Source organism: Corynebacterium flavescens, assembly GCF_008693105.1.
GTDB classification, from domain to species: domain Bacteria; phylum Actinomycetota; class Actinomycetes; order Mycobacteriales; family Mycobacteriaceae; genus Corynebacterium; species Corynebacterium flavescens.
In genome coordinates, this window is sequence record NZ_VXKK01000037.1 from 1 (window position 1) to 55,579 (window position 55,579).

59 protein-coding genes, 5 tRNA genes and 2 pseudogenes (1 of these 66 cut by a window edge) are annotated in these 55,579 nt (G+C 58.3%); 8 read left to right on the forward strand and 58 right to left on the reverse strand.

The features are described 5' to 3' along the window. Positions 1-375: 375 nt before the first annotated feature. The 6 genes from ndk to F4V60_RS09075 form a co-directional block, all read right to left on the reverse strand. Positions 376-786, reverse strand: a complete 411-nt coding sequence (ndk, locus tag F4V60_RS09050) for a nucleoside-diphosphate kinase (protein ID WP_075730280.1) — start codon at positions 784-786, stop codon at positions 376-378. Positions 787-859: 73 nt separating this feature from the next. Next, a complete protein-coding gene (locus F4V60_RS09055) occupies positions 860-1,171 on the reverse strand; it encodes a hypothetical protein (protein ID WP_075730281.1) in 312 nt (103 codons plus the stop codon). 46 nt (positions 1,172-1,217) lie between these two features. After that, complete coding sequence (locus F4V60_RS09060; RefSeq protein WP_075730282.1) at positions 1,218-1,658, reverse strand: DUF4233 domain-containing protein; 441 nt, start codon at positions 1,656-1,658, stop codon at positions 1,218-1,220. Next, a complete protein-coding gene (gene folC / locus F4V60_RS09065) occupies positions 1,655-3,217 on the reverse strand; it encodes a bifunctional tetrahydrofolate synthase/dihydrofolate synthase (RefSeq protein ID WP_075730283.1) in 1,563 nt (520 codons plus the stop codon). Before folC ends, F4V60_RS09060 begins: the two co-directional genes overlap by 4 nt. Beyond that, complete coding sequence (locus tag F4V60_RS09070; protein WP_075730284.1) at positions 3,217-5,949, reverse strand: valine--tRNA ligase; 2,733 nt, start codon at positions 5,947-5,949, stop codon at positions 3,217-3,219. The genes folC and F4V60_RS09070 overlap by 1 nt, the downstream gene beginning before the upstream one ends. A 135-nt stretch (positions 5,950-6,084) precedes the next feature. After that, positions 6,085-7,047: a malate dehydrogenase gene (locus F4V60_RS09075; RefSeq protein ID WP_075730285.1), complete on the reverse strand. Its 963-nt coding sequence runs from the start codon at positions 7,045-7,047 to the stop codon at positions 6,085-6,087. Positions 7,048-7,352: 305 nt separating this feature from the next. Between F4V60_RS09075 and F4V60_RS09080 the strand changes: the two genes are divergently transcribed. Further along, complete coding sequence (locus F4V60_RS09080) at positions 7,353-8,108, forward strand: TetR/AcrR family transcriptional regulator (protein WP_075730286.1); 756 nt, start codon at positions 7,353-7,355, stop codon at positions 8,106-8,108. Here the strand turns inward: F4V60_RS09080 and clpX are convergent. Further along, positions 8,105-9,397, reverse strand: a complete 1,293-nt coding sequence (gene clpX, locus F4V60_RS09085) for an ATP-dependent Clp protease ATP-binding subunit ClpX (RefSeq protein WP_075730287.1) — start codon at positions 9,395-9,397, stop codon at positions 8,105-8,107. The genes F4V60_RS09080 and clpX overlap by 4 nt on opposite strands. 301 nt (positions 9,398-9,698) lie before the next feature. Here clpX and F4V60_RS09090 point away from each other — a divergent pair, with 301 nt between their 5' ends. Further along, positions 9,699-11,012: an MFS transporter gene (locus F4V60_RS09090; RefSeq protein WP_075730288.1), complete on the forward strand. Its 1,314-nt coding sequence runs from the start codon at positions 9,699-9,701 to the stop codon at positions 11,010-11,012. Between the two features lie 116 nt (positions 11,013-11,128). Here the strand turns inward: F4V60_RS09090 and F4V60_RS09095 are convergent, their stop codons facing one another. The 5 genes from F4V60_RS09095 to F4V60_RS09115 form a co-directional block, all read right to left on the reverse strand. Further along, entirely contained in the window at positions 11,129-11,752 is a 624-nt protein-coding gene (locus F4V60_RS09095) for an ATP-dependent Clp protease proteolytic subunit (protein ID WP_075730289.1), read from the reverse strand. Positions 11,753-11,774: 22 nt separating this feature from the next. Then, the gene (locus F4V60_RS09100; RefSeq protein ID WP_075730290.1) at positions 11,775-12,374 is read right to left on the reverse strand and encodes an ATP-dependent Clp protease proteolytic subunit; all 600 of its coding nucleotides are present in this window, start codon (positions 12,372-12,374) and stop codon (positions 11,775-11,777) included. A 262-nt stretch (positions 12,375-12,636) separates the two neighbouring features. Continuing rightward, positions 12,637-13,989, reverse strand: coding sequence for a trigger factor (tig, locus tag F4V60_RS09105; RefSeq protein WP_141256077.1), 1,353 nt, complete (start codon positions 13,987-13,989; stop codon positions 12,637-12,639). A 92-nt stretch (positions 13,990-14,081) separates the two neighbouring features. After that, positions 14,082-14,155, reverse strand: a tRNA-Pro gene (locus F4V60_RS09110). Between the two features lie 307 nt (positions 14,156-14,462). Further along, complete coding sequence (locus F4V60_RS09115; protein ID WP_075730292.1) at positions 14,463-15,305, reverse strand: hypothetical protein; 843 nt, start codon at positions 15,303-15,305, stop codon at positions 14,463-14,465. A gap of 177 nt (positions 15,306-15,482) precedes the next feature. Between F4V60_RS09115 and F4V60_RS09120 the strand changes: the two genes are divergently transcribed. The 4 genes from F4V60_RS09120 to F4V60_RS09135 all read left to right on the forward strand — a co-directional run bounded on the left by F4V60_RS09120 (position 15,483) and on the right by F4V60_RS09135 (position 16,966). Continuing rightward, positions 15,483-15,557: transfer RNA gene (locus tag F4V60_RS09120), tRNA-Gly, on the forward strand. 399 nt (positions 15,558-15,956) lie between these two features. Then, on the forward strand, positions 15,957-16,370 hold the full coding sequence (locus tag F4V60_RS09125; RefSeq protein ID WP_075730293.1) for a hypothetical protein: 414 nt from the start codon (positions 15,957-15,959) through the stop codon (positions 16,368-16,370). 14 nt (positions 16,371-16,384) lie between these two features. Next, complete coding sequence (locus F4V60_RS09130) at positions 16,385-16,633, forward strand: hypothetical protein (protein WP_075730294.1); 249 nt, start codon at positions 16,385-16,387, stop codon at positions 16,631-16,633. A 111-nt stretch (positions 16,634-16,744) separates the two neighbouring features. Continuing rightward, complete coding sequence (locus F4V60_RS09135; protein ID WP_075730295.1) at positions 16,745-16,966, forward strand: helix-turn-helix domain-containing protein; 222 nt, start codon at positions 16,745-16,747, stop codon at positions 16,964-16,966. 95 nt (positions 16,967-17,061) lie between these two features. On the opposite strand, the gene F4V60_RS09140 is transcribed toward F4V60_RS09135, so the two are convergent. The 17 genes from F4V60_RS09140 to F4V60_RS12980 form a co-directional block, all read right to left on the reverse strand. Next, the gene (locus F4V60_RS09140) at positions 17,062-17,418 is read right to left on the reverse strand and encodes a hypothetical protein (RefSeq protein ID WP_141255961.1); all 357 of its coding nucleotides are present in this window, start codon (positions 17,416-17,418) and stop codon (positions 17,062-17,064) included. A 56-nt stretch (positions 17,419-17,474) separates the two neighbouring features. Continuing rightward, complete coding sequence (locus tag F4V60_RS09145; protein ID WP_141255959.1) at positions 17,475-17,750, reverse strand: hypothetical protein; 276 nt, start codon at positions 17,748-17,750, stop codon at positions 17,475-17,477. Between the two features lie 125 nt (positions 17,751-17,875). Next, positions 17,876-18,346, reverse strand: coding sequence for a hypothetical protein (locus F4V60_RS09150; RefSeq protein WP_075730298.1), 471 nt, complete (start codon positions 18,344-18,346; stop codon positions 17,876-17,878). Next, positions 18,346-19,713, reverse strand: a complete 1,368-nt coding sequence (locus F4V60_RS09155) for a peptidoglycan DD-metalloendopeptidase family protein (RefSeq protein WP_084559188.1) — start codon at positions 19,711-19,713, stop codon at positions 18,346-18,348. The genes F4V60_RS09150 and F4V60_RS09155 overlap by 1 nt, the downstream gene beginning before the upstream one ends. A 625-nt stretch (positions 19,714-20,338) precedes the next feature. Further along, positions 20,339-21,850, reverse strand: coding sequence for a phage tail fiber repeat family protein (locus F4V60_RS09160; protein ID WP_075730300.1), 1,512 nt, complete (start codon positions 21,848-21,850; stop codon positions 20,339-20,341). Positions 21,851-21,930: 80 nt separating this feature from the next. Beyond that, positions 21,931-24,651: a hypothetical protein gene (locus F4V60_RS09165; RefSeq protein WP_141255957.1), complete on the reverse strand. Its 2,721-nt coding sequence runs from the start codon at positions 24,649-24,651 to the stop codon at positions 21,931-21,933. Between the two features lie 188 nt (positions 24,652-24,839). Further along, a complete protein-coding gene (locus tag F4V60_RS09170; protein WP_075730303.1) occupies positions 24,840-25,658 on the reverse strand; it encodes a hypothetical protein in 819 nt (272 codons plus the stop codon). A gap of 21 nt (positions 25,659-25,679) precedes the next feature. Next, positions 25,680-32,804: a phage tail tape measure protein gene (locus tag F4V60_RS09175; RefSeq protein ID WP_075730304.1), complete on the reverse strand. Its 7,125-nt coding sequence runs from the start codon at positions 32,802-32,804 to the stop codon at positions 25,680-25,682. A gap of 397 nt (positions 32,805-33,201) precedes the next feature. After that, complete coding sequence (locus tag F4V60_RS09180; RefSeq protein WP_075730305.1) at positions 33,202-33,645, reverse strand: DUF7426 family protein; 444 nt, start codon at positions 33,643-33,645, stop codon at positions 33,202-33,204. A gap of 131 nt (positions 33,646-33,776) precedes the next feature. After that, positions 33,777-34,349, reverse strand: a complete 573-nt coding sequence (locus F4V60_RS09185) for a phage tail tube protein (RefSeq protein ID WP_075730306.1) — start codon at positions 34,347-34,349, stop codon at positions 33,777-33,779. Between the two features lie 10 nt (positions 34,350-34,359). After that, complete coding sequence (locus F4V60_RS12975; RefSeq protein WP_075730307.1) at positions 34,360-34,821, reverse strand: phage tail terminator protein; 462 nt, start codon at positions 34,819-34,821, stop codon at positions 34,360-34,362. 1 nt (position 34,822) lies between these two features. Next, positions 34,823-35,170: a hypothetical protein gene (locus F4V60_RS09195; protein WP_075730308.1), complete on the reverse strand. Its 348-nt coding sequence runs from the start codon at positions 35,168-35,170 to the stop codon at positions 34,823-34,825. Further along, positions 35,167-35,508, reverse strand: a complete 342-nt coding sequence (locus F4V60_RS09200) for a hypothetical protein (RefSeq protein ID WP_232315915.1) — start codon at positions 35,506-35,508, stop codon at positions 35,167-35,169. Before F4V60_RS09200 ends, F4V60_RS09195 begins: the two co-directional genes overlap by 4 nt. Positions 35,509-35,524: 16 nt before the next feature. Further along, on the reverse strand, positions 35,525-35,974 hold the full coding sequence (locus F4V60_RS09205) for a hypothetical protein (RefSeq protein WP_075730309.1): 450 nt from the start codon (positions 35,972-35,974) through the stop codon (positions 35,525-35,527). Positions 35,975-36,111: 137 nt separating this feature from the next. Continuing rightward, a complete protein-coding gene (locus tag F4V60_RS09210; protein WP_075730310.1) occupies positions 36,112-37,023 on the reverse strand; it encodes a phage major capsid protein in 912 nt (303 codons plus the stop codon). Continuing rightward, complete coding sequence (locus F4V60_RS09215) at positions 37,024-37,734, reverse strand: hypothetical protein (RefSeq protein ID WP_075730311.1); 711 nt, start codon at positions 37,732-37,734, stop codon at positions 37,024-37,026. An 80-nt stretch (positions 37,735-37,814) separates the two neighbouring features. Then, on the reverse strand, positions 37,815-38,525 hold the full coding sequence (locus tag F4V60_RS12980) for a phage minor capsid protein (RefSeq protein WP_366246742.1): 711 nt from the start codon (positions 38,523-38,525) through the stop codon (positions 37,815-37,817). Between F4V60_RS12980 and F4V60_RS12985 the strand changes: the two genes are divergently transcribed. Then, complete coding sequence (locus F4V60_RS12985) at positions 38,475-38,933, forward strand: DUF559 domain-containing protein (protein ID WP_366246743.1); 459 nt, start codon at positions 38,475-38,477, stop codon at positions 38,931-38,933. The genes F4V60_RS12980 and F4V60_RS12985 overlap by 51 nt on opposite strands. 66 nt (positions 38,934-38,999) lie before the next feature. Here the strand turns inward: F4V60_RS12985 and F4V60_RS12990 are convergent. The 24 genes and pseudogenes from F4V60_RS12990 to F4V60_RS09325 all read right to left on the reverse strand — a co-directional run. Next, positions 39,000-39,815: pseudogene (locus F4V60_RS12990) on the reverse strand (phage minor capsid protein); the annotation flags it as partial. Then, a complete protein-coding gene (locus F4V60_RS09225) occupies positions 39,787-41,364 on the reverse strand; it encodes a hypothetical protein (RefSeq protein ID WP_075730312.1) in 1,578 nt (525 codons plus the stop codon). The pseudogene F4V60_RS12990 and the gene F4V60_RS09225, both read right to left, overlap by 29 nt. Before the next feature lie 280 nt (positions 41,365-41,644). Beyond that, positions 41,645-41,717 (reverse strand) — tRNA-Leu (locus F4V60_RS09230). A gap of 143 nt (positions 41,718-41,860) precedes the next feature. Further along, positions 41,861-41,934: transfer RNA gene (locus tag F4V60_RS09235), tRNA-Trp, on the reverse strand. A gap of 308 nt (positions 41,935-42,242) precedes the next feature. After that, positions 42,243-42,301, reverse strand: a tRNA-OTHER gene (locus F4V60_RS09240). Positions 42,302-42,548: 247 nt separating this feature from the next. Beyond that, positions 42,549-43,847: a PBSX family phage terminase large subunit gene (locus tag F4V60_RS09245; RefSeq protein ID WP_346283568.1), complete on the reverse strand. Its 1,299-nt coding sequence runs from the start codon at positions 43,845-43,847 to the stop codon at positions 42,549-42,551. Further along, positions 43,783-44,190 (reverse strand): helix-turn-helix domain-containing protein, encoded by a 408-nt coding sequence (locus F4V60_RS09250; protein ID WP_075730314.1) that lies wholly within the window; start codon positions 44,188-44,190, stop codon positions 43,783-43,785. The genes F4V60_RS09245 and F4V60_RS09250 overlap by 65 nt, the downstream gene beginning before the upstream one ends. Position 44,191: 1 nt before the next feature. Beyond that, the gene (locus F4V60_RS09255) at positions 44,192-44,668 is read right to left on the reverse strand and encodes a hypothetical protein (RefSeq protein ID WP_075730315.1); all 477 of its coding nucleotides are present in this window, start codon (positions 44,666-44,668) and stop codon (positions 44,192-44,194) included. After that, positions 44,665-44,985, reverse strand: coding sequence for a hypothetical protein (locus F4V60_RS09260; protein ID WP_075730316.1), 321 nt, complete (start codon positions 44,983-44,985; stop codon positions 44,665-44,667). The genes F4V60_RS09255 and F4V60_RS09260 overlap by 4 nt, the downstream gene beginning before the upstream one ends. A gap of 17 nt (positions 44,986-45,002) precedes the next feature. Next, positions 45,003-45,200 carry a hypothetical protein gene (locus tag F4V60_RS09265; RefSeq protein WP_075730317.1) on the reverse strand — a complete coding sequence of 66 codons (198 nt, stop codon included), beginning with the start codon at positions 45,198-45,200 and terminating at the stop codon, positions 45,003-45,005. A 26-nt stretch (positions 45,201-45,226) separates the two neighbouring features. Then, positions 45,227-45,898 carry a ParB/RepB/Spo0J family partition protein gene (locus F4V60_RS09270; RefSeq protein WP_075730318.1) on the reverse strand — a complete coding sequence of 224 codons (672 nt, stop codon included), beginning with the start codon at positions 45,896-45,898 and terminating at the stop codon, positions 45,227-45,229. A 12-nt stretch (positions 45,899-45,910) separates the two neighbouring features. Beyond that, positions 45,911-47,431 (reverse strand): ParB N-terminal domain-containing protein, encoded by a 1,521-nt coding sequence (locus F4V60_RS09275; protein ID WP_075730319.1) that lies wholly within the window; start codon positions 47,429-47,431, stop codon positions 45,911-45,913. 31 nt (positions 47,432-47,462) lie between these two features. Then, a complete protein-coding gene (locus tag F4V60_RS09280) occupies positions 47,463-48,278 on the reverse strand; it encodes a hypothetical protein (RefSeq protein WP_075730320.1) in 816 nt (271 codons plus the stop codon). Beyond that, the gene (locus F4V60_RS09285) at positions 48,275-48,601 is read right to left on the reverse strand and encodes a MerR family transcriptional regulator (protein ID WP_075730321.1); all 327 of its coding nucleotides are present in this window, start codon (positions 48,599-48,601) and stop codon (positions 48,275-48,277) included. Before F4V60_RS09285 ends, F4V60_RS09280 begins: the two co-directional genes overlap by 4 nt. Next, positions 48,598-49,506, reverse strand: a complete 909-nt coding sequence (locus F4V60_RS09290) for a DNA cytosine methyltransferase (RefSeq protein WP_075730322.1) — start codon at positions 49,504-49,506, stop codon at positions 48,598-48,600. Before F4V60_RS09290 ends, F4V60_RS09285 begins: the two co-directional genes overlap by 4 nt. Before the next feature lie 102 nt (positions 49,507-49,608). Continuing rightward, on the reverse strand, positions 49,609-50,148 hold the full coding sequence (locus F4V60_RS09295) for a DNA N-6-adenine-methyltransferase (RefSeq protein WP_075730323.1): 540 nt from the start codon (positions 50,146-50,148) through the stop codon (positions 49,609-49,611). Beyond that, entirely contained in the window at positions 50,145-50,585 is a 441-nt protein-coding gene (locus tag F4V60_RS09300; protein WP_075730324.1) for a hypothetical protein, read from the reverse strand. Before F4V60_RS09300 ends, F4V60_RS09295 begins: the two co-directional genes overlap by 4 nt. Further along, a complete protein-coding gene (locus F4V60_RS12545) occupies positions 50,575-50,736 on the reverse strand; it encodes a hypothetical protein (RefSeq protein ID WP_157105733.1) in 162 nt (53 codons plus the stop codon). Before F4V60_RS12545 ends, F4V60_RS09300 begins: the two co-directional genes overlap by 11 nt. Positions 50,737-50,778: 42 nt before the next feature. Beyond that, a complete protein-coding gene (locus F4V60_RS09305; RefSeq protein WP_075730325.1) occupies positions 50,779-51,207 on the reverse strand; it encodes a dUTP diphosphatase in 429 nt (142 codons plus the stop codon). Next, entirely contained in the window at positions 51,197-51,463 is a 267-nt protein-coding gene (locus F4V60_RS12550) for a hypothetical protein (RefSeq protein ID WP_075730326.1), read from the reverse strand. The genes F4V60_RS09305 and F4V60_RS12550 overlap by 11 nt, the downstream gene beginning before the upstream one ends. Positions 51,464-51,893: 430 nt before the next feature. Next, positions 51,894-52,217, reverse strand: a complete 324-nt coding sequence (locus F4V60_RS09310; protein ID WP_075730327.1) for a hypothetical protein — start codon at positions 52,215-52,217, stop codon at positions 51,894-51,896. Then, a complete protein-coding gene (locus F4V60_RS09315; protein ID WP_075730328.1) occupies positions 52,214-52,555 on the reverse strand; it encodes a DUF7572 family protein in 342 nt (113 codons plus the stop codon). Before F4V60_RS09315 ends, F4V60_RS09310 begins: the two co-directional genes overlap by 4 nt. Positions 52,556-52,566: 11 nt before the next feature. Further along, positions 52,567-52,866, reverse strand: a complete 300-nt coding sequence (locus F4V60_RS09320; protein WP_075730329.1) for a hypothetical protein — start codon at positions 52,864-52,866, stop codon at positions 52,567-52,569. 100 nt (positions 52,867-52,966) lie between these two features. Further along, positions 52,967-53,356, reverse strand: a complete 390-nt coding sequence (locus tag F4V60_RS09325) for a RusA family crossover junction endodeoxyribonuclease (protein ID WP_249041626.1) — start codon at positions 53,354-53,356, stop codon at positions 52,967-52,969. A gap of 331 nt (positions 53,357-53,687) precedes the next feature. On the opposite strand from F4V60_RS09325, the gene F4V60_RS12785 reads away from it, so the two are divergent. Then, on the forward strand, positions 53,688-53,900 hold the full coding sequence (locus F4V60_RS12785; protein ID WP_249041627.1) for a hypothetical protein: 213 nt from the start codon (positions 53,688-53,690) through the stop codon (positions 53,898-53,900). 12 nt (positions 53,901-53,912) lie between these two features. On the opposite strand, the pseudogene F4V60_RS12790 reads toward F4V60_RS12785, so the two are convergent. From F4V60_RS12790 to F4V60_RS09350, 5 genes and pseudogenes are all read right to left on the reverse strand, one after another. Further along, a pseudogene (locus tag F4V60_RS12790) lies at positions 53,913-53,999 on the reverse strand (hypothetical protein); the annotation flags it as partial. A 97-nt stretch (positions 54,000-54,096) separates the two neighbouring features. Then, positions 54,097-54,303, reverse strand: coding sequence for a hypothetical protein (locus F4V60_RS09335; protein WP_075730332.1), 207 nt, complete (start codon positions 54,301-54,303; stop codon positions 54,097-54,099). Between the two features lie 62 nt (positions 54,304-54,365). Beyond that, a complete protein-coding gene (locus F4V60_RS09340) occupies positions 54,366-54,842 on the reverse strand; it encodes a single-stranded DNA-binding protein (protein ID WP_075730333.1) in 477 nt (158 codons plus the stop codon). Between the two features lie 79 nt (positions 54,843-54,921). Continuing rightward, on the reverse strand, positions 54,922-55,365 hold the full coding sequence (locus tag F4V60_RS09345; protein ID WP_075730334.1) for a hypothetical protein: 444 nt from the start codon (positions 55,363-55,365) through the stop codon (positions 54,922-54,924). Between the two features lie 38 nt (positions 55,366-55,403). Next, positions 55,404-55,579 carry the 3' portion of a hypothetical protein gene (locus F4V60_RS09350; protein WP_141255953.1) on the reverse strand. Its footprint extends 124 nt past the window's final position, so 176 of the gene's 300 nt are visible here — the last part of the coding sequence; its start codon lies off the right edge, out of view — the gene reads right to left on this strand; the stop codon is at positions 55,404-55,406.

Here is a 55,579-nt window from a genome sequence, read left to right on the forward strand (position 1 = left end):
GGAGCTTTTCCTCAATTGCTTTGATCCGTGCGGAATCTGCTGGGTCTCGTTTAGCCACAGTAGTCATTATGGTTTATCTCCTTGATGTGAAGGAAGTCCCTCACACACAAACCATTAGACACTCTCTGCCGCGGGCGCCTTACCCGCCAAGGCGGGACAGTAGTCTGGCAGCCCCCGCATACTAGCCGTTAGGTCAACAAGCCTAACGGCGACTTCCCGCACCCCAAAACAAACCCCAGCGGGCAAGCGGGCAGGACTATGACTGTGCAGTGGAGATGAACCCAGAAGATCCGTTAAGCCTTTAGAAAACGACGAAAGCCCAGGCCCGTGGCCTAGGCTGTAATGGTCCTGGACTTCGAAAGCGCCGAGAACTTCTTAGAGGTTAGGGAACCAGATGGAGATTTCGCGCTCGGCCGACTCCGGGGAATCGGAACCGTGCACGACATTCTCGCCCACGCTCAAGGCGAAATCGCCACGAATGGTGCCGGGGGTGGCCTTGGAAACCGGATCGGTTCCACCGGCCAGCTGACGCCAAGCCTCGATGGCACGCTCGCCCTCTACGATTCCGGCGACGAGGGGGGCAGAGGTGATGAAGTCCACGAGCTCACCGAAGAAAGGCTTGTTCTGGTGCTCAGCGTAGTGCTTTTCTGCGGTCTCACGGTCCGCGATGCGCAGATCAAGAGCGGCCAACTTGAGGCCCTTGCGCTCGATGCGGGCGATAATTTCGCCGACGTGGCCGTTGTTGACGCCATCCGGCTTAATAAGAATGAGGGTACGTTCAGTCATGCCCCATACTGTACATAATGGGCCTTCCCAATGACGCACTACAGGGGGTGTAAACGCCGCCTCGTACTACCCCTTAACGCAGCGAATGAACTATCTGCTCGGCCTTTTCATAGGAGATACCGCGAAACCACAGTTGAACCTGCTTGACTGCAGTGCCAAATTGCCCCGCATCGAGCAAGCGCCGCAGCTCCTTTTCTTGCTCGGCGCTGAGATCTTCCGCAGCGTAGCTCCGCGCGGGTGCCATGGACTCCCGCAAGCCCAACACTAAAAAAATGGCGGCCACGATAAGGGCCACGAGTGGAGCCCACGGAGCCCCCGTTAGGGCACGTAGGCCTATTGCCGCGGCGCAGCCAAGACCGGCCAAAATGAAATAAAGATAGCGCATGCGCCCTAGTCTATAGGGACTTAGCTGCGCCGAGAGCAGGCCGGCGCTAGGACTTATTGAGGTGCTGCGTGGTGAGGTAACCACGCTTCATTCGCGCTACCAAAGAGGACCGCAGGTAAGCGGCCAGCAGCCATTCGAGGCCAAACACGACCATGATCGCAGCCACGGACCAGTGGACCATTAATCCCAGGACAATACCCAGAACCTGCACGACCAAGATGGTGAAAAGCGCCCAAGAACGCGAGACAAACGCAAGCATGATGAGGTGGAAGGCTACGAGTCCGCCTACTACCCCGATGTTGAAGGGTGTCCACAAAGTGCCGTCATAAAGCTTATAAAGCAGCGGGAAAGCCAGGATCAACGTGATGACTTCCATGGTCAGCGAGCTGGCGATGACCATTCCGTTGAAGCTTTTGATCGGGTCCTTAACGGGTGCATGGCCTAGCCCTAGGGGGCTGATTTCTTCCTCGGGCACCTGATTGCTCATGCAGGGTCCTTTCCAAACATCGCGCGTGCATCCCCGGCGGTGACGACGGAGCCGGTAATGACAATACCGGAACCCGACTGTACCTCCGCATCCTCGGCCAACTCGACGGCCTGGGCATAGGCACTGGCCAGATCATCTGCGACGTAAACGCGTTCTTCACCAAAGATCTCACGAGCGGCCTCCGCCAGCTCATACGCATCCAAGGCCCGCGGCGAAGAGTTCTGAGTAATGACAATTTCGGTCAAATGGGGCTCGAGCGCGCCGAGTACTCCGCGATAGTCCTTATCCGCGAATACCGAAACCACGCCGATTAGCCGCGCGAAATCGAAGTCGCGCTCTAGTGCAGCGCCCAAAGCAGTAGCACCGTGCGGATTGTGCGCCGCGTCAATAAAGGTCGTGGGAGAGGTACGAACGCGCTCCAACCGCCCGGGAGATATGGCCTTGCTAAAGCCCTCGCGCACGGTCGCTGCGTCGAGCGGGCGACCGGCGGAGGCGCCGAAGAAAGCCTCGACTGCGGCCAAAGCTACCGCTGCGTTGCGGGCCTGATGCTCCCCGTGCAGAGGCAGGAAGATGTCCTCATACAGTCCGCCCAACCCCTTAATGTTGAGCTGCTGACCGCCCACCGCGATGCGTGATTCCACGGCTGCAAATTCGGAGCCTGCACGAGCTACTCCCGCATCCACCGCCACGGCGCGGTTCAAGATGACCTCCATGGCCTCCGGATCCTGCTGCGAAATGACGGCGATATTCTCTTTCGGTGTCCGCGGGTCTTCCACATCTGGTCGAGCCTTGATAATGCCGGCCTTCTCCCCCGCAATTTCAGCCAGGGTATCGCCGAGGTACTCGGTGTGGTCCAGACCGATGGGCATGATGACCGCCACGTCTGCGTTAACTACATTCGTGGCATCCCAGGTCCCGCCCATGCCGACCTCAACAACTGCGACATCGACAGGCGCGTCCGCGAAAGCGGCATAGGAAATGGCTACGAGAACTTCGAACTTCGACATGGCGACGTCGGCTAGCGCATCAACCATCTCAACATAGGGCTTGATCTCATTCCACATGCGAACGAAGTCGCGGGGATGAATCGGATGCCCATCGATACCAATTCTTTCGGTGACAAGCTGCAGGTGCGGGCTGGTAACCAAACCCACACGCCGGTGGAAGGCACGCAGCAGCGAATCAATCATGCGCGCAGTCGAAGACTTGCCATTCGTTCCGGCGACCTGGATGACGTCGAAGGAACGCTCAGGATGCCCGAGGAGATCCATGAGCTTTTCAATGCGATCCAACGAAGGCTCGAGCTTAGTCTCAGGCCACCGTTGGTTTAACTCATCCTCCACTGCCGCAAGCGCGCTGACATCAGCGGCCGTGACCTCGAGCGAGGGCGCTTGCTCATACTCATCGGGCGCACCAGTGCCCAGGTTAAGCGTCAGCCCCGACTCGGTGATTTCTACCGGTCCGCCGTCCGTGCCCTCCGCGAGAGCATCGACTACTTCGAAGTCCCCTGGGGAGTCTTTGCTTTCTGGGCCGTCTGGGGTTGCAGATTTTTCCGTCACTACTTGAGCGCCTCCAAGCGTGCCGAGATGCGCTCGACTTCCTCGCGAGCCACCTGCTGACGGGTGCGGATCTTCTCCACCACGGCATCGGGAGCCTTGGCCAAGAATGCGTCATTGGACAGCTTCTTGCCGGTCTGCTCCAGCTCCTTGTTAGCCTTGGCCAGGTCCTTTTCTAGGCGCTTGCGCTCGGCGGCGATGTCAACCGCACCTGAGGTATCCAGCGCAACCTCGATGGTGGCCTGGGACAGGCGCACCTCGATGGTGGCCGAAACCTTGAAGTCCGCGTCGGGTTCGGTGGTGTTGGCAAGGTTGCGCACGAGGCCCTCTTGACCGGCAAGGTCCGCGGCCGCGAAATCAAGCCGGCCCGGCACCTTCTGGGAAGGCTTGACGCCCTGGTCGGAGCGGAAGCGGCGAATCTCGGTGATGAGCTTGACAGCATCGTCGATGCGGCGTGCGGCAACCTCATCCTTAGTGGCACCGCCATTGGTATCAGCCACGGTGGGCCACGGCTGAGTAACAATGGTCTCTTGCCCGCTCAAGGCCTTCCACAGAACCTCGGTGATGAAGGGCATGGTGGGGTGAAGCAGGCGCAGGACCACGTCGAGCACGCGTCCGAGGACTACCTGCGTAGTGCGTCCCTGCGCGGATTGCCCGTCGCGCGGAATCTGCGTCTTAGCGATTTCCAGGTACCAGTCACACAATTCATCCCAGGCAAAGTGGTAGAGCAGCTCGTTGGCTTTGGCGAACTGATAGTCATCCAAGTAAGCATCAACCTGGACGCGCACCTCTTCCAGGCGGTCCAAGATCCAGCGATCCGCATCGGTGAGTTCTTCGCGGTTGGGTAGCGCGGCAATTCCGGCACCGTTGAGGAGCGCGAACTTGGTGGCGTTGAAAAGCTTGGTGGCAAAGTTGCGCGCGGAGGCCGCCGCGTCCGAGCCCAAGGGCAGATCCACACCGGGGTTGGCGCCACGAGCCAGGGTAAAACGCAGGGCATCCGCACCATAGTCGCGCACCCAATCCATGGGGTCGATGCCGTTGCCCAGGGACTTCGACATCTTCCGTCCTTGTTCGTCGCGCACGAGGCCGTGGAGATAAAGGTCCTTGAACGGTACCTGCGGACGGCCTTGTGGCCCTTGTCCCAATAGCTCCGGGGTTTCGGTTCCGGCGAAGGTACCGAACATCATCATGCGTGCGACCCAGAAGAAGAGGATGTCATACGCAGTGACCAGCACGTTTGTGGGGTAGAACTTCTCCAGGTCCGGGGTCTTCTCCGGCCAACCAAGGGTGGAAAATGGCCATAGGGCCGAGGAGAACCAGGTATCAAGAACATCGGGGTCCTGCTCGTAGCCTGCGGGCGCTTCCTCGCCTGGGCCCACACAGACGATATCGCGGGAGCCGTCCTCGCGCTGCGGGCCGTACCAGATAGGAATGCGGTGGCCCCACCACAGCTGGCGGGAGATGCACCAATCGTGCATGTTATCGACCCACTCGAAGTAGCGCGGAGCCAAGGACTCTGGGTGGATGACGGTATCGGACTCGCGCACCGCGTCACCGGCGTACTTCGCCAGCTTGTCGACGGCGACCCACCACTGCAGCGACAACATCGGCTCGATGGGTTCCCCAGAGCGCTCCGAGTGCCCGACCGAGTGGACGTAGGGGCGAATCTCCTTGACAATGCGGCCTTGCTTGGCCAGCTCCTCACGGATAGCCACGCGGGCTTCTTCGCGGCTCAGACCGTCAAACTGCGTGCCGGTTCCGGCTATATGCCCAGTGGTGTCGACGACGATGGGCATGTCTAGCCCGTGGCGCAGGCCCATGGCGTAGTCATTGGGGTCATGCGCTGGGGTTATCTTGACCGCACCGGTGCCGAACTCCATGTCAACGTAATCATCAGCGATGACCTTAAGTTTGAGATCGGAACGGAAAGGGTGATCCAGGACTTGGCCGACCAGGTCTTTGTAGCGCTCATCGTCGGGGTGAACCGCGATGGCGACGTCCCCCAGCATGGTCTCTATGCGGGTGGTGGCGACAACCAAGTGCGGCTCGTCATCATTGAGGGATCCGTAGCGGAAGGAGACTAGCTCGCCTTCGACGTCCTTGTAGATGACCTCAATATCGGAGACCGCGGTTTCTAGGACCGGAGACCAGTTGACCAGACGGTTGGCCTGGTAAATCATCCCGGCATCATAGAGCTTCTTAAACATGGTCTGCACGGCATTCGACAGCCCCTCGTCGAGGGTAAAACGCTCGCGCGACCAGTCCACCGAGTCGCCGATGGCGCGCATCTGGTTTTGAATGGTCCCGCCGTATTCGCGCTTCCACTCCCAGACCTTGTCAATAAACTCATCACGCTGATAGTCCCAGCGAGACTTGCCCTCGGTCTCTTTGAGCTTGGCCTCGACCTTGGTCTGGGTGGCGATGCCGGCGTGGTCCGCGCCGGGCAGCCACAAGGTGGCAAACCCTTGCATGCGCTTACGACGGATGATCGAGTCAATGAGGGTGTGATCAAGCGCGTGACCCATGTGCAGCTGGCCTGTGACATTGGGTGGGGGAAGAACGATGGAGAAAGGCTCGGCCTCGGAGTCCGCATCTGGGGTGAAGTAACCAGCTTCTACCCAGCCCTCATAAAGATCCTTTTCTACCGACTGGGGATCCCAGGATTTGGGCAGGGCATCCGCACGGTTGGTGCCTACCAGTTGCTCTTTATTCTCAACGTTATTTCGCTCATTCACCCAAACGAGTCTACCTTGTGCGTCAACCAGCTCTACACCCTCCTCCCAGGCCGGCTGAGCCGGCCGTTTCCGCATTACAGCGGAACTCCCCTACACGAATGGCGGCTGAGGGTGCCGCGCAAACTACAGCGCTGATTAGAGCAGGTGCTGGACAGCTTCACGCTCGGAGCGCAACTCCTCCACCGAGGCAGCGATGCTTTCCTTCTGGAACTCGCTGAGCTCGAGGCCTTGCACGATCTCCCAGCGGCCATCGCGGGCTACGGTGGGGAAACCACACACCAAGCCTTCATCCACGCCATAGGACCCATCCGAGACGATAGCGGCGGTGCGCCAATCCTCGGTTCCATGAATCCAATCATGCATGTGGTCTACAGCCGCCGAGGCAGCCGAGGCGGCCGAGGAGTGGCCCCGGACCTCGATGATCTCCGCACCGCGATTAGCCACCTTGGGGATGAGCTCGTTGACATACCAATCGTGGTCAACATCGACATTGGCATAGGTCAGATCAGGGAACTGCGAGGCCGAGTGGTTGCCCCACACCGCCACCTTCTCGAACTCGGCACTGGGGGTGCCCAGCTTCTCAGCGAGCTGGCCAAGCACGCGGTTATGGTCGAGGCGCATCATGGCGGTGAACTGGCTGGGATCCAGATCAGGAGCATTGTTCGCCGCAATCAAGGCATTAGTATTGGCCGGGTTTCCCACCACCAAGACCTTGACGTCCCTGTCTGCGAAGTCATTGATCGCCTTGCCCTGCGCGCTGAAGATGGCGCCATTGGCGGTCAGGAGATCTGCGCGCTCCATTCCCTTCGAACGAGGCCGCGAGCCCACCAGGAAAGCCGCCTGTGTCTTGCTAAAGGCAGTCTCTAGATCAGCCGTCACTGTGATGTCACGCAGGAGCGGGAAAGCGGAATCTCGCAGCTCCATGGCCACGCCCTCGGCAGCCTTAACCGCTGCCGGAATCTCGAGCAGGGTCAAGTCCACCGGGGTATCTTTTCCATAAACCTCGCCGGCGGCGATGCGCCACAGCAAGGAATAGGCGATGTTTCCGGCAGCACCGGTCACGGTGATCTTAACGGTGGCCTTAAAGGATTCTTGCATTGTGCCTCCTTGGGGCAAACTAAGTTACTTAGGTTCTCTTTCCACCATAGCCCGCGATCCACAACCCTTGCAGAGTGCCCCTACTCCCCTCTTTTGGAGGCACTCACCCTTGCCAACCCACCTGAACTACCCCCGAATTCCAGGTATTTCTGAAATTCTTGCCCCTTAAATCTCGCTCACTGCGGTTTTTCGGCAAGATGGGACGAGGGACACTGGAGAAAACACCACGGATATGGAAACCCCCGCAGGCAACACCCCAGCTTAGAATCACCACCTCTAGAAGGAACGCAAGGACGGAAATAGCCATGAGCTTCAATGTCAATGATTCTGTCCAACCCGTGCCCGCCTCGAGCGAGTCGCGGTCCGTGGACGCAGTCATCGACGTCGCTATCCAGCAGTTTTCTGAGTTCGGGTATTCCGAGGCCAAACTCGAATCCATCTCTCGTCTTTCAGGGATGTCCAAAAGGATGATCCACTACCACTTCGGGGACAAAAAGGGTCTCTACCGCCAGGCGCTCGCCGTTGCGGCACAAAGGCTCAGCCCTCCGGTTGATGCTCTGGAGATTGAATCCGGCGTTCCCGTAGAAGGCGTGCGCAAACTCGTGGATCGCATCTTCCAACAACACAGTGAGCACCCCGAGGCCCTGTCGCTACTGGCGCAGGAAAACCGCTACCGGCTGTTGGAGAACACCACCCAGGTCATCACCGATGTCAGTGAGGTCTCTCTCCACTTGGACAAGCTGCTTATGCTGGGCCAAGACTCAGGAGCTTTCCGCCCCGGAATCTCCGCCAATGACATCTTTACGTTGATTTCTTCTCTCACCATGTACCGCGTGACTAGTCACGCCATGATGCACAACCTACTGCGAGTGGACATGCTCACGGAGGCCAACACCGCTGGCATGCACAGGCTCATGGTCGATGCCGTGCTTTCCTTCCTCACTGCCAATATCCCGGACTCGGGGCATCAATCTTACCTCGTGGCCGATAGCCCCGTCGAGGAAGACGGCGCTACCGGCTCGGATATCTACTCGGGCGAGGATCCCACCGCCTTGTACTAGGCGGATTCCTTGGCTTCGTCGGAGTAGACGTACTCGGGTTCGCCGCCTGCTACGCAAGCTGCAGTGATATGTACGCCGACGATGTCTTCGCGGTCAGGCAGCTCGTACATGATAGGAACCAACAGCTCCTCCATGATGGCTCGCAGGCCGCGGGCACCCGTCTTTCGTTCAAGGGCGAGATCAGCAATAGCTTCCAGCGCAGCCGGATCAAATTCCAGGTGCGTATCATCCATGTCAAAGAGCCGCTGATACTGCTTGACCAGCGAGTTCTTCGGCTCGGTTAGGACCTTGACCAAAGAGGTCTGATCGAGGTTATCCACGGTGGCCACGATGGGCAGGCGGCCGATAAACTCTGGGATGAGCCCGAACTTCACGAGGTCTTCTGGGCGCACCTCGGAAAAGAGGTCAATACGCGAACGATCTTGCTTGGTTTCTAAACGCGAGCCAAATCCCACGCCCTTTTTGCCCACGCGCTCGGCGATCACATCCTCCAAGCCCGCAAAGGCGCCGGCAACGATGAAGAGGATGTTCGATGTATCGAGCTGGATAAACTCCTGGTTGGGGTGCTTTCGCCCTCCCTGGGGCGGAATCGCCGCGACGGTGCCTTCCAAGATCTTCAGCAGAGCCTGCTGGACACCTTCACCCGAAACATCACGGGTGATGGAGGGGTTCTCCGACTTGCGGGAGATCTTATCCACCTCATCGACGTAGATGATGCCGCGCTGAGCGCGCTCCACGTCGAAATCTGCCGCCTGCAGCAGTTTGAGCAGGATGTTCTCCACGTCCTCGCCAACATAGCCGGCCTCAGTCAATGATGTGGCATCGGCGATTGCAAAAGGAACGTCCAATAGCCGCGCGAGGGTCTGGGCCAGGTAAGTTTTGCCGGAACCGGTAGGGCCCAACATCAAAATATTGGACTTGGCGATCTCGATCTCCTCATCCTCAGCGCGCTTGCGGCGGCTGTCTAGAGCATGGGCCTCTTCCACCTTGATGCGCTTGTAGTGGTTGTACACAGCGACGGCAAGCACGCGCTTAGCGCGGTCTTGCCCGATGACATACTTGTCCAGGAAAGAGGAGATCTCGGAGGGACGCGGCAGGCGTACCTCGGCCTCCTGGCCCTCCTTGTCTTGGGCTGCTCCGAGTTCTTCTTCGATGATCTCGTTGCACAGTTCAATACACTCATCGCAGATGTAGACTCCGCCACCGGCGATGAGCTTCTTGACCTGCTTCTGGCTCTTTCCACAGAAAGAGCACTTGAGCAGGTCAGCGCTTTCTTGCATGCGTGCCATGAAGGATTCTCAACTCACTTTTCTCAACTCATAGAGGCGTGTTCTTCACCGCTGTTCTTTGCGGAATGGGTGAACACACAGACTACTTCCACTCTAGTAAAACAACCCGACTCCCCCGCGGTTCATTCCCTCCGCGTGGCATGACAAATGTCTCCGCACCCACATCGGCCAAGAATCTTAAGACCGAATTTATGGACATATCGGAAGGACTACATTAGCTTTCTTTCTGTGCTGCATCGGGGGGCATGGCAATGCCCCGGCGCAGTATCTTTGACCCACGAAAAAAGGAAACCCTCTGCCCATGGACATCAGGGAACTGATCAACCACTCTCCTATGAGCGCACGGCAATGGTCAATCGTCGCCATCGCACTTTTTCTCAACGCCCTAGACGGCTACGATATCGTCGCCATGGCCTTCGGCTCCAGTGCCGTCACTGAGGCCTTCGAACTCAGCGGGGTACAGCTGGGATGGCTCTTGGCCTCCGCTCTCATCGGCATTGGCCTCGGCTCAGTATTCCTAGCCCCCTACGCCGACCGCTTTGGCCGCACCAAGCTCATCACTATTGCCTTGGTCATCGACTTGTGCGGACTGATTCTCACTGCGCTAGCACCCAATTTTGCCCTCTTGCTTCTTTTCCGAATTCTGACCGGCATCGGGATCGGCGGAGTATTGGTCTGCGTAACTGTCCTCGTCAGCGAATTCTCCAACCTACGCTTTCGCGGATTGGCCATGGCCCTCTACACAGGAGGCTACGGTTTTGGCGCCATGTTCTGCGGCTTCGTGGCCGCACGACTAGGGCCCGTTTATGGTTGGCAGGCCATCTTCTGGGCCGGAGCCGCACTGACCGTCGTAGGCCTAGGGCTTACCATATTCTTCGTGCCCGAGTCTGCGGAGTTCTTGGCCTCGCGTGGGCGCATGGATGAGGTAAGCGCCATCGCCAAGCGCATAGGCGTACAGGGCTCGGCGAGCTTCAGCCCGCGCCCAGTGGAGAAGGCCACGTGGAAAGAGCTTGTGTCCCCGGCGTTTCTCCGCACTTCTATTCAGCTGTGGCTAGCCTTTTCCCTCATCATGTTTGCGTACTACTTCACCTCCCAATGGACGCCCAAACTGCTTCAGGAAGAGGGCCTGACCGCACAACAAGGCATCCTCGGGGGAATCATGCTTTCCTTTGGCGGAACCATTGGCGCCCTGGTCTACGGGGTACTCACCACGCGCATCGATGCCCGCCGCCTCCTCATCCTCTTCGGCCTCGGTTCCGCGGGAGTGCTCGTAGGTTTCATCGTCTCCTCCTCGATGCCCGCCGTGATGTTCATCCTCGGCATCGGCGTAGGTTTGATGCTCAACGCCTGCATCGCCGGCCTCTATACCGTGACTCCCGTGGCTTATCCTTCCGCGCTGCGCACCACCGGAACCGGCGCGGCCATCGGAATCGCCCGCATGGGTTCGACGCTGGCCCCCATCCTGGCGGGTTACCTCCTGGATGCCGGCTGGACGCCGCTAGGCCTCTATACCCTCGCCGGCGCCGCCGCCTTGATCGCCGCAGTCTCCCTCATCGGGCTGCGCGCCCATGGTGCCACGCTGGAGGAGACCGCGCCGGCCCCCGTCGCCGCCTGACTAACGAAGCCGCCTTCATCGCGTACCCCAGACACACCCAAGCCCCGCACATTCAACCCACGCGCACGATGCTGGTGGAAGAAAAGGCGGGGCTTGGGTGCTAGGCGCCGAGCGGATTAGTTGTTGAGCTTGCGGTAATCAAAGACGGAGTCAATGATGCCGTATTCGACTGCCTCCTGCGCGGTAAGGATCTTATCGCGGTCGGTGTCGATGCGGATCTGCTCCGGGGTGCGGCCGGTGTGCTCAGCGAGGGTGTTTTCCATGAGCTTGCGCATACGCTCGATCTCGCGGGCCTGAATCTCCAAATCTGAGACCTGGCCTTGAGTGCCCTGCGTTGCGGGCTGGTGGATGAGAACGCGGGAGTTCGGAAGAGCTGCACGCTTGCCTGGCGCACCGGCAGCGAGCAGGACCGCCGCAGCCGAGGCCGCTTGGCCTAGGCACACAGTCTGTACGTCGGGGCGAACGTAACGCATGGTGTCATAGATGGCCATCAGCGCGGTGAAAGAGCCACCGGGGGAGTTAATGTACATCGTAATATCGCGGTCAGGGTCCTGTCCCTCGAGCACGAGAAGCTGTGCCATAACGTCATTGGCCGAGGTGTCATCCACCTGGGTGCCAAGGAAGATAATGCGCTCCTCGAAGAGCTTGGAATAGGGGTTGGTCTCTTTGGTGCCCTGCGCCGACTGCTCAATGAAAGAGGGCAGAACGTAGCGGGATGAAGGCATTTGGAACTGTGACATGTGGGTTATTCTCCTTAATCCCTTAGTTGCTGATCGGACCGCTGACGGTCTCAATAACGTGGTCGACGAGGCCGTATTCCTTGGCCTGCTCTGCGGTGAACCAACGGTCACGGTCGGAGTCGAGCGTAATCTGCTCGAAGGTCTGGCCAGTGTGTTCCGCGATGAGTTGCGCCATCTCGCGCTTGGTCTGCGCAAACTGCTCGGCTTGGATGGCAATATCGGCCGCGGTGCCACCGACACCTGCGGAAGGCTGGTGCATCATGATGCGTGCGTGCGGAAGAGCAAAACGCTTGCCCTTGGTTCCACCAGTGAGCAGGAACTGCCCCATGGAGGCCGCCAAGCCCATGCCGAAGGTAGCGATATCGCAAGGCGAGTAACGCATGGTGTCATAAATGGCCATACCTGCGGTGACCGAGCCACCCGGGGAGTTGATATAAAGCGAGATGTCACGCGTGGGATCCTCCGCGGAAAGCAGCAGGATCTGCGCGCATAGCTTATTGGCGATGTCATCATCAACCTGCGTACCAAGGAAGATGATGCGCTCACGCAGGAGCCGCTCATAGACGCTATCGCCGAGGTTCATGCCCGCACCGGGCGCGGTCATCTGAGGATTGTCAGACATGTAGGGATTCTCCTTGAGATACGGTTGTTATCTAATGCCACCACATTACTTACCTGCGTGACATTTGTGGGTGCTGTTCGCTATCAGCGTTTGCAGTCCTTTAGTTGCCGCTTTTCACGTGCAGCAGTTGTACAGAACCTGCGGGCGAGCAGGGAGCGAAGACTCGGTGCCCCACCGCGGGAAGGACGCTACGAGAAAGACAAAGGGCCCAGCGCAGCTATTGCTAGCGCTGGGCCCTCAACTCACGTGGAGTAGCTGAAATCTACTCGGACTCGGAAGGGGTGTCCTCTTCCTCAACCTCGCCGAAGTACTGCTCGACATCGACCTTGTTGCCCTCTTTGTCCTTGGCATCGACGCGGCAGATAGCGGCTGCGAGAGCCTTGCCACGACGAACGTCCGCAAAGAGGTTTGCAATCTGGCCATTGGACTGCAGCTGCTGAACAAACTGGTTCGGATCCATGCCGTAGGACTGCGCGGTGAACAAGATGTGGTCCGTCAGCTCCTGCTGGGAGACCTCAGGCTGCTCCTGCTCAGCGAGAGCATCCAGGAACAGCTGGGTGCGCACGGATTCTTCGGACTGCTTGCGCACGTCCTTGTCGAACTCCTCGCGGCTGGTGCCCTGCGCCTCCAGAAGCTGTGCAAGAGCCTTCTCGTCGTGAGCGAGCTGGCCAAGTACCTGGTGCAGCTGGGAGTGGACCTGCTCATCAACGATGGAAGCAGGAAGCTCGAAGGAAGTCTTTGCCAAAGCAGCCTTGAGAACCTCGTCGCGGATGCTGGCGGCCTGCTCCGACTTCTTGGACTCCTCGACCTGTGCCTTGGTGGACTCGCGCAGCTCTTCGATGGTGTCGAACTCAGAAGCCATCTGAGCAAACTCGTCATCGAGCTCCGGAAGCTTGCGCTCCTTGGTCTGGTCGACGTGGACCTTGATGGTGGCCTCTTCGCCCTTGTGGTCACCGGTCTGGATTTCGGAGGTGAACTCCGCATCCTCGCCGCTCTTCAGGCCACGCAGGGCGGTGTCCAGCCCCTGGATGAGGTCGTCATCACCGATGCGATAAGAAAGACCCTCAGTGGAGGCCTCGTCGACCTTGGTGCCGTCAATCTCGGCGGTGATGTCAACGATGGCGTAGTCACCGGTCTTCAGCTTGCGCTTGGTGTCCTTGAGCTCGCCGAAGCGCTCCGCCAAGTCCTCGAGAGCCTTGTCAACGTCTTCCTCGGTGATCTCCGTAGCTGGAACCGTGACGCTAAGCTCAGCGAAGTCCGGAACCTCGAACTCGGGGCGAACGTCTACCTCAGCGGTGAACTCGACAAAGTCGTTGTCTTCGATCTTGGAGATGTCAACGTCGGGTTGGCCAATGACCTTGAGCTCATTCTCATTTACAGCCTGCTCGTAGCGGGTAGGCAGCATGTCATTGACAACCTGCTCGAGGATGGGGCCGCGGCCAAAGCGGGCGTCAATAAGCTGGCGGGGTGCCTTACCCTTACGGAAACCGGGAATGGAGACCTGCTGCGCGATAGCCGCGTAGGCCTGGTCGATTTCCTTGTCCAGCTCAGCAAACGGAACGTTGACGGTGAGCTTGACACGAGTATCGCTCAGCTTGTCTACGGTGGTCTTCACGAGTAACTCTCCTGGCTTCTTGAGGTGTTTAGTGCAAAATTAAAAACAGGGGTCTGGAAATTCCATAAAGGGCATTTCCAGACCCCCATACGTCGGGGCGACAGGATTTGAACCTGCGACCCCCTGCTCCCAAAGCAGGTGCGCTACCAAGCTGCGCCACGCCCCGTATGTAGGCCACTGCGACATGTGAACATGTAGCGCAGGTGCGTTGCATACTGGAGCAAGTGTAGCGGGTCTGGGCCAAAGCACCCAACATAGCCCCCACGCTTATTACATATTCGCAGTTAATGGATACTTTTCAGCGCTTGCCGACGACGCCCTTACAACGCCGAAATCAACACCTAAAGTTGCAAAAGACACCCTCTACAACGACAAGGCACCCAGCATCCCCACTGTCGTGGGAGCTGGGTGCAAAAATTAAGTGCTGCAACGCCCGGAGAGAGCCTGCAAACTTAGGGTTGAGAAGTCACGGCCTAGAAATCAAAGCCGAGGTCGAAACCGCCGCCGTCTCCTCCGTCACCGCCAAAGAGACCGTCGAAGAAGCCGCCTTCATCGCCGCCCCCCATGTCTCCGCCGTCACCAGCATCGCCGCCGTCACCAGCATCGCCGCCGTCACCCATGTCTCCGCCGTCTCCACCATCAGCACCGCCATCACCGGAGTCTCCACCCCAGTCCCCACCTTCGGCCTGCTCACCCGAGTAGCCCACGCCGGCCATGCCAGCAAACATAGCGTTAAACATCATGGAATAGCCGAGCATCCACACGCCAGTGGTGAGCGCATCGGCCCACCACGGCCGCGAGTACCAGCCTGCAGGAACAGGGCGCCCAGCGACGGTGCCACCAGGGTAATAGTTGGGGGTCTCATCCGAGGCATAAGGCGAAGCGGTAAGCGTTTCGCCATTGGCTTCGACCGTGCGCTTCTCCGTGACTTTGCCCGCCGCACGCTGGCCCTCCAGCGGTGGCAGTTCCGGGCCGGCGCTCATGCCCATGATTTCACGGGCGGCATTCACGTAATGCAAGCCCTCCAGCGCGGATTCCCTAGCCAACTTAGCCTGCTTAACAGTGTTTGCCTGGGAGATGGCCGAGTTAGCTGCAGTGAAACGCTCCGAAGCATCCGCCATTGCCTGCTGCGATGCCAAGTCTGTGCCAGAAATCTGCATCACCTGCCCACCGAGGCGCTCAATCCACCTCCGCGCGTCCGCCTGCGCATCCGCCAAGGCCTCAGACGCGCGCAATTCTTCGCGCTGCTTACCGTTACGCGAGATCAAGTAGGCGGCACCGCCGCCCAGAATAATGAGAATCAATAACAAGCTCACTGGGGCATCACTTCCATCTAAAGGCTTCAAATTCAGGGCCGTAGGTCTCCGCGCCTGCACGCAAAAACGCTGTTTAGCAACATTCCTTTCAACGACCAGCCTATCGAATTAGTTCCCCATTTTTCTTCTGGCGACCCCGTGCGCTAAAGTAGAGCGCGCGTCAGAAAATGACCCTATGGGAATGTCGTATAGTGGCTAATACCTCAGCCTTCCAAGCTGAAGACGCGGGTTCGATTCCCGTCATTCCCTCCACTAAAAACCGCCCCGTGACCTGCGCAGACAGGCCGCCGGGTGGTTTTGTACTATCTGGTATCAGAAACGATGGCAGCCAAAATGGCAGCCAGACACAAACAATTAGTACAAAATCCCCCTAGCCTCGATAGCGCGATTCACCCCCGCCCAAGGCTTAGAGCCTGCTGGTGCTGCTAATCCGTGGGGTGTGGGGGCTGCTGCGGGATATTTGCGGGATGGGGGGCGGTTTACTGTCGTGGGATTGTCATGGGATTTATGCCCTGCAGGGGCCGGGAGGTTTTGACTATACATACCAAATATGTGAACCCCACCACAAACATTGCCCACCAACTAGACACTACTGTGCACACGGTATACACTTAGGGTATCAGCAAGAAATACCAACCGAAAGGCAAGACAATGAGCACCCCACGATTCATCAACCAGGCCGGAGAATGGCTAGTCCGCATCCCCAAAGCAGACTTCGAGCAGGGAAAAGAAATCACAGTCCCCAAGAAAACCGGCGAATCCAAAGTTCGAATCGATGACTGGATGGAAGAAGATGGCGATGACTACCTCTGCGCATTCACCGACCTAAACCCTAAGCCTAAAAAATCCACCCCACGCAAAGCCTCACCCCGCCGCCCCAAGGCCCAGGCTGGCACTAGCGCCACCGCCCGCCAGCTTGCATTCCTGCAAAAGCTTCTAGACCAGAACGCGATCAAGCTCGCCACCGACCTCTACGATTTTGACGGCCTGCGCATCGACGTGAGTGATAAGAAATCACTCACCAAAAAAGACGCATCATTTTTCATCGACATGCTCAACGCATAGGAAAGGACACCATCATGAACACCCCTAAAATCACTGCATCAATAACCGGCCAGCTAGAAGAATCTGTAGGAAGTCTGAGCATCCTTGACGTAGGGAAGCATGTCCCCAGGGGGGAAATTGTCTCCACCCCTGCGATGGACATTGTGACAATCTGCCGAGACGGGGAGGAAATCGACGAGGTTGCTGTCGAGCCCTGCGAGGATGCGGCCCCTTATGATGCGGCTGTCCGCAATGCTGGATACGACAATTTCACATGGATCTAGAAAAGCCCAGCGGCAAAAGTGGAGGATTACCTCCGATTAGGATGCAGGACAACCCTCAATGAAAGGCCGCTGGGCCTAAGGGCAGGATACCACATATGAAAGGAAACCATCATGCATTCTGAACGCTCGGATGAGAAGATTTTGATGGATGCGCTGCAAGCCGCGAATGAGGCAGCGGAGAATGAGCGACGGGCGCGGATGCACCTAGCCGAGGAGGCAGGGCGGGTCGCCGCAGCACCCTATTCGAATGTGAGCGCCATCGCCGCCATGCTAGGCAAGACGCGCACCACCATCACGAAATGGCGTGATGCTTGGCTAGAAAAGAACGCATAGTGCAGAGCATGTCTTGTAGCCCCTACTTCCACGCCTAGCGGGGCTTTTTCTTTGCCCTAAAACGACGAAATGACCCCCACCGCAAGGGGTGAGGGTCAGGGTTGTGGTTCATCGCGTGCGCGGTAGGTCGGCTCGTAGGCCAGGATTTCGGCTAGATCTTCCACGTCGGGGAGGTCTGGCACGCCTGCCAGGTGCTCGGGGGGCTGCGCGGCTCGCCATACTGTGACGCGCTGCAGGTAGTCCAGGAAAGTATGCAAACGGAGCCGAAGTCGGTGAGAGTGAGTTTGCTCGGAATGCAGGTCAGAACGCAAGGCCTCAACATTCCGGGTTAGCCCCTCGATCTTCGCGTCTTGCTTGTCTACGCGCTCGGCTAGGTCATCAATGAGGGATTGCTGCGTCGCAGTTTTTCCCTCTTCCTTTTTGCCTTGCTTACCGATCAGTGCGACTAGCACGCTAGTGATGGCGACTAGCCCACCGCCGGCTAAAAGAGTTTGGAGCCAGTCTGGGATCATTGTCCCACCGCCCTATGCCGATCACGCCCCGCGATCCATGAACTCGCGGCAGCGGCTACGGCAATCAGCCCGTAGTTTTTCGCACTCACCCAGCCCCTATCCCAGTCGGCGATGAAAAACCCCCAGCACCACAGCACTACGGCGGCGGCGATGAGTGCCATGCCGATGATGCGCATCCATGAGCCGATGGGGCTGATGCGCAGGCCGGGTGGGATTACCGAGCCGATGGTGAGGATTGCGGCGATGACGGCCCACATCACCCAGATGGGCATGTGTACGATCCGTTCTACTAGCAAAAGGTGATCGGGTGCGCCGCTAATGTACGCCCAGCTTGTGGCTGCTGCCCAGCCAGCCCACCCCAGAGTGATGAGCCGGGGTATCAGGGCAGGCCACACCCTCATGCCGTAGTGGGGCCGGTGTAGACGGGTAGGTCTGCGCTTTCCGCCTGTGCTACTGCCGAGGCCGCATCCTGCTTTGCGGACTCGACGCTGGCGGCGGCACTATCGGGGTATGGTGTGCGGGCTTCCTTGATGGTGATAGCTGCGAGCTTGGCCTGTGCTACAAGGTCATCTACCATAGACGGGGTGAGCTTCGCGGCTGCCACATCAGCCCGTGCCTGTTCAATCTCAGACAGTGGTACGTCTGAGCCTGGATTGGCCTTGATGGCCGCACCGAAAAGACCCAGGCCGGCAACGATGCCCAGCACCTTATCGGCATTGCCGAGCCACGCGTCGGATTGCTCCGGGGTGATTACGCCAAAACCTACCGCTACCAGCAGCAATAGCGCTACTAGTGTGTATGCGATTCGACGTATGAGCCACGGCTCCCAGCGAGATTTCTTCGAGTCCTTGATGGTGTGAGTTCCCATTACTTCTTCCCCTCAATCTCTTTGCGTAGGTCTGCGATGTCATGCCGGATAGCTGCGATAGCATCTACCAGCGTGAGATTCTGGCCTTTTTCGTTTTTGCCGAGCTGCGGCCAGCCCTCCCCCTGGGGGCCTCGAAGCTGTCGCCACACCTCCTGCAACGCATCAATCTGCGGGCCAAGATAACCGGTGATGAAATCGGTAAAATACTTAGTGATTCGGTCTACTGCATTCATGTCGAGTTCTTCTTTCCTGATTGTGGTTCCGGTGAATAGGGCACGTAGTTCGTCCTCCGTGCCCCGGTAGGCGTTGACGTCGACGCCTTTAACCCAGCCGGGTACGCGGCCAAGGTCGGTGAACTGCCACAGGTCGGGGCGTCGGTCGCCGAGGGGGTAGAGCCAGATGCTCGAGGAGTCTCCGGGGTAGATGTCGCGGTACGGGCCGTCAGGCCGGGAGCCGTAGTGGGACACCCAGATTTTCCCGCCGCCCTCCTCTGCCGACGGCTCGCCGCCGGGTAGGGCCTCCCAGAAGTTCGCCCGGGAGTAGGCTCCGATGACGTACATTCCGCGGCGGCGGAGCGCATCACGAAAGGCCACGACCTGGGTGCGGGTGATTCCTTCTTCTTCGACGTCTATCCAAACACCTGCTCCGCCTCCGCAGGCGTCCCAAATGGTTTTGGCTGCATCAGCCTGCGTCTCGATGGGCTGGTTCGGGCGTAGCCACGAGTAGTAGGCGTAGGGCTTTCCTGTGCGTCGCCAGTCGGTGATGTGGCTGACGGCTACCCAGTCGAGGTGGGCGGAGCCGTAGTTGGTGCGGATGATGCAGAAGTCCGCACCTGTGGCTGTGAGGTCAAGTCCGTCCTGCCATTCACTGACATCAAGGCCGATAAGCGTGCCCACGGTCCCTCCTCCTTCTTGCTGTTGTGGTTGGTCTGGCCACCCGGCACCCGCGAGCCACGGCACTGGGTCGACCTGCGAGCTCTGCGCCCACACTGTGGGGTGAACCTCGAAGTGTATGTGCGGCGCAACACCGCCATTCGTGCTCGAATCCGGGTTGATGCGTCCAATACGCTGCCCTGCCTCCACCCGCTGACCCAGCGTGACCTCCCGGATAATGTGTCCGTAGACTGTCGTGCCTGAACCATCAGCGGTGGGGTGGTCGATGACTACCCAGCCAGCCGGGTCTGGCCCGCCGAAGCCGGAGGCGGCACCTGCGTGAACAACGGTGCCGCCTTGTGCGGCGAACACAGGATCACCGCCTGAGCCGCCGTCGCGGCCATAGTCTGCACCACGGTGCACACTGCCCCACCGCGGGCCGAAGCCTGAGGTGAGCACTGCGCCCGATCTAACGGGCATGAATCTTCGTGCCATATTGAGCCCTCCTTTGGGCATGAGTTAAGCCCCTACCGTGGTGCGGTCAGGGGCATGAGTAAAGCCCATGTCCGACACTCTCGGTAGAGTGCCGTGCATGAGCGAGATGATTGAGATTGTCCCCTCCCAGTGCCCACAGTGTGGTGCGTCGTGGGGCCAGCCGGGGTCGGTGCGTCCAAGCTGGGGTGCACCCCTCGGACAGAAGCACGGGCGCACATGGTGGTGCGACACATGCGGGGCCGAGGTGTATCAGGGGGAGATCAGGGCTAAACGCGGGTAAAAATGTAGGGGTGGGGCCTCCCCGATGACGGCCACACTGCTTTCCCAGCAGGAATAACAGTGCCCGCGCTGATAATGACCGCGCCCGTGCCGTCCGCATTCCACTCGAATACCGCCTTAGGGCAGGTCACAGGGTATTTGAAAGCCACACCGCGATTCTCACCCGTCCCCACCGGATAGCACAAGGCATTGGTAGGGATCGACCCCCAGACTTTGAACCCCTGTCCTTGAAGGGTGATCGATCTCATAAGTTCATACACCGTTTTCCCGGCAAGCACGGCGCGCTGTACTTCCCGCGCACCGACAAAAAGAGACGCCGGTTCTTTGCCATTAATCCTCACCAGCATTATCCCACCACCAGATACAGCGTGGTCGCCACAGGATAATATGGCATAGCGGTGACAACCTCAATTTTCTTCACCGCGCTACCGCCATCGACACGAGTAGCTAGCCCGTCCGTAAGAGCCTGCGTACTAGCTTTACCTGCAAGCGCACTATCAAGCCCTGTAACCTGCTCCGTAGTGTGAGTGTGGGAAACATCTGCCTTTCCCGCAAGCCCGTCCGAAAGAGCCTGCGTGGAAGCCTTGGACGCAAGGGTGCTATCCAGCCCCGTCACCTGCTCCGTAGTGTGAGTGTGGCTGGCATTAGCCTTGCCAGCGAGACCGGTGGTGAGTTCGGAGGTTGTGGGCGCGCCCACATCAGCAGCGCTTAGCACCACTGTGCCGACCTGCCCATTCACGGATTGCACTGGGGCGCCAGGCGACGATGCGAGCGGTACCCACGATGCCCACTGACTAGACTCGCCGGCACCCAGCATGTACGTGCCCTTATCCGCCCCGGTGGTGATGATGCCCACATCGCCCTCCTGTGCCGTGAGTGCCAGCAGAGCAGACCGGCTAGTCACCGACTGGGGCTTAGTCAAAGCCACCTCCGGTATCTGCGAGGTGGGCACCTTACCGCCCACAAGATCTGCTTTCGACGTGATGGCAGAAGCAATCTGCGAGGACACAGCACTAGGTGTAGTGCGCGTGTCTCGCTGTGTGTCCACATACGCTTTTGACGCTGCCGCATCCGCAGAATCCGGGTCGCTGGGTACCGAAATATGCCCACTCCCCCACCGCTTCACAATCGCATTCGCTTCCGGCTGCACGGTAACTTTGCTCGCCAGCTTCGCGTCCGTGATGGAACCGTCAGCGATATTCACAGCCGTTGCGTCCTTGCCAGGCTCACCCCGCAAAGACTCACGCTGCTCCTCGGTCAGCGCGTCGAATGCGACCGTGCCGTCCTGACCTTTAGGCCCAGTCAGAGGTGGGGAGGACACCCCATTGACGGAGAGGACATCACCATTCCAGGTGGTGGTGCCAACCATATTCGCCGCCCTATCCGCCTCCTGCTTAGCTTTGCCCGCCTGCGTTGTGGCCGTGCCAGCAGCCGTTCCAGCCACACCAGCAGCAGCCTCAGCAGCCTCACGATCCGACTTAGATCGCCCCGCATCCGCCTTAGCATCAGCAGCAGCAGAGGTAGCAGTAGTGGCGGCAGAAGTAGCAGTGCCAGCAGCGGTAGAAGCCGCCGTGGCAGAAGAAGAAGCAGACCGGGCAGACCCATCCGCAGCAGTAGCCGACGAGGCCGCCGCCGAAGCAGACCCACCAGCAGCACCAGCCGCCTCCACAGCCCGCTCCGCATCCAACGACACCGCCTCAACCTGCCCCGCAGCACCGTCCAAAAACTCCCGGTAATCCGTCGGCACCGGCACATGCAGCATGTCGAAACCGTCAAGCTCAATTAGAGCCCTGCCGGTGCGGATTAGGTCATCATCATCGGCGAAGTTACCACTGATCTTTCCTTCGAAGTCGGCCACGTTTCCCCTCCTGCTTCACATCGCGATTGCTCAATGAACGCAGGATCCCACGGGTGGTCTTGCGGTCATTTTCCCCGCTTTTACCCCTCGTCTATCCATGTGATTTTTGCGCTGGCGCCGTTGATTTGGCGGTTCCACGCGTTTCCGTGGCTGGATTTTGCCTGCACCGCGAGGACAGACCCAGCCGGTAGCCGTCGCCTATCCATCGCCGCAACATGCTTGCGCCTACCCTGCCCAATGAGGGGTGCGCCCTCCTGTGACGCGCTACTCGTCGCGTCCTGCCCATTGACGGTGACGCGCAAATCGTAGGAGTCGAGGAATGATTTGTTCTGCCACCACAATTGTGTGGATAGCATGACCTCCGCATCTTTGGGCAGAGTCCACGATGTGAGCGTCGTCCAATCATTGCCCACCGTCTGGTCATCAATCGTGGGAGTCACCGTCTTAGGCACGCCCGGATTCGCCGTGATAGTCGCCTGAAAAGAACCAATACCCTGGCTAGAGTCCAAAAACAGATATTCAGGGTTAGGGATTTTTAGCTTTGTCAGATAAACATACTGCCCATACACGGGGGGCTTTTGAGGATCTATCGCAGCAAGAAGCACTAGTGTCCCAGTCCACCCTTGTTTAACCTCCCAAGAGACACGGTTGCCAGAGCGCATGAGCTTGAGCCACTCATTTTCGACACTGGACTCGGAGTAGTCGAGCATCAGTATTTGTGTTTGCGTTTTCTGCAATTTTTCCATGGTGTCCTGCATCTGCGTGATCCACGACTCGTGCATCTCTATCGTCTCTTTAGACAATGCCAATGCCCGATCCTGAGCCGCATCAATAGCCTTCTGCTGCTCCTGAAACTCAACATTGATGCGGTTGAACTCCCCCTGTTCACCCCACAGGGATGCTTGAAGCTTGGCGTCGTACTCGGAAAAATCGGCATCGGCAACGGTTTTAGAAATCCGCTCTGACAAGTCCTTAGAAACCTCAATGAGGGATTTGTTAACCACAGACGCAGAATCATCTGCGATCGCCTTAACCTCCTCCTTTGGTACTTTCTGATCGGGTGCGAGGATCGCTTTGGTGCCCGTGTTCTCGGCCTTCTCCAGACGCTGTTGCAGATTCGCCAGAACACCATTAACCACTCTGCCCATGATCGGCTCGACGGTAAGCGGCTCCTCGGGGCTGGCCTTCAAACTGAAACCCATGATCACCTCGGACACGCGGGTATTACCATCGACAAAACTAACCCGGTCGCCCGGTTTCCAGCCCGGCACCACACGCCCATTCGGCAGTGCCACATCATCACCAAAAACTACGGCTTGATGATTGCCCGGGGTGAAACTCATCGACGTAGACCCCTGGGATTTAGCCCATTCTCTAGCGACCTCCGAGACGGGGTTAGCCCCGCCCGAGCTGCCGAGGCTCATGTACTTCTCGCGGAGGAAGAATGGGCCGGCCTGCGCAATGTCGATACGCCCACCAGCTTTACTAAATGACACCCCAGTGCCGCTGATGGTGGCGTTAGGCTGCACATCCACATCCAGCTGCTCTACAGCCCCAGGAAGCCCGGCACCCGACGGTAGGACAGCCGATGCGGTGGACTCATCCACATTCTCCACAGTGCCCGACGGCTGCAAAACCCCGGACTCCAGGGCTGCTATAGTCTGCGCATCCATCTGCCCGCCGGCGATCAGCATCGCCCCATCTGGTGCCGTCTCCGTGGTCGACCATGCTTCCAAACCACCACCCGGGGAGGAGGAGAATACTATGCCTCGCCGGTCGCGGCCCGCGTGCTGCCACACAAGAATCCCGGGCGTTTGTTTCTGTTGATCACCGCGGGGGAGGTACTTTTGGGAGTCCTGCTCAAACTCGGATTGTGTGGCAATAATCCACGTTGCACCCGATTTCCATGCGTATGCCGCTCCAGAACCAATACGAGAATAGGCCTGTTGCTCGGTTAGCGCCTCACCCGCCATGCTTCGAAGAAGTCCGGCCTCGGCACACTGCACCAGCTTAGGTGCGGTGGTGCTGGACAAAGCCCCCGGTTTGAAGAACGTGACGTAGTGCGGGCGACCATTCTTAGCACCGTACCCGGCCTTGATCTGTTCCCGTGTCGCCACGTGCACAATCTCCGGATCAACATCGTCAAAATAACCAACAGGGCGCTCCACCACAGTCTCAAACGGAATCCAGCACACCCCGCGCAACGGCTCGGTAAGCACAGCGCCCTCAAAATCAACAAGGCCTTCGCCACCCCAAGAATTATCGGGTAGTACCGGCGTGTCATCGACTAGTGCGGCTCCATCAATACGCGGTGAAGTAGTCGCGTTAGGCCACATCCCAGCATCAAGCTGCGACTGCTCCCACTGCCGCTCCATGACGCCCGCATAGTGAAGCAGTTTTCCCGCGCCGGGTAGGGGCTGCCCGGGCCGTAACTTGCGCACCTGCACGAAAGAGTTTGAACCGGACAAAGGATCTGCTAGAAGATCTCGCACATAATCCTCCGTGCGCACCTCAATCTCAACATAATCACCCGGATCATCAATCAGGACATAGCAGGGCAGGCCGGTGCGCACCGCGCCACGAGAAACTAGCCGTGCAGTAATCTCCCCTAGACGCCCTTTCTCTACCTCGGAAGAGCCATCGGCAGCAGAAACGATAGGGCCCCGGCCCAGCATCCGCCCAAAATGCTTATGATCACTAATCATGTGGCCCTGCACATAGGCTGTACCATCAGACTTTTTGCCTGTTTCTGCACTGTCGATCATGCCATCCCAGCACACGCCGTTCAGCTCAAAAGACACCGGGACGGGAATATGCCGGGAGGAGCGCACCCGGGGCGCTAAAGCATGATCTGCTGGGATAGTGAATGATCCCTGTGTCACCTCCCAATCTTCCCGGCCCTCCAGCGTCAAATCACTGTAGTTAGCTAGAGGCCACCAGCCCGTCATAGCCGCGTTCCAAATGCGGAGATCAATCCGCTCATGCCGCGCTACCATGCCCGGCTCATTTCCGGCTGCCACTCAATCTCCAGCCTAAAATCAGGGCCAGGCGCATCCACCTCAATCTGAATCGTCCCCCGGTTCCCATCCACCGGAATTGGCTCAGGCCAGAACGGTACAACCTGCGAAAAGTCAGGTAGGCCAGCCAAATTAGTGACAGACCGGCGCGCCGGGTGAGAATCGATTACCCACCCGTCTGCTCTGTGTGGCACAGTTTGCCAGTCGTCTTTATCTGTGAGCCGGATCTTCACCCCACTATGCTGGCCACTGACAATGAACTTAGGCCACACGTCCTGATCCCCATCAACAGGGATTTGCACCGCACCAAACGGCCCCGCCTGGGTGAGCACTATGCGCTCCTTGAAGCGCTTAGCAGTAGACCCGGAAAGCTCCAACACGACAGAAAACTTCGCATACGCCGACGAGCCCGGGTTCTGCCCCCAATCAATCTGTGACACCTTCGACATCCGCATCTCCAGCCACCGGTGCCCAAACTCGGCAGACGTGATGCAGATAGAAACCGGCTTAGACCCGTCACCCAAAGCATCTAGGATGCGATTCACGCCGCCGCGAATATCCCCACCTTTAACGTGCAAGTCTAAGGTCATGTCGTTTATTTGTGGGGCAATCCCCCGCCACGTCCCGCTCGCTTCATCCCACATGTGTTTCTTTGCGAAGCCCTGCAACCCGTCCGGCACCTCCCGAAGGAAGATACCTTCACGGTCGATCCCCGGGCGTGATAGCGGTATTGGCTGCCCGTTCACACCCCAAATGGTAATGCGGAACATCCGCTGTCGATACTCGCTCATTTGCTCCTGCTTCCTAATCGTTTATGCGTTTGCGGCCATACGACGAAGGCCGTCCATCACGTCATCCTCTACCTGCGTCGTGACATTCACAGGGCCGGTGAACTGCGTACCGATGGTGGTCGAGTCACCGCCGCCAATAGAATCCAAAATGCGACGAGTAGCAGCCTGATAATCAGAATCAGACTTCTGCTTCTGCGAAGCCAGCAATGACTGGCCCGCACTATCCACAGCACCGGGCACCGCCCCAGACTCGGCCAACTGACGGGCATACAGCCCATCCACCACTGTCTCTGGTAAGCCATCAATCCACCCACTAGAACCGCCCTCCGAATCACTGTCATTAAGCGCGTCGATAATAGGCCGCATCAGCCCCGTGGTCAGCCAACCATCCTCCACATTCAGCGATGACCACTCGCCAACCTCGTCGCGTGTCAGACCACCAAACCCGCCCGAGTTTGATCCCAAGCTCATGCCGTCAGCCGAGTTCACACCCCAGCCGGAACCACCAATCGACATGAGAACCGACTTATCCCCACCCAGCTTGCTATCAATCCCAGCGAGCTGCTTATTCTCCTGCTGCATCTCATCCAACTGCTGCTGAAGAGTTTGTTGCATCTCTGCCAGCTTGTCGGCCTGTTCAGATGAGCCAACACCTAGCTCAAACTCCTTCTTCGCCTTCTCCAGCTCGGCGGCCTTCTCACGCCGGTCAAGTTCGGCCTTCGCCTTTTCCGTGAGCAAAGCTGCGGCCTCTGCACCGTACTTCTGCTCCATCTGCTTCTTGTAGAGCGGTAGGTTAAACGCCCCGGTGACAGCATCGAACATGCCGGACACATCATCTTGCGAACCGCCGGCCATACCCACACCGGCCCCAGCAATGACGCCGAGCCACATGCCCGCGTTAGCTGCATCGACGCGTTTCTTATCATCATCCGAAAGCTGGTTGTATTCTTCCTTGGCCTGATCCTTGTAGGCGTCCTCCTGCGCCTTGCCCTCCACAACTTTTGTCACACCGGCTACGACAGATCCGATGCCGCCCACACCCAATGCAATAGCAGCCGGCAGTGCCGCGCCGCCGGTGGCGACAGTCATGGCGACAGCGCCAGCGATCTGTGCCAAACCGCCCAGAGCACCGGCAAGACCACCTGCCGTTTTCTGCTTGCCTTGCATCGCCTGCGCCATGGCACTAGTAGAACCGCCGAGCTGGCCTGCTGCCAACGCCGCGGCCTGTGCCATCTCGTTCGTGGCGACGGCCAGGCGCTCCTGCTGAATCTTTGAGATCTCTTGCTGGTAATTCAGCTCATATGTCGCCTGTTCCAACGCAATCTGACGGGAAAACTCCCCACTCGCGGCCTGTGCCCGGGTGAGCTCCAGCTGCTTCTCCGCAATCTGTACCGCCGAGGCAGAGAGGATAGCCAGCCGGTCAGTATCCGACGCTTTTTGCGACACATCCAGGATGCCCTTAGTGCGCAGATTAGCAAGGTCAATCTCTGCCCCCGCATACTGGGTTTGGTAGTCATGCCGTGCCAATGCCAAATCGTATTCGGCCTGTTGCTGTGCAAGCACCTCCGAATGGCGGGCATCTGAATTATCCCGCTCCAGCTCGCGAAGCTCACGCGCCGCGTCGAACGCCTTCTGCTTCGCGCTCATATCATCCAACTCGGCCTGCTGCTGCGCATCCACTACGGCATTAGCATGATCCATGTTGTCAGCCATGAGCTGTAGATTCTCAGCCATGCGACCGAACCCATCCGAGATGGCCTCAACGAATGAAGCTGCGGCCTTAATCGGAGCCATCTGCAACGCCGTGTTGTACTGCAACTGTGCGTTCTTGACCTCCATGATGGCGGCGGCCTCGGCATCACGAGCTTCGGTTACTTCCTCCTCCGCGTCCTTAATTTGCTCCGCGGCGGTGACCTCATTTTCCGAGGCTTTTTCCTTCAGCTCGGAGATCTTCTTCTCGGCCTTTTCGATGGCCTCCTGACGGCGCTCTCCATCGCCGTCCTTCTTTACCTCCTTGTTTTTTGCCTTGTCGAGATCTTTGTATGCTTCGGCGAGTTTCTCTGCGGCGTCATCTTCAGATTTGGTGTTCTTACTCCGCAGTTTTGCTAGCTTCTCTTCAGCTTCTGCGATGTCCTGCGCCGCATTCTTCCGGTCGGCCTTAGCCTCACCCAGGCGGTTGAAGGCGTCGATAGTGTCATCATTGACACGCAGCCACACATCCCAGTTCGGGGTTTTAGCATCGAGTGCGGCTTCTACCTGTGCGGTGATTCCTTGCTGCCCGAGCTGTTGCTCTAGCTGCTTAGCGATGGACAGGATCTGATTCGATGAGGCGCTACCAAGTTCGTCACGGAATGAGTTTTGACCCACAAACGGGTTCATGAAGTTCATCGCAGACGCTGCCTGGGCTCCATACCCGTACTGGTTTGCGAGTGCCTCTACCTGTCCTCGATTTCCTCCCAAGGACTGCCCAACTGTTACCGACGGGGCGTTAGACGCCAGCCCTGGGGCGTGGAAAATACCAGATGTAGCAGTAGGTGCCGATGCTTTGCTGAAGCTCGCTTTCTTCCCGCCGCCAACACCGGAAACGCCACCAAACGCGTCGATGTCAAGATCGGTGCCGTATCCGTCAGTCTCGCCCAGGTCGCCACCTTCGTTGCCGATCCCGCCGCCTTCACCGGAACCATCATCGGAGCCAGGCAGGTACATGAAATTAGTGAACCCGCGCCCGTCGAGGGGGCCTGCCGCGCCACCAATCGTAAAGCCCTGCCCGGTACTGCCACCCGACTCGATGAAAGTACCGTCAGGCAGCATCATGGCGGTGTGCCCGTTAGCGCCCCCGCCGTAGTCATACCAGCCAACCACAAGCTGATTGCCATTACCCCGGCCCGCTTCGAAGCCCTTAGCTGCCAGCCACTGGCCCTCATTAACGGTGGACATGCGAGAGTCGAAGGTGTCCAGCCCGAGCCATGTGTTTACTGTGGCGGCGATGGCGCCGGAGCAGTCAAACGCCGATGGTGAGAACCCGCCCATGACGTAAGGGCCGCCATTGAAGCCGGAGAGCTGTCCAATCACCTCTTCAGAGCGGGCGCGCCCACCATCAGCATAAGCGGGAAGTTCCCGCGCTAGGGAAGCAAGGATAGCCTGCGGATTATTAGCGTTGATAGCCGCCAGAGTGCGGTTATATTGGTCGGACGAGTCACCATTGACCACCCACTCGCCCTGATCGACGCGGGCGATGGGCATGCCATTACCATTCACGCCGAGGAAACCATCAACCATGCCGGTGCCCAGCCCCGTGGTCGGCAGGCGATACCCGCCGGCTTGCGCCCCATCCGCATATGCAGGAAGAACACCACCATCAGCGAACCGCGATGTACCGCTAGCAGAGCCACCGAAGAAGGTCTTGACACTGTTCCAAGCGCCCTGCATCTTCGCAATGAATGTCGTGGTGCGGCTAGTGGGCACCGAATCAATAGAGTTCCTGGCGTTCGACGCTTCTGTTCGAACCCGCGACGAATCGCCATCCATAATTGACCGTGTGCTGTGGTCATTAACGCCCTGGAGCTGCGAGTGGGCATCGGATACCCCAGCGTCGAGCAAGGATTTTTCCAAATCTGCCGATGGGTTTGCAGATTGCTGATTCAAATATTCAAGATCGCCCCGTGCAATGTCTCCATTTGCTAGAAGCTGGTCAATCAGCAGCTGAGCCGTTGGGGACGGCTCTTCAATGTCTAGCTCGTCAAGAAGCGACTTTGCGGACTCAACCCCCAATTGAAGCGGGGTGTCATCCATGATCGTCTCAATGGTGATAGACGAATCATCAATCTCAGCCATCTTCGTCGTGATGTCATCAAACTGGCCCATGATTTCATCACTAGGTGCCGTCACCTTGTACTGGATTGTTTCACCAGCAGAGTTCTTGATCTCCTCGTACTTAACACCGAGCTCGTCCATGACGCCGAGAACAGCCGGGTCTGGCGGGTCGATATTGATAGTCGCGCCCTCCTCCAAGGGATAGAGCGCGGCCCACACATTGCCCAGCGATTCCACTGCTTCCGAGGCACCATCTAGCTCAACAAGAGTGGTAACCACCTCCGGGACTAGGCCATAGGACTCAAGAATCTTCGACCACTGGTCATCAAACTCTTCACCAGTCAAACCCATCTCGTCACGCAGCGAGGAGAGCTGCGGGCCCATCAGCTCCCAGATGCCCTGTGTGTCACCGCCGCTGTTGGCGACGTTCATTAGCTGCTCGGACATGTCCCCCAGGGTGGAGGACAACGCCTGCGCGTTCTGGTTGGTGTAGTCCAGCTTCTCACCATCGAAAAGCCCCTCACCCAAAGGATCATCCGCAGTAGCCAGATCCCCTACCGATGAAGCGAGTTCATCAATGGCCTTCGCTGCCTCCATATTGGCCTCGTCAGCTGTCTGCGACATCAGCCCCATAGCCTGCATGGTGGACTTCAGGGCGGATAGTTTATCGTCAGCAGATGCGGAAGAATCGGCCAGCACATCAATCCCGGCGGCGGCCTGCGCCGCGGCTGGATCTAGGTCGCGAGCGGCGTCGACAGACTCCAAGAAGCTAGTGCGGGCCTTATCCAGCTGGTAAGCGGCGTAATTTCCACTATCACCAGCACCGCGAAGGCTAGACATCAGCCCGTCATATTCGGTTCCTCCCTTGGCAATGACCCCACCTAGGTCATTCATGTCGATGCCGAGATCCTTGGTGGTGTCTTTCAGCGTGCCGAAGGACTTCTCCAGCTGTAGTGAAGCTTGGTTCTTGTCCCACCAGGAGGCGTTATCCTCGCCGAGGAACTTCTCTACCCCATCAAGCGAGGAGAATAGGCCAGATGCCTGCTCACCCATCGACGTGTAGGAGGACACAAGCCCCTGTGCGACCTTCGCCGCGTCCTCCATCTCCGCAGTGCCCAGCTCCTTTGTTGAGCCGGCTAGGGCGGCGTTAAGGCGTTCCTGTGCATCGGCGGCTTCTTTCGTCGCAGACGAGTAGCTTTCCTGCGCTGCCTGTGCTTTCTGGTGTGAGGAGATCATCTCGGACACGGCATACCCGGCGGCAGCCAAGCCAAGGCCCATGGGGCCGCCGAGGAAGTCGAGGAGGTCTTTAGCAGACGTTTTCAGCCCAGTGAATGCGGCAGCGCCGACGCCCTTCATTGTGCCAGCCATGGACGTGACGGAGGCCTGTACGGTGCGGCCCATGACGGTGCTCATGGTGCCGATGTTGGAGATCGATCCGCTGGTTTCGATTGACGCGATGGCGGCGGCGTCAGCCATTTCCCTGTAGGCGGATGCGGTTTGCTTCAGTGGTGCGGATGCGGCGGCGTAGGAGGTCGCCATGCCGGACACGTAGCGGTTGTTGGAGGACTGCGCTACTTCAACAGCAGCACCAAAGCGACTAACTTCCGTCCCCGCCTCCGCATACTTGGCGCGAAGCGTGCCCACGTCCTTATTAAACGTCGAGAAGCTAGTCTTAGCGTTCTTAAACGGTTCCAGGATCTTCTGCCCCAGATCCGTGCCCAGCGCCATAGATGCCAATTTCACACCCATGATGGCCTTCGCCGCTTCTTGCAAAGGCGCAGGGAGGCTATTCCACGCATCCACGGCCTTGCCCGCAGTATCGACGCTTAGAGACAGGGCGGATGCTGCTGTGCCCGCAAAAGATTCGAGAGCAGGGGCGGCGGCATCAATCATATCCACCGCAGCGTTGCCGGCGCCTTCCAGTGATTCGGACATGTTATCGAACATGCCCAAGTAAACGTCCTCCATCGTGTTCTGGAGGCGCTCCCACACGCCCGGCAAGCCCTGGGTTTGTGCTGCTGCCACCTCCGCCGCCTGCCCCTGGCGAGTGACGGCATCACGCAAGGTTGTGAAGCCCTCCGAGCCTGTTTGCGCAGCGATACCAGCCATGCGCATAGCGTCACTACCGAACAGAGTTGCTGTTGCCGCTTGATACTGCTCGTCGGTCATGGACTCCGAGGCGGTCTTAAGCTGCCCCAGTAGGGACTCCATGCCAACGAACTTGCCCTGCGCGTCATATACGGTAAGGCCAAGTTCCTCAATTGCGGCCTGCGCGGGCTTGCCCTGATCAGTGACAGACAGAAGGGCTGTCTTTAGCAACGTACCGGCATCAGAGCCCTGAATACCGGCGTTAGCAAACATCGCCAAAGCCGTTGCAGTATCATCGATGGACAATCCAAACTGGGATGCGACAGTGCCGGATTGCTGAAGGCCCTGGGCAATGCCACCAATCTCCGCACTCGATGCGTTAGCCGCACCGGCCAGCACATCCGACACGCGGGCCGCATCTTCAGCACCAAGCGAGAATGACTGTAGCGCCTGGGACTGGATCGTCGCGGCATCAGCGGCGCCAATCTGTGCAGCAGCAGCCAACTGCAAGGTACCTTTTGCAGCACCCATGGACTGCTCCACGGTGAAACCGCCCTTAGCGAGCTCAGTCATCGCGGCGGTTGCATCTGTTGCGGAAGTAGCCGTCAAAGAAGCATCGGTGCCCAACTCGCGGGCCTTCTGAGAAACCTGTGCTAACTGGCCGGCTGTTGCCCCCGACACAGCAGACATGGTGTTCATCTCGGACTGGAAATCCATACCAGTCGAGAGGATCTTCTCAAATCCGGCAGCGGCGCTACCAATACCAGCGAGGGCTCCTACAAGCCCAGCTGCAGCGCCCGCCGCGGAGGAGAACATGCCCTCCAGCGGGGCGGCGGATTCGGATGTTTCCCGAACTCGCTCTTTAGCCTTTTGAGCCGACTCCGAAACCTTATCTAGCGGCGCGCCCGACGCTTTAGGCGTTGCATCAGCACTACCCACAGCATCTACCGCCGAAGCAGCAGATTTAGCAGACGAGGAGACCTTATCAAGATTTCCGGAATCAGCCGACGGGCTAACCCTCTTCCCCCCTACCGCGTCGAGTGCCTTGCCCGCATCTTTAGCGGAGGACTCCACCCGGGACAGATCGTTAGTATCCGCCTTAACAGATACCCGCTTCTTGCCCGTCGCCTCTAGCTGCTTATCAACGCTTTTAGCCTTTGATGCGACTTTCTCCATCGCCGCATCAAATTCGGTCGCATCGACCTTGATAGCAAACCCGAGATCTCCAAGGTCAATGGCAGCCACAGCTCTTACTCCTTCACGTTAGGAATCTTCCTAAGGCCAAGGCCACGGGCTATAGCCGTATCCTCACCTAGAAGTCTTACGAGCCGTATTCTGAACCATCTCCACCGGCGGTCAGACAAAATGCCACTGTCAAAATCTACGCCGTAGAAGTGGTGAAAATCAGTCTCGATGTAATCCCAATGTGATAGGAGTGATGCCCAGGTAAGTTTACTTTCATCGACTGCGGGGCCGTCATCAATTTTTTCTGCCCACCATTCGCGCACATACTCGCCGTGTGTTTCAAGGATGAATAGGTCAGGCGGGCCGCCCCCAGGATCATTCTCCGAGTACGCCCCAGGATGCGGGTCATACCACAGATCCGAGTCTGGGGCGTAGGCCCACCCGTCAGGGTCGCGCCTTAGGCGTCCCCACTGGTCTCGCCAGCACCCGTCGGGGTCTCCTGGCTCGGCGGGGTGCCGTTCTTCACGCTGTCCAGTGCTTTTCCCAAGTTACCTGTGCTGAAGTACGCCTTTGCGAGGTCATCACCGATGGTGTACTTGAAATGGATCGCGCTGATTACGCGCTCCATCTGCACGTATGAGGCACCCAAGTCCTTCAGCTCCGCCAGCACACCGCCAGTAATCTTGCCGGTGGTCTTATTAATCTTCGACCCCACGAGCTTCGCCACCCGCGCCCACGTCGCCTGGTTCGAGTCCGCATTCTCCTCGCGGGCCCGTACGACATCAGTCTGGAATGCGAGAATATCCTCAACCGTTGGGGACAGCTCGAAACGCTTGTCCTTGAAGCTGAATGCGATGTCGTATGGTTCTTGCTGTTCTTCTAGCTGCCCGAAGTCAGTCATGCGGGGTGTCCTTCCAATGTGTGAATGATGCTTACCCTGCGCATCTTCCCCCGCAGTGCTTCGCGGTCAGTTATGGAAAAGACCCCCGGCCCCACACAAGGTGAGACTGGGGGTCAACCCACGGAAGATAGTTAGACCCCTAGACCAGTCGGGGCAAGAACTTTCAGCAGCTCCTTCTCATCCATGAGGACAGATGCCTCAGTGGCGCTGCCCTCCTCCACAGAGTGGATACGGTGCGGGGCACACGACGCCTTCAAATCAGAGGTGAAGGTGCGAAGGTCAGACTTGCCGCCACTACCAGAGCTGAAGCTGTTCGTCGCGGTGCCCTCCCATCCCTCGTCAATGTCGGTTCGCCAAACACGGAAGTCTACCTTGCCATACTGTCCGACTTCCTCACCGGAGAGCTTAAGCAGAACCTGATCCTCAGTGAGGAGCGGGAGATCACCCTTACGGGCGTACTGGCCTTCCAGGTTGAGGGTGAGAGAACGGCCGGTCTTTTCCTCCGAAGTCCACTCACCGCTGTCAATATCGGACGAATCGACGGTGGAGGTTTCCACATTGACGTTCACAGACGTAAGACCACGCAAGAACTTATATTCTGCCGGTTCCGCACCGTGAGGCTTGATCTGAGCTGCCCAGTTCCCGTTGAGCTGCTTGTTCAGCTCGCAGGAATTAGGGGCGGCTGCGTACTTCTTTGCTGCCACTTTCTTCTCCTTAGATAGGTGTTGCCAGTACCGCCTCGTAGGTGTCGATGCTGTGCCAGCGATGATTAGAATCCGACAGTTGCGGATCGTTGATGATCCGACGGCAGGATAAGACGGATTGCTTTGCGGTCAGGTTGAAGTCCTGCATATCGTGGAGTAAATCAAATGCGACGGCGGCATCATCCTCCGGGCCGAGCTGGTCATGTGGCGCCCCGCGGAAGCACAGGGAGAACCGCATCGTGGGGTTCGATTCGGATATAGCGTTGTTCATGGTGATGTTAAAAACGCACATGGCCCGGTCTGGTTCGTCTTGCAACTGGAGCATGAAAACGGCGGGCTCGCCCGAAACTTTCGACTGATTCAGGGTAGGGTCGGCACACGCCCCAGATTCGGACAAGTATTCGACGAGCTGGTCTGCGAACCTGCGGTGCTGCGGCGGGCGTGGGTAGGACTGTTGGGAAAACTCGGGCATGCTAGAAGCCTCCTGCTATGTGATTACGGATGATTTGTGCAACCCGTTCTGCGTTGTCATTCCGTGCTGTTTCGAGGTACTTAGCTTGTCCACCTCTTGGGTGGTTCCAGGTGGTTTCCTCATGCTGTCGGCGAATGTAGGGCAGGCCGTCGTAGCGCACACCGCCCGTCACTTCACTGCCTTTACTCACGGGGATTACCTGCGCAGACTGGCGCAAATTACCCGTCTCCCCTAGTGGGGTGAGGGCAACGCTGGCGGCCTCGATTACCTGCGCCGCGCTCGTCACGCCAGCAGCAGCCCCGTTGATTACCTGATTGCGCACTTGGCTAATTTTCAGGTTCAGGGTCATTGGATAGTCACCTCCACATGATCCGGGGTGAGCCCAGTGCCGGTGTCTGCTAGGCGGGCGGTCACAACTTCACGTTGGCGTTTAGCCCCGAACTTTGCAGGTAGAGTAACCACGGAACCAACCGCAGGTATCGGCCCATCGGCAGACCAATTCAGGGTGCCTGCGACTACTACCTCATTCTGGATGTCGGATCCGCCGGCAACAGTTCTGGATTGCATGTTGATGGATGCCTTCACCACCGTTGGCGGGCCATACGTCACGCCCCTAGCGGTGCGGATCTCCTCTCCCTGCAACTCCACCTCATGGGTGAACCACAGGGTCGCTAGTTTCTCACTCATGCTCGACACGATGGCATCACATCCACAGCCACGGGTCGCCGTGAAGCAAACCAGCATCATCGAGGATGAGGCGTGCCCCCGTGGACAATTCCCCCGCCAGTAGGCGCCGGCGGGCGGCCAAGCGCTCACCATTGTCTAGCGTGACGGACGCGCCGTTATTTGAGGAGGAGGACACTAACGCATCAGCAGTAGAACCGCCGGATATGAGCTCCTCGTACACTTCGCCCTGCACCCACGCCAGCACCTGCGCGCTAGTCGCGTCAGCAAACGCGAAGCGGATACGCTCCTCCGTGGGCATCCCCGACCCATCCACATCATAGATGGCGCTGCGGGTCTTAGACCGCATGATCATCGACGCCCGAGTAATCAGAGAATCCAGCACACTATCGGGAATGCCGGTGTAAGTGCCGGGCGGGCCATCATTCGTGAGCTCAGTACGGTCAAGATAGTTCATTTCAACATTCATCACATTGTCCTTGTCATTTAGGGATGGCAAAGGCCGGGCGCGGAACCCCACCCCACATGGGGCACCTAGTTGGGGAACCGGCCCGGCCAGGCCAATCACCTTGCCGACTGTCGGGGCGGCAAGATTACAGAAGGGGCTTAGGCGCCGACGCCGCCGGCGACGGTACCACCAATCACACCCGGCTTAACATCAGCTTCGATAGACACGATGCCGGAGGGGCGAATGACCTTAGAGCCGTAGACCTGAAGGCCACGGATAACATCCCCGAAACGATCCGGGTTACGGAACGCCTCAAGGGTGCGTAGCTGTGACGCGAACGCCAAAGCGCCGGGAACACCAGCGATGATGATTTCACGACCGCCAGTAACCGGCACGTTGGTGGACTGGTAGATATTCAGCCCGAGCTGCGGAATGGCAGAGATAAGACCACTGCGAGCCACAACGTCAGTACCAGCCGCGTCGGCCTGGGTAACACGACGGTCGGCGATGAGAGCGGAACCGAAGTTCGGGCCAACAACAACCCATCGGGCCGCAGTGGGGGCAGATACCTTGTTGAGCTCCAGCGCGAGCTTGCGGACAATATCCCAAGCCGTAAGCTGTTCATCGGCGGGGCGGTAGAAGTCCGAGCCGTCAAACACGGGCTTAGAGCCCAGCTTGGTGCCAGCGCCCGCCTTCAATTCGGCGGCAATGTCCTTGTCTACTACGTCGGCCATACCGCGCCCATGCTCCTCGGTGGCAGCGCCCTGGAAGTCGCCGGTGGCCTGCTTCGCATCCACATCGGACACGAGGAAGCCGTAGTACTTTTCCTTGTCCATGACCAGCTTTAGCTCGGTCGTGCCGATCTCGTCATAGACCAGATCCTCGGTGCGGTTGTGATCCTTGATCTTCGCCGCGCCGATAGCGTTGATGGATACGGTGTCGCCAGAGTTTTGAAGGATGGGCTGAAACTTGGTATCAGCGATCCCGGGCTGCGCGTAGACGAGTGCCTGCTGATAGGGCACCTCCAGCGAGGGGGCCCAAAACTTGGGAACGAAACTTGCAACGGTCATTTACTTCTCCTTGAAAAGGTGATCGAGTTTGCCCTGCTTGTTCAGCTCGTAGATTTCGTACTCGTTCATCTTGTCTACATCTTCGAGCGTGTAGCGGTGGGCAGAATTGTCATTGGGGGTTGGGGCGTTCCCCGAGGAGGTTGGGGCGACCTGCGCCCGCAGTTTCGGGGTGTTCTCCACCGCCTGCTCCACAATCGCCGTCACCTGGGCGGCGTAATCATCAGCAGTCGGGTCGAGAGCAGCGAATGCTTCACTGCCTCGCACAAAGGGGACAGTGAGCGTGGGGTCTGCCTTGGCCTTAGTGATGGCCTCGTTGAGGGCGGTGCGGCGAACTAGCTGCGTGTACCGATCCTCCGATTCCTTGGCCTTGGTTTCCCACTGCTTGACGAGCTCTTCCGGGGTTGGGTTTTCGTCTGCCAGGCCTATTGCCTTAGCCACGCTGCCCTTGTATGCCTCGAAGTCGGATTGCAGCTTTGCAGATGATTCTTCCTGCTCACGGAACTTAGTACGCCACTTTGCGGCCTCCGCGTTCAGCTTGGAGATCTTCGCATCATAGTCGCCCTGGTTCTCCTCGGGCTTGGTGACAGCATCCGCGGTGTTGGTAAGCTCCTGGCCTGCCGTGTCCGTAGTCTGTTGATGCTGGTTGCTTTCGCCCTCGGTTTGAGTCTGGGGTGCTTCCACATTGCTGCCGTCGTTGTGCTCGTTTTCCACTGGTGTCTCCTTTGTGTCCGGTTTGGCGGGGGCGCCTGGCCTCCCACTCGCAACACAGAATGCACAATTTTGGCTTGCGGTCAGTCGCGGATCTGCTCCCGGTGGCGCCAGCGGGACAGGTATGGGTGAGCATTGACGTGCTGCTTCTGCATGGCGTTCCACTCCCTAATCTTGTTTCTGGCAAGCAGTCGGTCGTGTGGGGTTAGGGCCACGGCTTCGCGTTTACGCCACCTGCGGATAGTGCGCTCGATGGAACGCTGGCGCTGTGATGCCTCATACTGGGCTTCGTTCTGCTCCTCCGAGACGGTGGGATGCGTGGGCTTCTTATCCCCCGCGGTGTAGGCCGTGTCACGGTGTCTACAATTGTGGACTAGAATGCCACTAAGCGCATAGAAACCTAGTTCGGTCTGGAAGTCATACGCATGCCCCCTAAATTCGATTTTCTCGACACTAACCACCTGATCCGCCTCCACAACGCCGGGCACAGCTGCACAGACATCGGCAGGATGTTCGGAGTCTCCCGCTCTACGATAGGGAAGCGCCTCCGAGCAGCCGGAGTACCGCCCATCAAGCCCCAACGAAATATCGACACCGAGGAAGTTATCTCCCTCTACGAGAGTGGGCTCTCCTGCCAGGAAATCGGCCCCATGCTCGGGGCGAGCGACGCCACCATTCGCCGCCGACTCACCAAGGCGGGCATCACCATTAGGCAAGGCCCCTCCTATAGGCGCGGCAACTCCATGGAGCACCGATTGCAAACCGCCCTCACTAACTGTTTCGCCCCAACCCATATCGGGCCAAACGAAACGCACTTCGCCGGTCTCCTTGACGATCTTGGCGTCCGGTATCGGCAGCAAACCGTCATCGGGCACTACAACGTGGACTTCACCCTGGAGGAATTGCCTGTCGTCATTGAAGTCGTATCCGGCGGTGGGGATGCTAACTCGCGTGCCATTAAGTTCGAGCGAAGCAAACTCGTTCTCAACAGTGGCTGGCACCTCTTTGAGCTTCGCCTCACCAGCGATAAAGGATGCCGACCCCTCACCCTTGACGGTGCTGAAAAGATAATCGCCGACGCTAATACTCTCGGCAGTACGCCACCCGCTACTGGTAAGTATCGGGTGTTCAGGGGAGACGGTCGCCGTGTTTCCCTGCGCGGTGCGAATCGTGAACGCTGGGCCGCGATAGGTGCCCTTTGATGCCCCTACTGTCCCGGCAAACGTATCGATGGATTGGTATCCGCCAAGAATTGCGTTCGGGTGGTGGTATCCCTTGCTAATTGCGCCTCGTAGGGTGTCTTTCACTGTCACAGTGACGTTATCGCCCGTGGCTGGGTCTACCAACTCCCTCACACCAGCAGAACCAGAGATCGCCAAAAGCTGATTCTGAAACGGAAAACACTGCGGGGCTGATGCCGGGTGCCATGATGCGCGAACCAACTCCACCCCGGCCTGCTCATAGCCCGCCAAATGCCCCTCCTGTGAGGCCTGATTACGCATCGTCCGGATCGCCATATCCGCGTAGGTGTCCATCCCCCACCGGCGCCCGGCACGGTCGGTGAAGCTCGTGATCCCCCGGTCGGCAAACTTATTTAGCGCGCTGCGCATAGCCACACGTTGATCCACCCCGGCGACCGTGGCGGCCTGAACCGTCGAGGAGATGATCCTGCGGTAGGCATCATCCACAGTGCGCATCACCTGCAACCGTTGGGACATCAAAGTGGCGGCACCCCCGGCGCCCATGGCCTGAACCACACCAACGGTCGATGCTGATGCTACTGCCGGGGCGGTATAGCCCACCTCCTTGAACACGGACATCACTGCCGCCTCGTATTCGTCCTTAGCCAGGCGTAGCAGCATGTCCTGCGACGTGATCCCCAGGCGCTCTAGTACCGCGCTAGTGCGCTCACGCAGTTTCCGCACCGCTGCGGCCCGCACCTCAAGCCGATCCACATCATCCCACAGGGAAAGTTTCACGGCCTTAGCAAGCTCACGCATCAGCAGGATCTCCGCCTCCTGCCACAATTGCAGCAGTCGGGCTGCTTGCCGTTCCTCACTCGTCGCCACGGGCCGGATCCTCATCTAGGCCAATGCCAGCAAACGGGTCGGCGGGGGCTTCTTCCCTGCGCTCCTGCTTGATCTGCTCCACCTCGTGGGTGATCTCCTCCGGTGTCCACTCCGGATGCAGCTTAGCCACGGCACGAACTAGCGAAGAAAGACCATTAGCATACACAGATGAGACGTTAGCGGCGATCTCCTCCTCCGATACCTCAATCTGATCTGGCAGCGACACAATCACCGGATGCTGCGGCGCCTGGTAACCATTCAGGTCAGCATCCATCTGCAACCACGCTGTGAGCAATGACGACAGATGTGCGCGCTCATGCCTGCCTTTCGTCTCCGCCGTCGAACGGGTGCGCTTCGTACGGGCCTTAGTCTCCGTCGCTGTCATCTGCCCCGAGGCCTGCGGATCCATATCCACCGTGAATGGGGAGAGCCCGAGGGCGGAGACGGCCTTGCGGGTGGAGGCGTCCACTAATTGCAGGTATTCTGCGACGCGCATTTCAAATTGGATCTGTTCAAACGTGGCCTTGCCGTCCGGGTCGAGGCCGGGGGCTGCGGGGTAAATATCTCGGAACCAATCAAAATATGACCCCTTGCCTGGGCCCTCCGAATCGAGTAATGATTCATCAATGAACAATCGTCCTCGGGCTGCCTCTACCTCGTGCTGTAGCTGCGACCAGTTGTGATCAATGTTCTCAAACAAGGTGCCGCCGCGGGACACATCCGAGACGGAGTAGTAGCGAAGTAGTGGTTGGTGGCGCCACTCCTGCCGGGGTCGGCCGTTGGAAAGCATGTTGGCGGTGATGCCCTCCGCGCCAGTAAGGATCGTTGTGCCCTCCACTAGCCCGTCTAGCTCCGCGATGTGCTCGGCCTTTGGGTGCTCGGTGAACGGCACGGGCATTCCAATATTGTCCTCCGTGCCCTTGTACAGGCCGTATTCAATCTGCCCCGGTGTGTGGCGCTGCAAGAGTCGGTAAACGTCCTTGCCTTTATCGGCAGGGAACACATCCCAGAATGTGACTGCGGACTGCCGCCCGTTCTCAAACTCGGCCATTCCCCCATCGGCGTCTACCCATTCGATCCACGGGTCGGGCTGCACGGCTTGATTCCACACGACGCGCCCATACACCCAGCCCAACGATCCGGCACGGTACACGGCTGTCCACCAGTCGCTAGAAAAAGAATCAGACGATACAAGCCGGTCTAACGCTTCTGCTGCCTTGGCGTTGCCGGCGTCCTTAGGGTCGAGTGCTGCCGATGGCGGCTTACCCGCCATGAAATCAGCAAGGGCCGTGGTTAGCTGCTCCGCGATAGGTAGATGGTGGGTGACTAGGTGTGAGGTCGGCCGTTCAGATTGGGGTTTGCCCAGAACAAAGCGGGAAGCTGTGCCGACTAGGCCGCCGTTGAGTTGTGAACGGTGTTGGTACGGGGCCTTGTTCTGGCGGGCGCGGCGTTCGTTGATCACGTCGAGGCGTCCGGAGAGTTGGGCGTCGTCCTGGCGGATCGTTTCGAATGCGGGGGCGTAGTCCCGTGGCGGCCATTCCGTGTTGGGTGCTGGCATTGGCATGCTATCTATTCTCCCTGCGGCTGATGATTCTGGTTATCAACCAGCAGGTTTACAGCTTCGGGGCGAGCGGTCAGCCAGACATCCCTATACGCTCCAACTACTCCGGGCGGGTCTTGTTATCAGGCCCGTAAATATCGGTGTGCAACAAACCTACCGGAATACCGCGGGGTTTCACTGTTTGCTTCCCGGCAGACCACCCGACAGTTTGCGGCCCCCTCGGTTGGTTGGATATTTCCAGCAGCAGAACCATCCGGGCCATCGAGGTTATGAGGGGGCCTTGTGCACCTCGCAGGATTCGAACCTGCACTGAACGGAACCTAAATCCGTTGCCTCTGCCGTTGGGCTAGAGGTGCTTCGGTAGTTTCCCCAGCGCCTTGCCGCGTGTTTCCACTACTCCACCGGAGAGCGTGACTTAAGTCAGAGGCCACCGGTTTGGCTCCCCGGGGAGGCTCTAGAAACCCAACTTCCAACATTGGTGGCCCGGATCGTCACCCTGCACGAGCGGTAGGAGTCGAACCTACATCTAACGGTTTTGGAGACCGCCGCTTTAACCATTTAAGCTACGCCCATCGACACCCGCGTTTTACGCCCGCAGGTGACGGCGTGCAGTCGAGAGGCGACGGGGATTAACCCGGAGGCGCATATCACCGCCCGGCACCTACCATCTATAGCTGGCGGTTTGCCGTTTTGTGCATGTCGCCCTCCGCTACATGCCCGTCCCAGGTTACGCCGGGAGCAACGCCCCTAAGCACCGGGGAGGTGGCGCGTTACCGGCCCCATGGTTAGCGGGAACCGGTACGGCTGTGTAGCAAGAACAAAGGATTCTAGACGGGAACCACCCCGCTTACTCCCATTCGGGAACCCAGATCTTTACCACGTGCTTCGTGCGGGACTCGAACCCGCGACCCATCGGCTCTACCAACTGAGCTAACGAAGCGACCATACCCCTTGAAAGGAACACTATTGGCCGACACCCACCACAAGCATCGGCCAACAAGTAGTAGTGTACTACACCCTGTACCAGTACAAGATTTTGGTGTGAGGCGCAGCGCCCGTCTACCCGCAGAGACTTCAGGAATGCAGGAGCACCAAATACTGGTGCAGGACGCTTTGCCAGGAGCATCATCACAAACCTGTCGGCTTAACGCCTCACCCGGGAAAGTATGCGCGGCATAGTGTGGCGGTCAGGCAGCCAGACGAGCCGCCTCAACATGCTTACCCCACAGGCGGCGGGAGGAGAACACCGCATAGCGCAAAGCGTCACAGTGATCGTCATCTTCTTTCACGGGGGCATCCTTACCCCGCTCGGTGGCCTTCGCATCCCACCGGTAGCCCGGGATCTCATCAATCAGCCGGGGGCATTCGCGGGCGATAGTCAGCATGCCGCCAGTCAGGAGGGACTCAACTGTGCGGATACCGTCCACAACACTGTTTGCTGCTTTGACGGTGTGGATACGCCGGCGGCGGAGCTCCTCATGGAATGATGCGGCGGCAGGATCGATGTAGAGGGCCTTGGGTCGGTTGGGGAGCTCGTCTAGCCACGCCTGTAAACTATCAGCCAACTCCATGTCGGTTAGGCGTGTACGCCCACCCAGCCCGGTGGTTTGCGGCGACCATTCATGAGTGATCTGCAGCCTATCCCCCACTACCGACAAGGCATACCCGGCACTGGGGTGATTCGTGCCGTAGTCCACACCCACAGCCAGGACAGTGCCCTCGTCCCTAGGGGTGACCATCACATCCTCATCCCACGATTCATACACAGCGCCTTCTGCCGCAGCCCACTGGCCTTGGATCATGCGACGGAAAAACACCCCAGAATATGATGCGCGGGTGCGGGCACGGTAGGCATCCGTCAACCCCGGATTGTCCTCCATCGTGAACAAGCGCGAGTAGGTATCCGTAGCTACTGGATCGTCAATGAACCGGCGTTTCAGCCAATGCGCCGGGGTCGCAGGGTTAGTAGTCGCCATCACCCTCGGCGGGCGAGGATTACCAACGGCACGCATACGCGACCAGATCATATCCCACACCGACTCCGGGCATAAGGTGAGCTCATCGTAGAAAACCAGCTGATACGTGCCACCACGAATACGCCCCTCGGCCCCAACATCATTCACCCCGACTATGAGCACATCACGCCCGAAGATTTTAGCCACAGGCTGGCGGCGACGGTAGGAGATGAACGGGGCGGCGGTAGCAAAGATAGGCATCGTGAGTAGCGGCTCAAACACATTCTGATAGATAGTGTCGAGGCTTTTGCCCATGATGACAATGCTGCCCGATGGGCCGGCCTTCTTAATCTCCCCCAGCATCATGAGAAGCCACGCGATTGTCTTGCCCGACGATACCGACCCATACCAGACATTTAACGACTGGGTAGAGTACCGTATCGCCTCAATCTGCCCAGGGGAAAGCCTAAACGCCACTATCCGCAACCTCGCGCTGAATGCTATCCAGCAAACCGGCGAAGTCCTCACCACCAGAAACTTCCACATCCATCTTGATAGCCCCGTTCACTCCCCACAGCTCCGCGATCTGCTTACAAATATCCGCGGAGAGTTTCACGGCCTTCAGGTCGCCCTTCATGGCCTTATTCCAGCACACCATGTGGAGTTTGTTTAGGCGGCGGTCGAGCTTCTGGAATACTTGCCGGGCCTGCTCAGGCCTAGTCTCATCCATGGCCTTCTCGTAGTCAGTGCGGACAGACTGATACGACACGCCGAGCTGTTTAGCGATCTGCTCAAACGTGGCCCCACCATCGTGCAAGGCCACGACTTTGTTGGCGCGTTCGCGGCGCTTCGGGGTCATTCCTCTGGCAGTCATTTTAGTTCTCCTTGTGCTCGGTTTTGTCAGTGGTCTGTGGCATCACGTGACCTATGCGGTGGGTGTATGCCCATGTGATTGATCCATCGTCGAGGTGTAGTGGTGTTGTTTCTGGGTGGCATGGGCAGGTGCCGTCGTCGGCTACGATGTGTCCGGAGTCGGCGGGGTAGATGTGGAAGATTTCGCAGCCGGGGGTTCTCCATGCGCATTCCCAGTCGATACCATCATCATCTTCTTCTTCGTCCTCTTGTGGGTCTGCTAGGTAGTCGTATACTTCTTCTAGGAGTTCGTCGGGGTCGAGGGGCTCGTCCTCCTCGTCGTTTTCTTCCTCGGGTGTGTAGGTGGGGGCGCTATCCCATTCAGCACCCAGTACTTCTAGCGTTTCGATGGTGGGTTCATGGCGCCGGTTCCACCACTGCGCGGCTAGTAGGGTGTTGATGCCTAGGCTGAAGCCGAGGGCGAACAGTATGTGCTTCATGCTGCCTCCTGGTGGTTCTTTGGGGTGGTTCCTTGCCATACTCGTTGTAGGCCACTGTGGCGGGACTTTTGGCGGCTGTTTCTAACCCCAACCATTTTGATTAGCCCGCGGCCGGCCCACACGCTAAATAGGCTTCCCCAGGCGTTGGGGTGGTGGGGTGTGATGTGGTCGGGTATGAGGGCTCGCACATCGTCGTTGGTGAAGGGGCGCCCGGTGTTGGCTAGGGTGGCTATTGCCCGGTCGGCGTGTGGTGTCCACTCCCCCGTGGGTGTGGTGGCCTTGTAGTAGGGGGCCTGGATGAGCTCTAACTGTTCCATGCCCCGCAGTGTGCGGTTTATTGCTCCGCGGTCGGCTGCTCACCAAAGCTAACCGATAGCCACACGCCGGAAGCATAAATAGCGACGGTGGAGTTCCTGGCAGTGTAAAGGTACAGATTACCAACCCCGTCTATATCCGCGTGTGTTGCCTCTTTGTGCTTGTTCTCGAAGGTGAAGCCTTCTTGGCCGTTTGATTTTACGATTGCGAACTTCATGTGATTCTTCTTTCTGTGTTTGGTTTCTAGTTGCCGGTCATGAACACGACTGGGGAGGTGACGCTAGTTTCTGCGGCTGGGGTTTCTTCCCCCGCCCCGTGGTCGAGGAGGTATTCTAGAGCTTCTTCTGGGCTGTCGAACTGGTTGGCATGATTCAGCCATTGGGATGCTAGGTGTGGGGGAAGCTGCAGACTGACGTGGATGAAATCGTCGTAGGGTGATTCTGTGGGCTCCTCGGCGGGGATCTCCTCCTCCTGCATGCCGGCGAGGAGGTCTGCTAGTTCCCCGTCGGTGAAGCCCGTGCCGTCGAGGTCTGGGAGCCAATCTAATAGGTCTGTTAGGGCCTCGTCGTTGTAGGTGGAACCATCCGAGGTTTTGTTGTCTACTAGGACGAGGCGGGCGGCTTCTTCCTCCCCCACGTCGATGACGTAGCAAGGAACCATGAGGTGGAGTGCAGTCTCGCCTGCTTCTTGTGCTTCACGGTTCAGCTCCCGCATGGCTGTGAGTGTGTGCGACCCCGCTAGTACTTCCCACTCGGAGCTGGTCTGCGACCCCACATTAACCAGCAACGGCTTGTACAGACCATGCGCCCGCAGGCTGTCCTTCAACGCCGGGATATTGCCCTTGCGGGCATTACGCCCGTACTCCCGTAGCTGCTCTATCGGTAGGAGCTCCAACGCCCCATCGTGTGTGCTCATAGGTGCCATGCTCTACCCCACGGCCTCGCGGTCAGATTCGTCCAAACCAAGGTCGGCCAATGCAACCTCACCTAGTCGAGTGGTTGCCTTCTTCCTATCGCCCTTGCAGAAAACAACAATGTCCTGGTGGATACGCCCCATAGTGCGAGTTCCATTAAACATGCGTGCCGCCCTCAACCGCACTGTGCCTACCGGGTTCACCAGCACCATATCGTTTGAATACAGCCATCCAGCCGGGGCGGCGTTGATCATGCAGCGCTTCATATCCCGCAAACCACCATCCTTACCTCTGACGGGGCCTACTACGAAGGCGGCGAAGCGATCTTGTTTCAGCGCCACATCTGCCTTGGCCAGAGTATCGGCCATAGCTGCGTCAAACTCCTCTGTGCTTAGGTTCGACAAATCATTCGGATCATCGCTGTATGTTTCTAGGTCATAGTATGGAGGGCAGCCGATTATAAAGTCGAACGTTGCTGGATCGTGCTCACCTAATGTTTCGCGACTATCTCCTACGATCCATCGAGTGGCTCCCAATCCCCCGGTAGAGTTTCGCCGTTGATAGTCATACCACTGCACCTCGTTTGCATCTACCTGCTCTTGGCGCAGTTCGTGACCTACATATTCACGTCCTAGCGTGGCAGAGACGATACCGCGCACGCTTCCGCCCGCCCATGGGTCTAGTATTTCGTCTCCTGTGGTGCTGAACCATGTTAGGAGCAGTTCTGCTAGAGCCGGATCGAATACGCTAGTACCCTGCCCAGCTTTGAGCGGCTTGAGCTCTCCGGCGTGCTTCTCTTTGATCTGTTTGTCCGTCAGCCCTGGTGTTTCCTTCAAAGCCGCATTTTTCACTTCGTACCAGTTTGAGTAGAGGTCTACAGCGTCGGTGTAAATGAGTGATTCTGCCCTCCCCTCTCGGCTCGCTATTCCTTTCGCCATCCATGCCTTTTTCCGGGCCTGCCACCCACCCCTAGTGGTGTTGATTACGGTGAATGGGGGTACTCCGAAACGCTCGGACAGGGTGGCGTTAGCTTCAGCTTCACTCACAGCATTTTCCTGTTGCGTATCCCCCGCGGAGATTTGCTGCTCTATTAACTCTTCTAGCTCTTCCAGATCGTTCTCCACATAGCCAGTGCCATCCAGATCGTCCCCCAGGTCGTTAAGCAACTCGGCCAGCACTTGCTCGTCATAATCACCCAGATCGGCAGTACGATTATCAGCCAGGACAATGCGGGACGACCGATCGTCATCGACATCAACCATCCATACCTCTACCTGTTGCCAGCGGGTATCTTGCGGGTTTTCTTCCGCTAATTCGCGGATAGCTTTCACTGTGTGATTGCCGGCCAGGATCTGATTTTCTTTGCCGGTGTAAGTGCCACGGTTCACGATGACGGGGCGAAAAACCCCGTTGGCGATGATGCTGCCCTTTATGGCGGCGACATCACCGCGGCGTGGGTTGCGATGATAGTTATTGAGTTCTGCTAGGGGGAGCGTTTCGTGATGCCCAATGTTTCCTGAGTCTGTTTGCTGCATGCCCGGCAGGCTATGGGGTCATGCTGGGCGGTCAGGCAGCAGCTTCTAGTTTCTTGTAGTGGTATGCGATCTTCGCGGCCAGGCGGTTGAGGATGCTAACACCCGTGGTGCTGCAAATATCCCCCACCATCCGGTTGCTGGAATGCAATGCTTTCGCTGTTGCCGTGATACTCCCATAGTGGTCTACCAGTGCACGGGTTTTTGCTTGCAGTGATGGTGTTACTTTTCTCCGCAGTAGTGGTTCGAACTTCTCCTTGTGCAAGCTCGCCACAGCCTCCTCGGCGGGGTTGTCAATGTCATCCCAATCGGCAGGCCGCGGGTAATTCTCGCGTTCGGTCTGCCTACTAACTTTTACAGCCGCGTCGTTTTCATGCGCGGCGTAGTAGGCCCGGATCTTCTCGTCCGTCTCCACACTCGTCCACTGATTTCTCTGCTCCGCGATGCTGTGTAGGAATGTTCGACTTAGGTTTACTTCCTTGCCTATGCGGGCGTATGTGAAGCCAATGGCACGTAGTGCTTTCAGGCGCCGGGATAGTGGCCAGGTGGCGCGACGCCAGGGCGACACTGTTGGTGTTTCTTTCAATGCCTGTAGCGTCCTCTTCTGGAACCTATCACGCCGGTGTTCTCTAATCTCTCTCGCAGTCGAGGTGAAGATAATCCCACTGTGCTCCATGTGTTGGTTAGTCCACCCGCCAGCAATCAGCCGGCTGTATTCTGCGTTCACTTCATCCCACGAGACGAGTTGGTGGGCGATCCCAGTAGCACGAGCGTGATGCAAGCACAATCCGTCGTAGCCCTTGCCCAGCGTTGCCCTATTGCAGGTGGGGCGCTTGCAGATAGAATTCATGCCAGCACCTCGAAGTCACGGTGGCGGCGCAGTACACGCCTCTCAAACGCGAGGCGATGCACCTGGTACCGGGCTGCCAGCACATCTAGGGCCGCGGCCCTGCTCATGCCACGCACCTCCGTGAAGTGACGCCATTCCGCATCGAATAGATCTGGGGAAAGAGCGCGCTGGTGCGCGTAGTCGAGTACGTTGGCGCGGGTGACGAACACGGAATGTCCGCGCTTCGTGCAGGGAAGCAACCCTGTAGATGTAGCTTTTAGCAGCGTGTCGTACCCTATCCCAGACCACTCTGCAGCCTGACGAATCGTTATCAAATCACTCATTCCTGCCCCTCCTTAAGTAGTTGTTGTAGTGCAGCTGCGCCTTGGGGTGGGCATACACCGTTGCCGATTGCTTTAAGCTGTTGCTGACGGGTAAGGCCTGGCACTTCAGTTACCCACCCCGCAGGTAGGCCCATCATCCACTCAGCAAAAGCCGGATTGAGCAGCGGTTTAGTCTCTGGAAAGCGCGAGCCAAAAATCTCTTTATCCACATACCCAGTGACTACATCCTCAGTGACAGGCGGCGGCGCACCATGAATCAAAGCCCACGCTAAGATGCGCTCTGCCGTGTCACCCCATCGGCAATGAATCTCGTACTCGATGGCATCTCCACCAACCCCGGCCAGTGCGATGTCACGGTAGTGATCCCCGGCGACTTCCGCCTCCGGTCTGCTGGCGAATCGCTCCGCTTGTGGTCGCTCGCCGTTGGGGTAGGCAAGAATAAACAGGCGCTCCCGGTGGTGCGGTGCGCCGACCTCGGATGCTCGTAGAGTTGCCCATTGTGCATCCCACCCGATTTCGGCAAGATCGGCGAGGACGGAATCAAATCCGAGAGTAAGGTGGCCTGCGACGTTTTCCAGGAATGCGAATCGGGGTCGTAAAATCCGAATGGCTGTGAGGACATGAGGCCAGAGGTGGCGGTCATCGTGCGTTCCTTTCCTGTGTCCTGCCTGTGAGAATGGCTGGCACGGATACCCGCCGGTGATGATGTCTACCTTGGGCACTTGCCCCCAGTCCATAGTGGTCACGTCCCGGAAATTGGGGACAGCCGGCCAATGGTGGGCGAGGATCTTTGAGGGGGCATCATCCCACTCACAGAACCACGCGGGCTTAGCCCCCATAATCTGCTCGACAGCTAGATCGATTCCTCCGTAGCCACTGAAAATGCTGCCAATCGTGAGCGTCACTAGGCCACGCTCCTTAGCAGTTTGATCATTGCGTCGAGGAATGCGTCACTGCGGTAGTGCACGCCCTGCGATGCCAGGTATGCGGCCATATCGGCGCGGGCATTACTGCTTGGCATCGGCTCGCCCTTTCATGCTGGCGCTCCCGATATAGAAGCCCGGCAGTGAGCACTTACGCAAGGTGTCTGCCGCCCAGTCGCCGTAGGCGATGAGTGCGGAGCCGGTGCCGGGTGAGCCGGTCGGCGGGGCGTCCTTGTCCCCGCGGTGGAACTTGATGCGCCCGGCGAGGAACAGCGTAGCGTCTGCATCGGCCATGGCCTTTTGGAACCAGCGGGTGTCCGTCCTGTTGGGCACCAACGCTATGGCGCTACCAACCGCGTCTGCGGATAGCTGCGAGCACTTCCCTAACCACTTCTCAATGCCCGGGCCGTACGGCGGATTGCACCACACACGGCCGACCCACGGTGACGTAAGGCCGTCCTCTTTGACAGTGAGGTGATGCGAGGCCGGGACATGGGTTAAGCCCTTGCCCGGGCTGCACGGGTCAAGGTCAAAGCGGGCGCCCAATCGCTCAAACACCCACGCCGGGGTAAACCACTCCACACTGTCACTGACCGAACTCTCGTGAACGAAACCAGAAGTCATGCCGATACCTCCTGTGCTTCAGCAATCGTGTCCTGCATAAACTCCCCCACAATGCAGGCAAGCATCTGAGACAAAGAAATCCCATGTGAGCGAGCCACCCACCGGCAGTGCTCAATGAATGGCTTAGGCAAACGAATAAGAAAACGCTCCAGTCGCCCGTCGTAAGCAGGCACGCTTTGGGTGAGGAAACCGCGACTACCGTCTAGGACGTAGCCCATAATGGCCTCTAGTAGCATGCCGTTCATGGACACGCCCTGCTTCTCTGCCATGCGATTAAGAACGGGGCGCCAGCGCGGAGGCACGCCGATTGAGCAGCTTTCGAGGCGCATGCAGTCTTGCCCTTTTAGCCGGTTGAGCTCGCGGTGCATGCCTAGTAGTTTTTCGAGGTCTGCCAGGTTGGTGGATTCTGTTACGGGTTTGCGAAACTTATTCGGCATTATCTGCTCCCTGACCTAGCAGCGGGCCGCGGCTAATGAGCACATCGCCCTTGTAAAACTCGCCAATGAGTGTGCCCGTAGGGTGGCGGCGGAGCGGCAAAAATGTGATGCCATCTCCTATGCGCACCGGGTTTGCATCTTGAACATCCATAATTGTGATTCCTTTCTGTTGTCCTGTTGCAGCAGGCGCTTTTTACAATCCGCTGGAGCCGAACCCAGCCGTGTCACGGGCGGTAGCGTCCAGGGCTTCAACCTCCGCCCATGAGGTAGTGATGATGGGGAGGATGATCATCTGCACGAGGTACTGGCCTCGCTCAAAAACAGCGGGCTTATCACCGTTGTTACGGATCTTGATCTTGATTGAGCCCCGGTAACCGGAGTCAATCACCCCAACCGTGTTGGAGAGTGAGCAATCGTACTTAAAGCCGGTGGAGGAGCGGGGAAGAACAAACCCGCCGCACCCCTTCGGCACTGCCACAGCAATCTCCAAATCTGCGGTGACTGTGCCACCAACCGGGACGCGAATACCACGGGGGAGCCCCAGATCTGTGCCGGCATCATCCTCATGCGCCCGGCGGGGTGGGATAGTCCGGTCGCTCAACGCCTTGTACTTAACCTGCATAGGTGGCACACCCCAACTTCTTCTCGATGTCGGCGCGCACCGTTTTCCCCAGCATCGTCCAAGTCCACCCGGTGGCGTTCTTCTTCTTCGCTGGGCGCAGCATCTCATGGTCTACCAGCCACTTTAGGCACGCTTCGGGCATCTCATTCGCTGGGGTGTTGTCCACAAGGAGGAGTTTCAAGCCTCGGGGCATGAGGCGGCAGCATTCCGCTACCGTGTTACGTGTTTTGAAGTGTGATGTTTCTTCGTTGATCATTGGTGGGTGTTCCTTTCTGCTGGCGGTGATTGTGTCGCATTGCAGTGCGCGGTCGTTCAAAGGTGATGAGGGGTGCAGCTCGCCAAGGCCCTGGAATGGCCTATCAATGTCCGCTTATCGCCGCGCTATACCAAACGCGACTCACACCCCCTAGTGCCCGTGAGGGGGCTCGAACCCCTACAGCCTGCCAGCCGGGCTACGGTGTGATTACTCGTCCAAGAGCGACGAGCCCACAGCCACGGCACTATGCGCCCCGGCCTCCAGGACTCGAACGATGATGACTAGTACGTCCGCGATGATGGTGATGAAGTCCATGATGATTCCTTTTCTGCTTGATTGGGCACCATGTTTTGGTGCTTGTGCCCTGTCGGCGCCATGACGCGCCGTGTCCGCATGGAGCAGGGCCTTAGTGGCCTTGCTTACTGCATGCTCATTGTCCTACTTCTTCGGCATAGTTAGCTGCGGCAAGAAGGGCAATGGCATATTGTCGGGCGCCTTCTAGGCTGAACCACTCTTCAGACTCAAACTCGTCCACCGACCGATCAACAGCGATCCCCCCATCCTTAAGAGTTATTTGCCCGTAGTGCCAGCTAAGAACATCTGCGTTGATTATCTTAGGTGGTTCTGGCGCGAGTAGTCCTGCGTCTGCGAGGGCCTGAACTACAGTCTCGTTATCCGGCCACTCTCCTTCGCTGTAGTTGTACTCGTGGTCAAGCAGGTCGAGGACTTCTACTGCCTTGTTGTGGTTGTTCATGCTTGCCCCTTGATTGTGTAGCCAGCTTCAGCAAGTGCTTCTTGATGCGATTCGTGAACGTGAAATGTTGCTATTCCCCCCAGGTCGGTGATCTTTCCGTTTTCATCGGCCTCAAACACCATCGTCTCGGAAACCATGCCAGGGTCATACTCGCCTGCGAATGCGCGCCCTAGCCACGCCATATCGTCCATAGGGCTCATGGCAGATGATGGGGCCAGCTCGTGGTGCGCGGAGGAGGTCAGAATGTAGTTACCGTTTTCTAGCTTCCATAGTTTCTGTGACCCGTAAGGGCCTTGCAGGTCTCGAACGAACGTGACTTGCTGTGATTCAGTACTCATGATTGATCCCTTTATGCCTCGTGGGTGAAAAGCTGCGCGTCGTACTTGCTCACCAGGCGGTACACATCACCCTCGATGTACTCGATGGCTTCATCCTCGAACGGTGGGGTCGCTACGAACCAGAACGGCTCGCGGTAGGTGATGTCCCATCCGGCGCAGTAGAGGGCTTCTGCAAACTCGTCGTAGTCGCCTGCCCAGAAGTGTCCAGTGATAGAGCCCATGCTTTGAGTGATGGTGAGGACATCCTCGATGGTGATGGCTGTTGCGAGTTCTTGCTTCTTCAATTCAGTGAAGCTGAATGCGGTTTTCATGGTGGCGTTCCTTTCTGCGGGGCACCCGTTGCAGCGGGTGTGTTTTGCTTACAAAAGCTAGATTACACTACTGTACCTAGTGTTGTAAAGTCTTGCGTTCTTAGCTGCGCAAACCATATGGATAAGGCGCCTTTTCAGCCACCCACAAATCAACCCACAACTGACCACGCTTGCCCTTCTCCGCAGGCCAAATAATCGCCTCCGGCTTCCCCATAAACCGCGGCGTATCATCCTCCACCAACCCCAACCCCGGAATCTTCTTCGACCCCCGAGAGAGCGCATCACACACCGGCTTTAACGTCGCTGCCAGATTGTCTGTGTCTCGCGCCCGATTATCCCGCGGCCTGTAGTGCATCTGAACCAACAGGTAGCCCGCTTCTTTCGGCATGCGCACATTCCGCGCCAGCAGGTGCACCGCCTGCTGAATGTCCTTCTTCTTCGCAGCGACACCCCACACCGCCCCGCGAGACGCCGGGGACGAATCATTCATACTTAATGGCGGACATTCCCACGGCAAATAGATTGTTGATAGGTGCTTCAAATCGGCCGGGTAGGCCATAACGGTAGGCTGCATAAGGGGGTTATCCAATCTCGAATAGGGTCGGCTGCACGGTAAGAACGCCGCGCTTCTTAGGTGGGGCACTATGCCGCTTCCTGTCCACAGGTTTCCGTAGCCCACGATGGGCGCTCGCCACCCCGACACTCTTTTTCCACTCCGCGTAGGGCTTACGGCAGTGCTCACAAAACCCGCGGGCGTAATGCTTCACCGTGCCCGCCGGCTGGGTCGTATAACGATTCCACTTCACCATTTCTCGGTGGCAATGGCGGCACCTATCCGGGCGGTGCGCCTTAGTCGGCTCGGGGATACTCGGCGTCACCCCAGCAATGCGCGACAATGCCCACAGCGTTTCATCATCACCGCAGCACACAACCCCAGCCTGGATCACATCATTGGCTGGGGTTGGGCCACCCTGGCTAAGCGCAGTACCGGCTGTGAGAGCATCCCTGGCGCATGCTTTCCGCATAGGGCATGATTCACACAGGGCAATGGCCCGGTGCTTATCCTCCGGGGTTGAAGTAAAAGGGGCGATGAAAGCCCGGTTTGTGGACTTGTTGCATGCGGCTTTTGTCACGATTCCCCCAGTGGCTCATTGTGGTTCGTGAACGATCTTTGTCGTTTCGATCCTTTGTGCCAACTGGGGGCAAGGGCGGGTTACACGATAGTACAGGCTAGTACATCATGGGGGCGGGCTGAATATCATCCAACGACTCGCCCAAAGCCACCATAAGACGCAGCGCCTCACGCTGCGTCAGGTCAGCCGACACACCGCAAAAATCCACGGTCACCGCCCTATACTCGTCCCCCGGAGTCCCGTCATTGAACGCGTCGATAGTGATCATTCCGCTGGAGGTAGGGATAGTCTGGGGAGAGGTCATAGGGGGTTCCTTCCGGTCGCTTGGTTCAGTTTTCGAGCATAGAACACTTGTACGACACGGGGTTAGAATGGTGCCGATTCTTCCTGCCCAAAGCCACCTGTGGGGGCGCTATTCCACGGGTCTTGCGCCGGTGACTGCTGTCCCCCGCTCTGGGGTTGTCCGCCACCCTCGCGGGGTGTGCGTGTGACCTGGGCTGTGGCGTAGCGCAGGGACGGCCCTACCTCGTCCACATCGACCTCGAACACGGTGCGGTTGTCGCCCTCCTTGGTTTGGAATGAGCGGGCTTTCAGTCGCCCGGTCACGATGACCCGCATGCCCTTGACGATGGACTGCGCGACGTTCTCCGCCGCCTGCTTCCACACATTGCAGGTCAAGAACATGGCTTCGCCATCTTCCCACTGGTTCGACTGCTTGTTGAACGTGCGCGGGGTTGATGCCACCCGGAAGTTGCATACCGCCGCGCCCGCCGGGGTGAAACGAAGTTCGGGCTCGGCAACGACGTTGCCTACCACTGTGATGTTTGTATCTCCTTGTGCCATGAGCACATCCTTTCTGCTTTGCCCCTGCGGTCAGGGGCGAATGATTATTTGGTGGGGGTTGCAGCCCCCACTAGTTTCTTTAGAATCCGGCCTGCTCGTAGCCAGTAAGATCCACACCAGCCGACATACACGCAGTAACAGCCGTGGGCCCAGCGCACGAAATGAACCAACTATCCCCGTAAATCGTGGCCGAGTTATCCACCTCCCCCGCAGCATGAGCCATAGCCGACGGCGTAACACCCGTATCGTCCACACCCACAACGTAAATGGTAGTACCGTCCTTGCAGGTGAGGCCTTGGTCAATGATGCCAGTATCGTCACACGTCACCTGGGATTGAAGATAGCGGAGGGCCTGGATCGTGGTTTCCCACGTGGCGGGGTCTACCTTCTCCGGCTTCGCCGCGCTCGTGGTCGTGCGCGCCGTCGAGGTAGTGGTGGTGGCCTCCTGAGATTCTGATGTGCCGCCACACGCCGCCAAAAGCGACACGGCCCCCAACATGGTGATGATTTTTAGAGACTTCATGGTGTGTTCCTTTTTCAGAGAGATAATGTGAGATTCTTCTAACGCTCGCCCTTGATGATAAAAGTCATCATCGGGGCGGATACGCCCATGCCCTCCGCTAGGGCGGTGAGGGGCACACCGGCGTGCTGTGCCCGTCGGGAGGCCAGCACCCTGCCCCGCAATGCTTCGTGGACAGCCTCGCGGGCCTGGCGTGCTTCCTCGCGCATTCTTTCCT

Excerpts from the sequence above, each read along its gene's own strand:
- F4V60_RS09265 (WP_075730317.1), bottom strand. The coding sequence starts at position 45,200 with ATGAAGTTCGCAATCGTAAAATCAAACGGCCAAGAAGGCTTCACCTTC.
- F4V60_RS09285 (WP_075730321.1), bottom strand. The coding sequence starts at position 48,601 with ATGAGTGATTTGATAACGATTCGTCAGGCTGCAGAGTGGTCTGGGATA.
- F4V60_RS09080 (WP_075730286.1), top strand. The coding sequence starts at position 7,353 with ATGAGCTTCAATGTCAATGATTCTGTCCAACCCGTGCCCGCCTCGAGC.
- F4V60_RS09150 (WP_075730298.1), bottom strand. The coding sequence starts at position 18,346 with ATGGGAACTCACACCATCAAGGACTCGAAGAAATCTCGCTGGGAGCCG.
- ndk (WP_075730280.1), bottom strand. The coding sequence starts at position 786 with ATGACTGAACGTACCCTCATTCTTATTAAGCCGGATGGCGTCAACAAC.
- F4V60_RS09060 (WP_075730282.1), bottom strand. The coding sequence starts at position 1,658 with ATGAGCAATCAGGTGCCCGAGGAAGAAATCAGCCCCCTAGGGCTAGGC.
- F4V60_RS09320 (WP_075730329.1), bottom strand. The coding sequence starts at position 52,866 with ATGAAAACCGCATTCAGCTTCACTGAATTGAAGAAGCAAGAACTCGCA.
- F4V60_RS12550 (WP_075730326.1), bottom strand. The coding sequence starts at position 51,463 with ATGATCAACGAAGAAACATCACACTTCAAAACACGTAACACGGTAGCG.
- F4V60_RS09125 (WP_075730293.1), top strand. The coding sequence starts at position 15,957 with ATGAGCACCCCACGATTCATCAACCAGGCCGGAGAATGGCTAGTCCGC.
- F4V60_RS09055 (WP_075730281.1), bottom strand. The coding sequence starts at position 1,171 with ATGCGCTATCTTTATTTCATTTTGGCCGGTCTTGGCTGCGCCGCGGCA.
- F4V60_RS09310 (WP_075730327.1), bottom strand. The coding sequence starts at position 52,217 with ATGAACAACCACAACAAGGCAGTAGAAGTCCTCGACCTGCTTGACCAC.
- F4V60_RS09210 (WP_075730310.1), bottom strand. The coding sequence starts at position 37,023 with ATGACCGTTGCAAGTTTCGTTCCCAAGTTTTGGGCCCCCTCGCTGGAG.
- F4V60_RS12975 (WP_075730307.1), bottom strand. The coding sequence starts at position 34,821 with ATGCCCGAGTTTTCCCAACAGTCCTACCCACGCCCGCCGCAGCACCGC.
- F4V60_RS09135 (WP_075730295.1), top strand. The coding sequence starts at position 16,745 with ATGCATTCTGAACGCTCGGATGAGAAGATTTTGATGGATGCGCTGCAA.
- F4V60_RS09345 (WP_075730334.1), bottom strand. The coding sequence starts at position 55,365 with ATGAAGTCTCTAAAAATCATCACCATGTTGGGGGCCGTGTCGCTTTTG.
- F4V60_RS09170 (WP_075730303.1), bottom strand. The coding sequence starts at position 25,658 with ATGAGCGAGTATCGACAGCGGATGTTCCGCATTACCATTTGGGGTGTG.
- F4V60_RS09145 (WP_141255959.1), bottom strand. The coding sequence starts at position 17,750 with ATGCCCATCTGGGTGATGTGGGCCGTCATCGCCGCAATCCTCACCATC.
- F4V60_RS09200 (WP_232315915.1), bottom strand. The coding sequence starts at position 35,508 with ATGAGTGAGAAACTAGCGACCCTGTGGTTCACCCATGAGGTGGAGTTG.
- F4V60_RS09275 (WP_075730319.1), bottom strand. The coding sequence starts at position 47,431 with ATGCAGCAAACAGACTCAGGAAACATTGGGCATCACGAAACGCTCCCC.
- F4V60_RS09305 (WP_075730325.1), bottom strand. The coding sequence starts at position 51,207 with ATGCAGGTTAAGTACAAGGCGTTGAGCGACCGGACTATCCCACCCCGC.
- F4V60_RS09335 (WP_075730332.1), bottom strand. The coding sequence starts at position 54,303 with ATGACCTCTCCCCAGACTATCCCTACCTCCAGCGGAATGATCACTATC.
- F4V60_RS09155 (WP_084559188.1), bottom strand. The coding sequence starts at position 19,713 with ATGGCACGAAGATTCATGCCCGTTAGATCGGGCGCAGTGCTCACCTCA.
- F4V60_RS12980 (WP_366246742.1), bottom strand. The coding sequence starts at position 38,525 with ATGGGTTGGGGCGAAACAGTTAGTGAGGGCGGTTTGCAATCGGTGCTC.
- F4V60_RS09225 (WP_075730312.1), bottom strand. The coding sequence starts at position 41,364 with ATGCCAATGCCAGCACCCAACACGGAATGGCCGCCACGGGACTACGCC.
- F4V60_RS09075 (WP_075730285.1), bottom strand. The coding sequence starts at position 7,047 with ATGCAAGAATCCTTTAAGGCCACCGTTAAGATCACCGTGACCGGTGCT.
- F4V60_RS12785 (WP_249041627.1), top strand. The coding sequence starts at position 53,688 with ATGGCGGCACCTATCCGGGCGGTGCGCCTTAGTCGGCTCGGGGATACT.
- F4V60_RS09300 (WP_075730324.1), bottom strand. The coding sequence starts at position 50,585 with ATGCCGAATAAGTTTCGCAAACCCGTAACAGAATCCACCAACCTGGCA.
- F4V60_RS12985 (WP_366246743.1), top strand. The coding sequence starts at position 38,475 with ATGGAGCACCGATTGCAAACCGCCCTCACTAACTGTTTCGCCCCAACC.
- F4V60_RS09100 (WP_075730290.1), bottom strand. The coding sequence starts at position 12,374 with ATGTCTGACAATCCTCAGATGACCGCGCCCGGTGCGGGCATGAACCTC.
- F4V60_RS09270 (WP_075730318.1), bottom strand. The coding sequence starts at position 45,898 with ATGAGCACACACGATGGGGCGTTGGAGCTCCTACCGATAGAGCAGCTA.
- F4V60_RS12545 (WP_157105733.1), bottom strand. The coding sequence starts at position 50,736 with ATGGATGTTCAAGATGCAAACCCGGTGCGCATAGGAGATGGCATCACA.
- F4V60_RS09130 (WP_075730294.1), top strand. The coding sequence starts at position 16,385 with ATGAACACCCCTAAAATCACTGCATCAATAACCGGCCAGCTAGAAGAA.
- F4V60_RS09280 (WP_075730320.1), bottom strand. The coding sequence starts at position 48,278 with ATGAATTCTATCTGCAAGCGCCCCACCTGCAATAGGGCAACGCTGGGC.
- F4V60_RS09205 (WP_075730309.1), bottom strand. The coding sequence starts at position 35,974 with ATGAATGTTGAAATGAACTATCTTGACCGTACTGAGCTCACGAATGAT.
- F4V60_RS09260 (WP_075730316.1), bottom strand. The coding sequence starts at position 44,985 with ATGGAACAGTTAGAGCTCATCCAGGCCCCCTACTACAAGGCCACCACA.
- clpX (WP_075730287.1), bottom strand. The coding sequence starts at position 9,397 with ATGGCACGCATGCAAGAAAGCGCTGACCTGCTCAAGTGCTCTTTCTGT.
- F4V60_RS09295 (WP_075730323.1), bottom strand. The coding sequence starts at position 50,148 with ATGACTTCTGGTTTCGTTCACGAGAGTTCGGTCAGTGACAGTGTGGAG.
- F4V60_RS09340 (WP_075730333.1), bottom strand. The coding sequence starts at position 54,842 with ATGGCACAAGGAGATACAAACATCACAGTGGTAGGCAACGTCGTTGCC.
- F4V60_RS09195 (WP_075730308.1), bottom strand. The coding sequence starts at position 35,170 with ATGACCCTGAACCTGAAAATTAGCCAAGTGCGCAATCAGGTAATCAAC.
- F4V60_RS09180 (WP_075730305.1), bottom strand. The coding sequence starts at position 33,645 with ATGACTGACTTCGGGCAGCTAGAAGAACAGCAAGAACCATACGACATC.
- F4V60_RS09315 (WP_075730328.1), bottom strand. The coding sequence starts at position 52,555 with ATGAGTACTGAATCACAGCAAGTCACGTTCGTTCGAGACCTGCAAGGC.
- F4V60_RS09325 (WP_249041626.1), bottom strand. The coding sequence starts at position 53,356 with ATGAATGATTCGTCCCCGGCGTCTCGCGGGGCGGTGTGGGGTGTCGCT.
- F4V60_RS09255 (WP_075730315.1), bottom strand. The coding sequence starts at position 44,668 with ATGAAGCACATACTGTTCGCCCTCGGCTTCAGCCTAGGCATCAACACC.
- F4V60_RS09095 (WP_075730289.1), bottom strand. The coding sequence starts at position 11,752 with ATGTCACAGTTCCAAATGCCTTCATCCCGCTACGTTCTGCCCTCTTTC.
- F4V60_RS09090 (WP_075730288.1), top strand. The coding sequence starts at position 9,699 with ATGGACATCAGGGAACTGATCAACCACTCTCCTATGAGCGCACGGCAA.
- F4V60_RS09250 (WP_075730314.1), bottom strand. The coding sequence starts at position 44,190 with ATGACTGCCAGAGGAATGACCCCGAAGCGCCGCGAACGCGCCAACAAA.